The 57671-nt window shown below is 54.3% G+C and carries 39 protein-coding genes, 1 tRNA gene and 1 pseudogene; 16 read left to right on the top strand and 25 right to left on the bottom strand.

The window, feature by feature from the left end:
• Window positions 1-109: 109 nt before the first annotated feature.
• The 4 genes from AC2CGP_RS20165 to pepA all read right to left on the bottom strand — a co-directional run bounded on the left by AC2CGP_RS20165 (window position 110) and on the right by pepA (window position 5668).
• On the bottom strand, window positions 110-613 hold the full coding sequence (locus AC2CGP_RS20165) for a GNAT family N-acetyltransferase (RefSeq protein ID WP_047053226.1): 504 nt from the start codon (window positions 611-613) through the stop codon (window positions 110-112).
• A gap of 123 nt (window positions 614-736) precedes the next feature.
• The gene (locus AC2CGP_RS20160; protein ID WP_015368547.1) at window positions 737-3592 is read right to left on the bottom strand and encodes a valine--tRNA ligase; all 2856 of its coding nucleotides are present in this window, start codon (window positions 3590-3592) and stop codon (window positions 737-739) included.
• The gene (holC, locus tag AC2CGP_RS20155; RefSeq protein WP_015368546.1) at window positions 3592-4035 is read right to left on the bottom strand and encodes a DNA polymerase III subunit chi; all 444 of its coding nucleotides are present in this window, start codon (window positions 4033-4035) and stop codon (window positions 3592-3594) included. The genes AC2CGP_RS20160 and holC overlap by 1 nt, the downstream gene beginning before the upstream one ends.
• 121 nt (window positions 4036-4156) lie before the next feature.
• The gene (pepA, locus tag AC2CGP_RS20150; protein ID WP_008807121.1) at window positions 4157-5668 is read right to left on the bottom strand and encodes a leucyl aminopeptidase; all 1512 of its coding nucleotides are present in this window, start codon (window positions 5666-5668) and stop codon (window positions 4157-4159) included.
• Window positions 5669-6058: 390 nt separating this feature from the next.
• Here pepA and lptF point away from each other — a divergent pair, with 390 nt between their 5' ends.
• Genes lptF through AC2CGP_RS20135 form a run of 3 tightly spaced genes read left to right on the top strand, consistent with a single transcriptional unit; the run spans window position 6059 to window position 8773 of the window.
• Entirely contained in the window at window positions 6059-7156 is a 1098-nt protein-coding gene (lptF, locus tag AC2CGP_RS20145; RefSeq protein ID WP_020079782.1) for an LPS export ABC transporter permease LptF, read from the top strand.
• Window positions 7156-8238 (top strand): LPS export ABC transporter permease LptG, encoded by a 1083-nt coding sequence (lptG, locus tag AC2CGP_RS20140; RefSeq protein ID WP_015368543.1) that lies wholly within the window; start codon window positions 7156-7158, stop codon window positions 8236-8238. Before lptF ends, lptG begins: the two co-directional genes overlap by 1 nt.
• Window positions 8239-8293: 55 nt before the next feature.
• On the top strand, window positions 8294-8773 hold the full coding sequence (locus tag AC2CGP_RS20135; RefSeq protein ID WP_045360294.1) for a hypothetical protein: 480 nt from the start codon (window positions 8294-8296) through the stop codon (window positions 8771-8773).
• Window positions 8774-8867: 94 nt separating this feature from the next.
• Here the strand turns inward: AC2CGP_RS20135 and AC2CGP_RS20130 are convergent, their stop codons facing one another.
• Window positions 8868-10370, bottom strand: coding sequence for a helicase HerA-like C-terminal domain-containing protein (locus AC2CGP_RS20130; RefSeq protein WP_126027731.1), 1503 nt, complete (start codon window positions 10368-10370; stop codon window positions 8868-8870).
• 87 nt (window positions 10371-10457) lie between these two features.
• On the bottom strand, window positions 10458-11279 hold the full coding sequence (locus AC2CGP_RS20125) for a TIM barrel protein (RefSeq protein WP_213759878.1): 822 nt from the start codon (window positions 11277-11279) through the stop codon (window positions 10458-10460).
• A gap of 355 nt (window positions 11280-11634) precedes the next feature.
• On the opposite strand from AC2CGP_RS20125, the gene AC2CGP_RS20120 reads away from it, so the two are divergent.
• Entirely contained in the window at window positions 11635-13140 is a 1506-nt protein-coding gene (locus AC2CGP_RS20120; protein ID WP_015368538.1) for a CoA-acylating methylmalonate-semialdehyde dehydrogenase, read from the top strand.
• An 18-nt stretch (window positions 13141-13158) separates the two neighbouring features.
• The gene (iolB, locus tag AC2CGP_RS20115; RefSeq protein ID WP_020079778.1) at window positions 13159-13959 is read left to right on the top strand and encodes a 5-deoxy-glucuronate isomerase; all 801 of its coding nucleotides are present in this window, start codon (window positions 13159-13161) and stop codon (window positions 13957-13959) included.
• A gap of 84 nt (window positions 13960-14043) precedes the next feature.
• Here iolB and AC2CGP_RS20110 read toward each other — a convergent pair whose 3' ends face one another.
• Both AC2CGP_RS20110 and AC2CGP_RS20105 read right to left on the bottom strand, forming a co-directional pair.
• Entirely contained in the window at window positions 14044-14898 is an 855-nt protein-coding gene (locus tag AC2CGP_RS20110) for a MurR/RpiR family transcriptional regulator (RefSeq protein WP_015368536.1), read from the bottom strand.
• A gap of 148 nt (window positions 14899-15046) precedes the next feature.
• Window positions 15047-16960: a bifunctional 5-dehydro-2-deoxygluconokinase/5-dehydro-2-deoxyphosphogluconate aldolase gene (locus AC2CGP_RS20105; RefSeq protein ID WP_015704220.1), complete on the bottom strand. Its 1914-nt coding sequence runs from the start codon at window positions 16958-16960 to the stop codon at window positions 15047-15049.
• Between the two features lie 527 nt (window positions 16961-17487).
• Between AC2CGP_RS20105 and iolD the strand changes: the two genes are divergently transcribed.
• The 5 genes from iolD (at window position 17488) to AC2CGP_RS20080 (ending at window position 23988) form a co-directional block, all read left to right on the top strand.
• Window positions 17488-19428, top strand: coding sequence for a 3D-(3,5/4)-trihydroxycyclohexane-1,2-dione acylhydrolase (decyclizing) (gene iolD / locus AC2CGP_RS20100; RefSeq protein ID WP_047080050.1), 1941 nt, complete (start codon window positions 17488-17490; stop codon window positions 19426-19428).
• 47 nt (window positions 19429-19475) lie between these two features.
• Window positions 19476-20489: a bifunctional inositol 2-dehydrogenase/D-chiro-inositol 1-dehydrogenase gene (gene iolG, locus AC2CGP_RS20095; RefSeq protein WP_015704222.1), complete on the top strand. Its 1014-nt coding sequence runs from the start codon at window positions 19476-19478 to the stop codon at window positions 20487-20489.
• 41 nt (window positions 20490-20530) lie between these two features.
• Window positions 20531-21415 carry a sugar phosphate isomerase/epimerase family protein gene (locus AC2CGP_RS20090; protein ID WP_015368532.1) on the top strand — a complete coding sequence of 295 codons (885 nt, stop codon included), beginning with the start codon at window positions 20531-20533 and terminating at the stop codon, window positions 21413-21415.
• A gap of 23 nt (window positions 21416-21438) precedes the next feature.
• Window positions 21439-22338: a myo-inosose-2 dehydratase gene (gene iolE, locus AC2CGP_RS20085; protein WP_020079776.1), complete on the top strand. Its 900-nt coding sequence runs from the start codon at window positions 21439-21441 to the stop codon at window positions 22336-22338.
• 153 nt (window positions 22339-22491) lie between these two features.
• Window positions 22492-23988 carry a sugar porter family MFS transporter gene (locus AC2CGP_RS20080; protein WP_015368530.1) on the top strand — a complete coding sequence of 499 codons (1497 nt, stop codon included), beginning with the start codon at window positions 22492-22494 and terminating at the stop codon, window positions 23986-23988.
• 101 nt (window positions 23989-24089) lie between these two features.
• Here the strand turns inward: AC2CGP_RS20080 and AC2CGP_RS20075 are convergent, their stop codons facing one another.
• The 8 genes from AC2CGP_RS20075 to AC2CGP_RS20040 all read right to left on the bottom strand — a co-directional run bounded on the left by AC2CGP_RS20075 (window position 24090) and on the right by AC2CGP_RS20040 (window position 32430).
• Window positions 24090-25400, bottom strand: a complete 1311-nt coding sequence (locus AC2CGP_RS20075; RefSeq protein ID WP_334642755.1) for an ABC transporter substrate-binding protein — start codon at window positions 25398-25400, stop codon at window positions 24090-24092.
• Complete coding sequence (locus tag AC2CGP_RS20070; protein WP_334642754.1) at window positions 25393-26466, bottom strand: ABC transporter ATP-binding protein; 1074 nt, start codon at window positions 26464-26466, stop codon at window positions 25393-25395. The genes AC2CGP_RS20075 and AC2CGP_RS20070 overlap by 8 nt, the downstream gene beginning before the upstream one ends.
• 5 nt (window positions 26467-26471) lie before the next feature.
• Window positions 26472-27296: a phosphodiesterase gene (locus AC2CGP_RS20065; protein WP_046883295.1), complete on the bottom strand. Its 825-nt coding sequence runs from the start codon at window positions 27294-27296 to the stop codon at window positions 26472-26474.
• Window positions 27297-27306: 10 nt separating this feature from the next.
• On the bottom strand, window positions 27307-28194 hold the full coding sequence (locus tag AC2CGP_RS20060; RefSeq protein WP_015704228.1) for a carbohydrate ABC transporter permease: 888 nt from the start codon (window positions 28192-28194) through the stop codon (window positions 27307-27309).
• Window positions 28184-29056: a carbohydrate ABC transporter permease gene (locus AC2CGP_RS20055; RefSeq protein WP_015368525.1), complete on the bottom strand. Its 873-nt coding sequence runs from the start codon at window positions 29054-29056 to the stop codon at window positions 28184-28186. The genes AC2CGP_RS20060 and AC2CGP_RS20055 overlap by 11 nt, the downstream gene beginning before the upstream one ends.
• A gap of 142 nt (window positions 29057-29198) precedes the next feature.
• On the bottom strand, window positions 29199-30218 hold the full coding sequence (gene ahr / locus AC2CGP_RS20050) for an NADPH-dependent aldehyde reductase Ahr (protein WP_032709732.1): 1020 nt from the start codon (window positions 30216-30218) through the stop codon (window positions 29199-29201).
• Window positions 30219-30331: 113 nt separating this feature from the next.
• Window positions 30332-31801 carry a SulP family inorganic anion transporter gene (locus tag AC2CGP_RS20045; RefSeq protein ID WP_045411049.1) on the bottom strand — a complete coding sequence of 490 codons (1470 nt, stop codon included), beginning with the start codon at window positions 31799-31801 and terminating at the stop codon, window positions 30332-30334.
• Window positions 31798-32430 (bottom strand): carbonic anhydrase, encoded by a 633-nt coding sequence (locus AC2CGP_RS20040; protein ID WP_063445728.1) that lies wholly within the window; start codon window positions 32428-32430, stop codon window positions 31798-31800. The genes AC2CGP_RS20045 and AC2CGP_RS20040 overlap by 4 nt, the downstream gene beginning before the upstream one ends.
• Window positions 32431-33003: 573 nt before the next feature.
• On the opposite strand from AC2CGP_RS20040, the gene AC2CGP_RS20035 reads away from it, so the two are divergent.
• From AC2CGP_RS20035 to dbpB, 5 genes are all read left to right on the top strand, one after another.
• Window positions 33004-33088, top strand: a tRNA-Leu gene (locus tag AC2CGP_RS20035).
• Window positions 33089-33331: 243 nt separating this feature from the next.
• The gene (locus AC2CGP_RS20030) at window positions 33332-34519 is read left to right on the top strand and encodes a tyrosine-type recombinase/integrase (protein WP_227504708.1); all 1188 of its coding nucleotides are present in this window, start codon (window positions 33332-33334) and stop codon (window positions 34517-34519) included.
• A 539-nt stretch (window positions 34520-35058) separates the two neighbouring features.
• Complete coding sequence (locus AC2CGP_RS20025) at window positions 35059-35910, top strand: hypothetical protein (protein WP_176555971.1); 852 nt, start codon at window positions 35059-35061, stop codon at window positions 35908-35910.
• A gap of 73 nt (window positions 35911-35983) precedes the next feature.
• Window positions 35984-37234 carry a tRNA-guanine transglycosylase DpdA gene (dpdA, locus tag AC2CGP_RS20020; protein WP_047053959.1) on the top strand — a complete coding sequence of 417 codons (1251 nt, stop codon included), beginning with the start codon at window positions 35984-35986 and terminating at the stop codon, window positions 37232-37234.
• Window positions 37231-38358: a DGQHR domain-containing protein DpdB gene (gene dbpB, locus AC2CGP_RS20015; RefSeq protein WP_047063873.1), complete on the top strand. Its 1128-nt coding sequence runs from the start codon at window positions 37231-37233 to the stop codon at window positions 38356-38358. Before dpdA ends, dbpB begins: the two co-directional genes overlap by 4 nt.
• A 23-nt stretch (window positions 38359-38381) precedes the next feature.
• Here dbpB and dpdD read toward each other — a convergent pair whose 3' ends face one another.
• The 9 genes from dpdD to queD all read right to left on the bottom strand — a co-directional run bounded on the left by dpdD (window position 38382) and on the right by queD (window position 56784).
• Window positions 38382-40565 carry a protein DpdD gene (dpdD, locus tag AC2CGP_RS20010; RefSeq protein WP_047053961.1) on the bottom strand — a complete coding sequence of 728 codons (2184 nt, stop codon included), beginning with the start codon at window positions 40563-40565 and terminating at the stop codon, window positions 38382-38384.
• Complete coding sequence (gene dpdK / locus AC2CGP_RS20005; protein WP_047053963.1) at window positions 40558-41088, bottom strand: phospholipase D-like domain-containing protein DpdK; 531 nt, start codon at window positions 41086-41088, stop codon at window positions 40558-40560. Before dpdK ends, dpdD begins: the two co-directional genes overlap by 8 nt.
• A gap of 11 nt (window positions 41089-41099) precedes the next feature.
• A complete protein-coding gene (gene dpdJ / locus AC2CGP_RS20000) occupies window positions 41100-45536 on the bottom strand; it encodes a protein DpdJ (protein ID WP_047053964.1) in 4437 nt (1478 codons plus the stop codon).
• A gap of 3 nt (window positions 45537-45539) precedes the next feature.
• Window positions 45540-46388 carry a hypothetical protein gene (locus AC2CGP_RS19995; protein WP_047053965.1) on the bottom strand — a complete coding sequence of 283 codons (849 nt, stop codon included), beginning with the start codon at window positions 46386-46388 and terminating at the stop codon, window positions 45540-45542.
• Complete coding sequence (gene dpdH / locus AC2CGP_RS19990; RefSeq protein WP_484502448.1) at window positions 46385-49591, bottom strand: protein DpdH; 3207 nt, start codon at window positions 49589-49591, stop codon at window positions 46385-46387. The genes AC2CGP_RS19995 and dpdH overlap by 4 nt, the downstream gene beginning before the upstream one ends.
• A complete protein-coding gene (gene dpdG, locus AC2CGP_RS19985; RefSeq protein ID WP_047053969.1) occupies window positions 49588-50463 on the bottom strand; it encodes a protein DpdG in 876 nt (291 codons plus the stop codon). Before dpdG ends, dpdH begins: the two co-directional genes overlap by 4 nt.
• A complete protein-coding gene (gene dpdF, locus AC2CGP_RS19980) occupies window positions 50450-52930 on the bottom strand; it encodes a protein DpdF (protein ID WP_047053971.1) in 2481 nt (826 codons plus the stop codon). The genes dpdG and dpdF overlap by 14 nt, the downstream gene beginning before the upstream one ends.
• Window positions 52930-56037: a protein DpdE gene (gene dpdE / locus AC2CGP_RS19975; protein WP_047063876.1), complete on the bottom strand. Its 3108-nt coding sequence runs from the start codon at window positions 56035-56037 to the stop codon at window positions 52930-52932. The genes dpdF and dpdE overlap by 1 nt, the downstream gene beginning before the upstream one ends.
• A 384-nt stretch (window positions 56038-56421) precedes the next feature.
• Window positions 56422-56784, bottom strand: coding sequence for a 6-carboxytetrahydropterin synthase QueD (queD, locus tag AC2CGP_RS19970; RefSeq protein WP_047053975.1), 363 nt, complete (start codon window positions 56782-56784; stop codon window positions 56422-56424).
• A gap of 235 nt (window positions 56785-57019) precedes the next feature.
• Between queD and AC2CGP_RS19965 the strand changes: the two are divergent.
• A pseudogene (locus tag AC2CGP_RS19965) lies at window positions 57020-57671 on the top strand (IS3 family transposase); the annotation flags it as partial.

Raw genomic sequence — 57671 nt, 5'->3', positions numbered from 1 at the left:
GCACGGGCCGTAGGTCGGGTAAGGCGTTAGCCGCCACCCGACAAAAAACGACACCGCGGGTAGCCCCGATAAGCGCAGCGCTACCGGGGAGGCCCACGGTAGCGAGGCGTTACAGCGTTTTCAACATCCGCACTTCACAATCGACGTGGCCGGTGCAGCCCAGCGGCTCGTCAATATGCTCAAACCCGAGATGCTCATACAAGCCAATCGCTTCTTTCAAAAAAGCGGTGGTTTCCAGATAGCAGCGTTTAAAACCCTGCTCGCGGGCGTAATCCATCGCCATCAGCGCCAGCTTTTTCGCCAGACCTTTGCCGCGCGCCGAGGTCATAAAGTACATTTTCTGCAGCTCACAGATATCGGACTCGCTACACGAAAGCGGCGCCACGCCGCCGCCGCCGACCACTTCGCCATTCTGCTCAACGACCCAATAAGCGGAGCCAGGTTGGCTATAGAGCTCATAGAGTTCATCCAGATTTGGGTCAGCGACCGTATAGCCTTTGTCGGCGGTCAGACCGTATTCCGCGGAGACCTGGCGGATAACATTGGCAATCGCCGGATTATCAGTGGCCGTGATGCGGCGCAGGGATAGCGTTAGGGTTGCGCTCGTATTCATTTGAAGACTCATTACATAATAATGACGGATGATGTTGTTAATAACACTGCGGGCGGGGAGAGTGCAAGCGAGGATCTTTCATAAAATAACGCCCCTTACCGGATGGGATAAGGGGCGGGAGGATTACAGCGCGGCGATCACTGCCTGCTGTTCAATCAGTTTCGCTTTCGCTTCCGCGTAGCCTTCCAGCTTCTCACGCTCTTTGGCGATAACCGCTTCCGGCGCGCGGGCCACAAAGCCTTCGTTGGACAGCTTGCTTTCGATACGGCCGATTTCCGCTTCGACTTTCGCCACTTCTTTTGCCAGACGCGCCAGCTCGGCTTCTTTGTCGATAAGACCCGCCATCGGGATCAGCAGCTCGGCGCCGTCGATAATCTTGGTCACGGAAACTGGACCTTTATCATCGGCAGGCAGCACGGTGATGCTTTCCAGACGCGCCAGGTTCAGCAGGAAGCTGCGGTTGTCGTTAACACGACGCTCGGCATCTTTGCTGCAGCCGCGCAGCAGCAGTTCCAGCGGTTTACCCGGAGCGATGTTCATCTCCGCACGGATGTTACGTACGGCGACGATCGCCTGCTTCAGCCATTCGGTGTCGGCCAGCGCCGCTTCATCAACCTGAGAAGCCTCGTACTGCGGGAACGGTTGCAGCATGATGGTATCGGCGGTGATACCGCAGATTACTTTCACGCGCTGCCAGATGGTCTCGGTGATGAAAGGAATAATCGGGTGCGCCAGGCGCAGCAGACCTTCCAGCACGGTCACCAGAGTATGACGAGTCCCGCGCAGCTCCGCTTCGCTGCCACCGTTCATGACCGGCTTGGTCAGTTCGAGGTACCAGTCGCAGAACTGGTTCCAGGTAAATTCATACAGGATGCCCGCGGCGATATCGAAGCGGAAGTTATCCAGCGCTTCGCGGTACGCTTTCACGGTCTGGTTGAATTCAGCCAGGATCCAGCGGTCGGCCAGGGACAGCACCATCTCGCCGCCGTTGAAACCGCAATCTTGATCTTCGGTATTCATCAGTACGAAGCGGCTGGCGTTCCACAGCTTGTTGCAGAAGTTACGGTAACCTTCCAGACGCTTCATATCCCAGTTGATGTCGCGGCCGGTAGAGGCCAGCGCCGCCAGGGTGAAACGCAGGGCGTCGGTGCCGTGCGGCTCGATGCCGTTCGGGAACTGTTTCTCGGTGCGCTTACGGATTTTTTCCGCCAGCTGCGGCTGCATCATGTTGCCGGTACGTTTCTCCAGCAGCTCCGGCAGGGTGATGCCGTCAACCATATCCAGCGGGTCAATGACGTTACCCTTGGATTTGGACATCTTCTGGCCTTCGTCGTCGCGGATAAGGCCGGTCATGTAGACGGTCTTAAACGGAACCTGCGGCTTGCCGTTTTCATCTTTGATGAAGTGCATGGTCATCATGATCATGCGGGCAATCCAGAAGAAGATAATGTCGAAGCCGGACACCATCACGCTGGTCGGGTGGAACTGACGCAGCGCATCGGTGTTTTCCGGCCAGCCGAGGGTGGAGAAGGTCCACAGCGCGGAAGAGAACCAGGTATCCAGAACGTCTTCGTCCTGACGCAGCGCGACGTCGGCGCCGAGATTATTTTCCTGGCGTACTTCGTCTTCGGTGCGGCCAACGTAGACGTTGCCCTGATCGTCGTACCATGCCGGGATGCGGTGACCCCACCACAGCTGACGGGAAATACACCAATCCTGAATATCGCGCATCCAGGAGAAGTACATGTTTTCGTACTGCTTCGGCACGAACTGAATGTCGCCATTCTCAACGGCTTCAACTGCCGGCTTGGCCAGCACGTCGGCACGCACGTACCACTGGTCGGTCAGCATCGGTTCGATAACCACGCCGCCGCGGTCGCCGTAAGGCACGGTCAGGTCGTGCGGTTTGATCTCTTCCAGCAGGCCCAACGCGTCGACGGCGGCAACCATCGCTTTACGCGCGGCAAAACGTTCCATCTTCTGGAATTCAGCCGGGATCTCGTTGGAATAGACGTCGGATTCGTTGCCTTTGGTATCGTAGACTTCCGCGCTTTCACGGATGTCGCCATCAAAGGTCAAAATATTAATCATCGGCAGCTGATGACGGCGGCCAACTTCGTAGTCGTTAAAGTCGTGCGCCGGGGTGATTTTCACGCAGCCGGTGCCTTTTTCCATGTCGGCGTGCTCGTCGCCAACAATTGGAATGCGGCGGTTAACCAGCGGCAGCACCACGAATTTACCGATCAGATCTTTGTAACGCGGATCCTCCGGGTTAACGGCCACGCCGGTATCGCCCAGCAGGGTTTCCGGACGCGTGGTGGCGACCACCAGGTAATCTTTACCGTCAGCGGTTTTCGCGCCATCGGCCAGCGGATAGCGGATGTGCCACATGGAACCTTTCGATTCGCGGTTCTCTACTTCCAGGTCAGAGATGGCGGTGCGCAGTTTCGGGTCCCAGTTGACCAGGCGCTTGCCGCGATAAATCAGGTCTTCTTTGTACAGGCGAACGAAGACTTCTTTTACCGCGTTGGACAGGCCTTCATCCATCGTGAAGCGCTCGCGCTCCCAGTCGACGGAGTTGCCGAGGCGGCGCATCTGGCGGGTAATGGTGCCGCCGGATTCCGCTTTCCACTGCCAGATTTTATCGATGAAGGCATCGCGGCCGTAGTCGTGGCGGGTTTTACCTTCTTCAGCGGCAATCTTACGCTCAACCACCATTTGGGTAGCGATACCCGCGTGGTCGGTACCGGCCTGCCACAGGGTGTTTTTACCCTGCATGCGCTGGTAGCGAATCATGGTATCCATGATGGTTTGCTGGAAGGCATGACCCATATGCAAACTGCCGGTGACGTTCGGCGGCGGGATCATGATGCAGAAGCTCTCCTGGCTTTCATCACCATTCGGTTTGAAATAGCCCTGCTTTTCCCAGTGCTCGTAAAGCGGCTGTTCGATATCTTGTGGGTTGTATGTCTTTTCCATTATTTCCAGGTTGCCGTGTTCAGGTTGAAACCAGCCATGCGGTACGCTTTATAGCGTTCGCGCGCCAGTTGTTTCAGAGAATCTTCGTAAGGGACAAAGTCTATCACTTCTGTGAAAGCGGTGGCAAAATCTGCAAAGTTTAGCCGCAGGCTGATAAGAATATCCCGCGGGCTGCTGTTGCGCTTTTGCGGCCAGGCAATTTCTACCGGCGCGCCGCCTCTCGGGCCTTCGCCCGCCAGGTTATGCGGCACAAAGCTCTCCGGCGGCCGCGTCCACAGCGCTTCGTCGAGGCGAATAGCCTGCTGTTCATCTTCACAGGCGATCAGGACGCGCTTGCCGTTGCGCCAACGTTCTGCGGCAATTTCACACACCAGCTGCTCGACGGCGCTGAGCTCGTCGACGATGGTGTCATTGTCCAGAAGATAGAACGTTGCGTTTTTCATATATGGGGCTTCTTGTTGTGGATTTAAATGCAAAGCCGGGTGGCGCTACGCTTACCCGGCCTACAAACGGCATTTTTCCGTAGGCCCGGTAAGCGTAGCGCCACCGGGCATCAGACGGCAATCACTCTTCGCCGTTAAAACCCGCACGATTGAGCAGGAACTGCGACAGCAGCGCCACCGGGCGGCCGGTCGCGCCTTTGGCCTTACCGGAACGCCAGGCGGTACCGGCGATGTCGAGGTGTGCCCAGTTGTACTTGCGGGTGAAGCGTGACAGGAAGCAGCCAGCGGTAATCGCGCCGCCAGGACGGCCGCCGATGTTCGCCATATCCGCAAAGTTGGACTCCAACTGATCCTGGAACTCGTCGGCCAGCGGCAGACGCCATGCGCGGTCGCCGGCCAGTTCGGAGGCGCCGATCAGCTCATGAGCCAGCGGATTATGGTTCGACATCAGGCCGGTGATGTGATGGCCGAGGGCAATCACGCAGGCGCCGGTCAGCGTCGCCACATCGATAACCGCTTCCGGCTCGAAGCGCTCAACGTAGGTCAGAACGTCGCACAATACCAGACGGCCTTCGGCGTCGGTATTCAGCACTTCAACGGTCTGCCCGGACATGGTGGTCAGAACATCGCCCGGGCGATAAGCGCGACCGCCAGGCATGTTTTCACAGCCCGCCAGCACGCCGATGACGTTCAGCGGCAGCTGCAGCTCGGCAACCATTCGCATTACGCCGTAGACCGCCGCCGCGCCGCACATGTCGTACTTCATCTCGTCCATGCCTTCGGCAGGCTTGATGGAGATGCCGCCGGAGTCGAAGGTCAGGCCTTTACCGACCAGCACGATAGGGCGCGCGTCTTCAGACGGGTTGCCTTTATACTCGATGACCGACATCAGCGACTCGTTCTGCGAGCCGTTGCCGACGGCGAGATAGGAGTTCATCCCCAGCTCGCGCATCTGCTGCTCGCCGATCACGCGGGTGATGACGTTCTTACTGTAAGTGTCGGCCAATTGGCGCGCCTGGGAAGCAAGGTAAGCCGCGTTACAGATATTCGGCGGCATATTGCCGAGATCTTTCGCCGCTTTGATACCGGCGGCGATTGCCAGGCCATGTTGAATGGCGCGTTCGCCGCTGGTGAGCTCGCGGCGAGTCGGCACGTTAAAGACCATTTTACGCAGCGGGCGACGTGGCTCGCTTTTGTTGGTCTTCAACTGATCGAAGCTGTACAGCGTCTCTTTGGCGGTTTCAACGGCCTGGCGAACTTTCCAGTAGTTGTTGCGGCCCTTGACGTGCAGTTCGGTCAGGAAGCAGACGGCTTCCATCGAACCAGTATCATTCAGAGTATTAATGGTTTTCTGAATAACTTGTTTATACTGACGTTCATCCAGTTCGCGCTCTTTACCACAGCCGATGAGCAGAATGCGCTCAGACAGGATGTTCGGCACATGGTGCAGTAACAACGTCTGGCCTGGCTTGCCTTCGAGCTCGCCGCGACGCAGCAGGGCGCTGATGTAACCGTCGCTGATTTTATCGAGTTGTTCGGCGATGGGGGAGAGGCGGCGTGGTTCGAAGACGCCGACCACGATACAGGCACTCCGCTGCTTCTCCGGGCTACCGCTTTTTACACTGAACTCCATGCACTATGCTCCTGAATCTTAAAGACAACAGTGGTGGCTACGGCTATACTCGTCGCCTTTCCAGTTGCAGATGCGTTGGCTACGCCTGCTTACCCCTGACGCTGGCTGATGCCGCTTTGGGGCTTCACAGTCCTGCCGCCTTTCTACAACTCGAAATCCATTGAGTATATAATTGCAAGCTTTCGTAACTCATGTCCGCTGTTGCGGTGACTTCGTGTTAATCTTAACGTTATTACGGCCTTGGTTCGTCAGAAAAGATCCTGATACGCAGAACCGATGAGTCATTTAATCTTAGCGATGTTTTCGACGACAAAAGAGAATAAATGACGTTTAAGCCATGAAACAAGCAATTTTCCTGCAATAAGACGGGTTTTTACGGGCGTATTTATAGTGATAATCATAAGATATCTGGTTCGTGAGACGCTGAAAAGCCAGTTGGCGATCCTATTCATCCTGTTACTGATTTTCTTCTGTCAGAAACTCGTCAGGATCCTTGGCGCCGCGGTAGATGGCGATATCCCGACCAACCTGGTGCTCTCGCTGTTAGGGCTGGGCGTACCGGAAATGGCGCAGCTCATTCTGCCCCTGAGTCTTTTCCTCGGGTTGTTGATGACGCTGGGCAAACTGTATACCGAAAGCGAAATTACGGTGATGCACGCCTGCGGCTTAAGTAAAGCCGTATTGATTAAGGCGGCAATGATCCTCGCCCTGTTTACCGGCGCCGTCGCGGCAGTCAACGTGATGTGGGCGGGGCCGTGGTCGTCGCGCCATCAAGATGAAGTGCTGGCGGAAGCCAAAGCCAACCCTGGAATGGCGGCGCTGGCTCAGGGCCAGTTCCAGCAGGCCAGCGACGGCAGCGCGGTGTTGTTTATCGAAAACGTGAACGGCAACCGCTTTAGCGACGTATTCCTTGCGCAATTGCGGCCAAAAGGCAACGCGCGTCCTTCCGTTGTAGTGGCGGATTCCGGCGAACTGTCGCAGAAAAAAGACGGATCCCAGGTGGTCACTATGACTCAGGGGACGCGTTTTGAAGGCACGGCGATGCTGCGCGATTTCCGTATTACCGACTTCAAAAACTACCAGGCGGTAATTGGCCATCAAGCGGTAGCGGCCGATCCCAGCGACACCGAACAGATGAATATGCGCACCCTCTGGAAGACCGATACCGCGCGCGCGCGCGCCGAACTGCACTGGCGATTTACGCTGGTGGCGGCGGTGTTCATGATGGCGCTGATGGTTGTCCCGCTTAGCGTGGTGAACCCGCGTCAGGGCCGCGTGCTGTCTATGCTGCCGGCGATGCTGCTGTATCTGGTGTTCTTCCTGCTGCAAACGTCGATCAAATCGAACGCGGGTAAAGGCAAAATGGACCCCGCTATCTGGATGTGGGGCGTGAACCTGCTCTACTTCGCGCTGGCGGTGCTGCTTAACCTGTGGGATACGGTGCCGATGCGTCGTTTCCGTGCCCGGTTTAATAAAGGAGCGGTGTGATGCAGGCGTTTGGCGTACTTGACCGCTATATCGGTAAAACCATTTTCAACACCATCATGATGACGCTGTTCATGCTGGTGTCGCTCTCCGGCATTATTAAGTTTGTCGACCAGCTGAAAAAAGCCGGACAGGGCAGCTATGATGCAATGGGCGCCGGGCTTTATACCATTCTCAGCGTACCAAAAGATGTGCAAATCTTCTTCCCCATGGCGGCGCTGCTTGGCGCATTGCTGGGGCTGGGGATGCTGGCGCAGCGCAGCGAACTGGTGGTGATGCAAGCTTCCGGTTTTACCCGTATGCAGGTGGCTCTGGCGGTGATGAAAACGGCGATCCCGCTGGTGTTGTTAACCATGGCGATGGGTGAGTGGGTGGCGCCGCAGGGCGAACAGATGGCGCGTAACTACCGTGCGCAGCAGATGTACGGCGGTTCACTGTTGTCGACCCAGCAGGGGCTGTGGGCGAAAGACGGGCATAATTTTGTCTACATTGAGCGGGTGAAGGGCAATGATGAGCTGGGCGGCGTGAGCATCTACCAGTTTAACGATAACCGTCGTCTGCAATCAGTTCGCTACGCCGCTTCCGCTAAGTTTGATAATGAAGCTAAGATCTGGCGCCTGTCGCAGGTGGATGAGTCTAATCTCACCGATCCAAAACAGGTCACCGGTACGCAAATGGTGAGCGGCACCTGGAAGACCAAGCTAACGCCGGACAAACTCGGCGTGGTTGCGCTGGATCCGGATGCGCTGTCAATCAGCGGCCTGCATAACTACGTGACCTATCTGAAGTCCAGCGGCCAGGATCCGGGCCGTTACCAGCTCAATATGTGGAGCAAAATTTTCCAGCCGCTGTCGGTGGCCGTGATGATGCTGATGGCGCTGTCGTTCATTTTTGGCCCACTGCGGAGCGTGGCGATGGGCGTGAGAGTGGTTACCGGGATTAGCTTCGGCTTCATCTTCTACGTACTCGACCAGATATTTGGCCCACTAACGTTGGTTTACGGCATACCGCCGATAATCGGCGCGCTGCTGCCAAGCGCAAGTTTCTTCCTGATTAGCCTTTGGCTGATGATGAGAAAAGCGTAGTACAATAGAAGGGTGCGAAAGCACCCTTTTTTTTCGTCTTTGCATGGAGGCATTGATGTTTGGTAAATCCCTGATATTCATTCTGCAGGTCGCTGCCGGAATCTTGTGGATCCCGGATATTTTTATCATCGCCACCATCTTCTTCGGCGCGTTGCATCCAGAGTGGGCCAGCGGCTGGTTCCTGTTTGAAGGCACAGTTTTTCTGCTTATGTTGGTGTTTTTTATCTGGTCGCTGAAACGAGCGGATGTGCTGAGCCTGACGACGGGGCTGGTGCGTGCGGGCACAGCAGAAGAGCAAAAAGCCGATCGGGTGCTGTTTTGGTTCGATCTCAATGGCACGTTAGCGGGGGTTATACTGTCGCTATCGATATTCGCTTTTCTGTTTGCTTTCGTGGTGTTAGACAAAGGCCTGCCGCTATATCTTCATCAGGTTGCGGTGGTCGCCGTGCTGGCGCTGTGCTGGCACGGCAATCACCGCCTCGAAGCGCGCAAAAGCGCGCGGGGATATGGGGATTATGTTAAGACAACCCCCTGAGGCGACTAAGGCCTAACGCTTACGCTCACCGAGCCAACAAAGAACCCGGATGAGGCGCAGCGCGCCGCAATCCGGGGTCGGCATCCTTCTTACGCTAACGGCGCCTTCCGCCGAGCAGGCTTCCCAGCATGCCGCGGACGATCTGGTTGGTTACCTGACGTACGGCGCTTTTGGCCGCGGTCTGCACGATACCATCTCGTTTACCGCCGCGCGGGCCGGTAGTGCCGAACAGAATATCTTTCAGCCCACCGAGTAGCCCGTCGTCATCACCGTTTTGTTGACCTTTTGCCGGCGGTGCCGACTGCTGCTCTGTGGCGACCTGCACCCCTTTTTGCAGCATTTCGAAGGCCGACTCGCGGTCAATCTCTTCTTCATACTTGCCGTACAGCGCCGAGTGGTTAATCAGGCCATTTCGCTCATCATCGGTGACCGGCCCCATCCGTGAACATGGGGCGATGACCATTGCGCGCTCGACGACCGACGGGCTGCCTTTCTCGTCGAGGAAGGAGATCAGCGCTTCGCCGGTACCGAGCTCCTGAATGGCCTGCTCGGTACTGAATGCCGGGTTGTCGCGCATGGTCTGGGCGGCGGTTTTCACCGCTTTTTGATCCTTCGGAGTAAAGGCACGCAAGGCATGCTGTACGCGGTTGCCCAACTGGCCGAGCACGGCATCCGGGATATCCGACGGATTCTGCGAGACAAAATAGACGCCGACCCCTTTAGAACGGATAAGGCGAATCACCTGCTCGATTTTATCCAGCAGTACCTGCGGCGCATCGTTAAACAGCAGGTGGGCTTCGTCGAAGAAGAACACCAGCTTTGGTTTTTCGAGGTCGCCGGCTTCCGGCAGGCGTTCGTAGAGTTCGGAGAGCATCCACAGCAGGCTGGCGGCGTAAAGCTTCGGCATCTGATAGAGCTTTTCGGCACTGAGGATATTAATCACCCCTTTACCGCTGGCATCGACACGCATCCAGTCCTGAATATCCAGCATCGGTTCGCCGAAGAAGTGCTCTGCGCCCTGCTGCTCAAGGGTTAACAGTCCGCGCTGGATAGCGCCGACCGACGCGCTGCTGATGTTGCCATACTGGTTCTGGAAGGCTTTGGCGTTATCACCGATAAACTGGGTGATGGCGCGGAGATCTTTAAAGTCCAGCAGCAGCAAGCCGCGATCGTCAGCAATACGGAAAATAATGTTTAGCACGCCGCTTTGTACTTCATTCAGGTTGAGCAAGCGGGCGAGCAGCAGGGGGCCGAGATCCGACACCGTGGCGCGCACCGGGTGGCCCTTTTCACCAAAGATATCCCAAACAACCACCGGGTTGGCATGCGGCTCCCAGTCGGTAACGCCGATTTTTTCCAGACGCGCCTGAAGTTTCTCAGAGCTCTGGCCTGCTTCCGCGATACCGGTCAGGTCGCCTTTCACATCGGCCATAAAGACCGGTACGCCGATCTCGGAAAAAGACTCCGCCAGTTTCTGCAAAGTTACGGTTTTACCGGTGCCGGTGGCGCCGGTAATTAGGCCGTGACGGTTAGCCATTGCAGGCAGCAGATGCAGTTGTTTATCCAACGTGCGCGCAATCAGCAGGGGTGAGCTCATGATCGATTCCTCCATTTATCCTGCGTCGATTATAGGCAACCTGACAGCAAAAAGATGGAGGAAATCGATAACTCTCAACGTTTAATCTCAGGCGCAGTGGCGCTGAATCAGCGCGATGCTCTGTTCAATCTCGCGGCGAATCTCCTCTTCGCGCCATGACGCCAGCTGCGGAGCGAAAGGCTCGAAGGCGTAATCTCCCTGGTATCCGCGGGCTTCGAGATGTTTTACCTGCTGGCAGGTCAGCAGCCTATCTTGTGGTGTCAGCATGATGCGCTCGTCGTCGGTCAACTGTTCGCGTGGGCGGGGATCGTCAACGCCGGAGAGGTGAACCAGACCTATCTCAGCAATGTCCAGCTGGCTGAATTCCTCTTCAGCTTGTGGATACAGGTGGTGGTGGAAAGTATCAATTAACAGCTTAAACGGCACCTGGGCGTCGCGAATGAGCGCCTGCGCCTGCGCCGCCGAGCGCAGCGAACTTTGTGGGAAGCCCAGCGGCTCGACCAGGCCCTGAACGCCATATTGTTCGAACAACGGCGCCAGCTCGCGCATAGCGGCAAGCGTTTCTTGCGGCGCTACAACGGTGCCATCATTTAACGGGCACATCACCAGCGATTTGGCGCCAATAGCCTGCGCCTCTTTTAGCAGCGACTCCGTCTGCTGACGTACTTCAGCGCTGTGGCGGTTGAAGGGATAGACGGCATTGATCGTCAGAATTTCAAGCTGGTATCGGTCGGCCAGCTTGCGCACCTGCTGGTGGGTAAGCTCATCGGTGACTTTACCGCTGGGTAAATCATTACGCAGCTCGACCTTATGCAGCCCGAGTTCGCTTACCAGACGGAAAAACGCTTCAATGCTAAGCGATGGCGCAATTTTACGATTGATACAGAAACGCTGCAGGGCAATGGCCATTTGACACTCCTGACAAGATGTTGACTGGTTTAGTTCGCTTGCCTGATAATTAAAATGTTTATTTCATCATTGGCAATGGATGAAATGATGGTTGTTTGAGCACGATCGCAAAATAGTTGCTGCGCCATTTCATAGTTTACATCAACGTCAACCCCAGAAAATCTCACCTTCACTACCGCTGCGATATGAAATCATGTAGAGAGAGGCTTGCTGAAAAATGCGACAGCTATCACCAAAGTGGAATTTCATTTTATCTGTTTATTGAAATATAAATTTCATTTTACTACGGTTATAGCACAGCACAATCAGCGACGGGCCGTAACTTGAACGGCCTTCTACACTATGAGGCGAGAAGATGACTATCACAGGTAACTTTATTGGTGGGAAAACGGTAACCAGCAGCAGCCGGGAAACGATGCCGGTGTACGACCCGGCCACTGGCGATGTGGTTCGCGAAGTCACGCTTTCCACCGCGCAGGAGGTTTCCGACGCAATCCAGGTCGCTCGCGACGCTTTTGACAGCTGGTCCCGTACCACGCCGCTGCGCCGCGCCCGCGTGCTGTTCAATTTTAAAATGCTGCTTGAACAGCACGTCGATGAACTGGCGGGAATTATCGTTAGCGAGCACGGCAAAGTGTGGTCCGATGCGTTGGGCGAGCTGACCCGCGGCATGGAAGTGGTTGAGTTTGCCTGCGGCATTCCGCATCTTATTAAAGGTGAGTTTTCTTCCGACGTAGGTACCGGCGTCGACAGCTATTCGCTCATGCAGCCGCTGGGCGTGGTGGCGGGGATAACGCCGTTTAATTTCCCGGCTATGGTGCCGATGTGGATGTTCCCCATCGCGTTGGCCTGCGGCAACAGCTTCGTGCTGAAACCACCGGCGCTGGCGCCGACCGCGGCGGTACGCATGGCTGAATTACTGAAAGAAGCCGGTCTGCCGGACGGCGTTTTTAACGTCATTCATTGCAGCAATGAAGATGCCGAGCAGCTTTATACCGACCCGCGTATTGCCGCCGTCAGCTTTGTCGGCTCCTCCGGCGTGGCGGAATATATCTATAAAACCGCCAGCGCTCACGGAAAACGCGTCCAGGCGTTTGGCGCGGCGAAAAACCATGCCATCGTGATGCCGGACGCCGATCTTGATGCGACAGTGAATGCCATCATGGGCGGTGCGTATGGTTCCGCAGGCGAGCGCTGTATGGCTCTGCCGGTAGTAGTGGCCGTCGGTGACGAGACCGCAGATAAATTAATCGCCCGCCTGAAACCATTAGTCGAGTCGCTGAAAGTGGGGCCCGGCTGCCTGCGCGGCAAAGACGAAAACGAGATGGGGCCGGTAGTATCTGAAGCGCATCAGAAAAAAGTACTCGGCTATATTGATAAGGGCGTCAGCGAAGGGGCGTCGTTGGTGGTGGATGGCCGCAGGCTGCGCGTGGCCGGGCATGAGGACGGATATTACGTTGGCGGTACGCTGTTTGACCATGTCACTCCGGAAATGACCATCTGGCGTGAAGAGATTTTTGGCCCGGTGCTGGGGATCGTCCGCGTTGCTGATTACCAAAGCGCGCTGGCGCTGGTAAACAGCCACGAATTTGGTAACGGCAGCGCCGTCTTTACCAGCAATGGCCATACCGCCCGCGAGTTCGTTCATGATGTACAGGCCGGCATGGTTGGCGTCAACGTACCGGTGCCGGTGCCGATGGCCTTCCATAGCTTTGGCGGCTGGAAGCGCTCGGTATTTGGCGCGCTGAACGTCCACGGGCCTGACGGCGTTCGCTTCTATACCCGTATGAAAACTGCCACCGTGCGCTGGCCGCAGGGGCAGCAAACCGTATCTGAATTCAGTATGCCGACGTTAGGTTAATCGGCGAAGGAGAACGCTATGTCGTTATTGGCTAAAGCGCAAAAAGAGGGACATATCCAGCACATCACCCCGCAGAGCGCGGGGTGGCATTATATTGGCTTTGATGTCTGGATGTTAAAACAGGGGCAAACCGTGACCCTGGAGAGCGGTGATCGTGAGCTATGTCTGGTTCTGGTCTCCGGGCTGGCCTCGATCAAAACTCAGCACGCCGATTTTCCCGACCTCGGTAAACGCATGTCGCCATTCGAGCGTACGCCGCCGTGGTCGGTCTATGTGCCGCCGCAGGATAAGGTCGAGGTTACTGCAGATTCCGATCTTGAGCTGGCGGTTTGCAGCGCGCCGGGCAAAGGCAGCTTCCCGGCGCGAGTGATACGGCCTGAGGATGTTGGCGTAGAGCATCGCGGTAAAGGGCGTAACCAGCGTCTGGTACATAATATTCTGCCGGATAACGCCCAGGCGGATTGCCTGCTGGTAGTGGAAGTCTACACCGAAGAAGGGGCGACCAGCTCCTGGCCATCGCACAAGCACGATACCGCGCTGCCGGGGCAGGAAACCCAGCTGGAAGAAACCTACTACCACCGTTTCGATCCGCCGCAAGGTTTTGCCTTTCAGCGAGTGTACACCGATGACCGCAGCCTGGATGCCTGTATGGCGCCCTATAACCATGATGTGGTGATGGTGCCGCGCGGCTACCATCCGGTAGCGGCGATCGCCGGTTACAACAGCTACTATCTGAACGTGATGGCGGGGCCGGATCGTAAGTGGCTATTTACCTGGGAAGACGATCACGCCTGGATCAACAGCGATCGCTATTCATAGTGCGCGATATACGAGAAAAGCCGGGGATGTCCCCGGCTTTTTTGTCTATTGATTGCCCCTGTTTACCGCTAGCGCAACGGGTAATCAGGCGCGGTGCTGCTGCGGCTCTTTGCTGCTATTCAATGCCAGCGATACCGCCAGCGTTTGCGCCAGGCACAGCGAGGCCACCTGTGAACGGAAACCATCGACCTGCGCTTCACGCACCACAAAGCACACATCACTGAAGGCGGCAAGCGGGCTTACCTGGCTATCGGTAATGGCGATTTGTCGCGCCTTGCGCTGGGCGCCAAGCTCAACCAGCTCCACCACTTCACGGGCATAAGGCGAGAAGCTCACTGCCACGACCACATCCTTCGGCCCCACCAGACTGAGCTGCTCGGTGAACATCCCGCCGAGGCCGTCGATCAGGAAGGCTTTGCGATCCAGATGGCGCAGTGCGTAGGTCAGGTAAGAGGCGACGCTGAACGAGCGACGCAGACCGATAACATAGATATTTTCCGCATCCGCCAGTAAATCTACCGCCCGGTTGAGGTCTTCGCCGGAGGTCTGCATTGCCAGTTGCTGCAGCGCCTGGGTATTGACCATGCTGAACATGTTGAGGATTTCCGTCGGCGTTTCCGGCGGCGTTGTTTCGTCGTTAGTAGTCTGGCGGAACAGACGTGCGCGCTCGGTGTAGTTGGCGGTCTCTTCCATCAGATGCTGCCTGAACATCTGCTTCATTTCGTTAAAGCCGCTGAAGCCAAAGGCGTTAGCGAAGCGAATCAGCGTTGAGGGCGGAACGTCAGCCTGTTGCGCAATGGAGGCTACAGTATCGAAAGCAACGCTATTACTGTTATCCAGTATATAGCGCGCCACCTGCTTCAGACGTTTGCTGAGCGTGTCGTAGCGCCGTCTGATTTCATCCTGCAGGATGGTCAGTTGGGTCGGATTATTAGCCATAAGTTGCGCTCTGAGAAAATGGAAGGAATATGGCTTCCAGTGTACCAAATGAAGCGAATTTTTCATTTTTTGCGATGAAATACGCGATTCATTTCACGAAGAAACCGCAGGCCCGCCGCTTTTAAGGAAGTGGCGGGCCTGAAGGAGGTTAGCCGCGCGCTTCGCGCCAGTAGCCGATGAGCCGTAGATAGTTCCGTTTCACTTCATCGATTAGCGCTGCGTCATCCAGTTCGCCCTGCATCCAGCGGCGCGAAGGTTGACCAAAGATGGTTCGGCCGACGGCAAAACCCTTGATCATCGGGTGCCCGGCCGCTTCGGCGAAACCTGAACGCAATCGATCCGATGGCGCATCCAGCCCCAGGAGCAGGATGCCCCGGCACCACGGATCTTCGCGCTCGATAAGCGCTGAGATCCGCTCCCACTGGGCGCTGGCCAGCGGCGGCAGCTTCCACCAGTCCGGCTGGATGCCCAACTGATAGAAGTGCTCCAGCATAGTGTGGTAGTGGCGTTCATCTTTGTCCGGTCCGTTCTCCGGCAGGATCACTTCCAATAGCAGCTCGTGCCCGGACTTATTGCAGGCCTGCCAGACTTCCAGCAGCAGCGCATCCTGCTCGGCGCGCAGCGCCGCCGGGTCATCCGGGTGGTAAAAGACCAGGCATTTGACGACGTGCTCAAGCGGCCAGTCGATCAGCTGTGAGCCAATATTACCATGTTCAAGACGTAGCGGACGCGAGCTGGGGAGCTCAATCGGCCGACCGATCCACCAGCCTTTACCGGTAATGGCGTTAAGTGAACGTTGACCATAGGTACCATCGGCGAGGATGCCGCTGCGCCGATCCAGCCCGGCCTCTGTGGCGGCCGCCTCGGCGGCGGCCAACAGCAGCAGTTTGAGTTCGGGAATACAGGCCGGGTCGCGCCCGGTTTCTAATGCCAGATCCGCCAGCTGTTTACGATGGTCAAAGGCGAAGATACACAGTTCCGGCCACGGCTGGCGCCGGCTGGTCACCCGGTGCAAATGATTTAACCGCGCGTCGATATCCGGGCGCGGAACGGCATCGGCCCGCGATAAATAATCATCAAGCTCTACTTTTGTCGGCATCGCCGGCGCGCAGCCGTGGCGCGAAACCACTAAGGCGCCGCAGGCGTTGGCGTAGCGGCAGGCCTGCTCCCAGCCCTCATCGTTAAGCCAGCCGCGCAGTAGCCCGGACATAAAAGCATCGCCGGCACCGAGCACGTTGAGTACTTCGACGCGAACGCCTTGCTGCAACGGCACTTCGTCCCAGCTATCCGGGATGGCGCCCTCCAGCACCACGCAGCCCATCGGCCCGCGCTTGCAGACCAGCGTCGCTTTGGTGGCATGGCGAACGTTTTTCAGCGCGGTGAGGGTATCGGTGCTGCCGCCGGCGATATGAAACTCCTCTTCAGTGCCGACGACTAAATCGAACAGGTGCAGAACTTCCTGCAACTGACGGGTCACCGGACCCGACTCAATGAAACGCGTTTCACCGTCGCCCAGCGAAGTAAGCCCCCACAGCACCGGACGGTAATCGATATCCAGCGCGGTACGCAGGCCGTGGCGGCGGGCGTATTCCAGCGCCTTCAGTACCGCGTCTCGGGTATTGGCGTGTGAAAGGTGGGTGCCGGTCACCGCCAGAGCGCGTGAAGAGGCGATGTACTCTTCATTGATATCGTCAGGCGTCAGCGCCATATCGGCGCAGTTGTCGCGGTAGAAAATCAGCGGGAAGGTATCCTGATCCTTAATGCCCAGCATCACCAACGCGGTCAGCCGTTCTTTATCCGTGATCAGATATTCGGTATCGACACCTGCACGGCGGAGGGTTTCACGCAGAAACCGGCCGTTGTGCTCATCGCCCACCCGCGCCAGCATCGCCGATTTTAATCCCTGAATCGCGGTACCAAAGGCGACGTTGCCCGAGGAGCCGCCGAGATACTTGGCGAAACTGGCCACATCTTCCAACCGTGCCCCTATCTGCTGGGCGTAGAGATCGACGGCCACCCGGCCAATACAGATGACGTCGAGCCGCTTAACTGCTGCATTCATCGCTTGGGTTTCCTTTTGCAAATCTGCTGCCAGGAGAAGGTCGCATGAGTGACGGTCTGCCGTGAACAGCCTGATGGTTATTAGTTATCTCTAGTTTGAGAAATAAATATTTCATTTTCAAATCTAATCGAAATTAAAAAACCAAAAGTGTGAAGGATCTACCACTCTGCGCGGGTACGCAGCTGCTCACCCATACATGCTGTCTGCGTCCCGCTTACCCATGTTCTCCTTTTTTTAATATCAATATTATCCATAATTTTCATGTAGATAATCTTGTTTTTCTTCTTTTTTTTGGAAACCTGCTCGCGAAGGAGATGTAAGTGAAACGTGTGAAATGGGTAGAGAGTTTGATCCTTCTCGCAAAATGAAACATTTCTTCTGTATTTGTATTTAATGAAAAAAATGTTTGCCTATAATCCAAAAATATTCCAGTGGACGTTAACGGCTTTCCCTCACCTACGCCATCTTCTTTGGCGAGCAAAGCGCTAACTCACACGACAAATACTGAACGATAAGGATTAGGCAACATGGGCAAACTGAGACTGACAATGGCGCAGGCGCTGGTGAAGTTCCTTGATAACCAGTATCTGGAGGTGGACGGCGAAGCGCAGAAATTCGTGAAAGGGATTTTCGCTATTTTTGGTCACGGCAACGTGTTGGGCTTAGGCCAGGCGCTGGAAGAGAACAGCGGCGAACTGCGGGTTTACCAGGGACGTAATGAACAAGGCATGGCCCATGCGGCCACCGGCTTTGCCCGTCAATCACTGCGCCGGCAGATCATTGCCTGCACTTCTTCCATCGGTCCCGGGGCGGCCAACATGATCACCGCCGCGGCGACGGCTACGGCCAACCGCATCCCGCTGTTATTACTGCCGGGCGATGTATTCGCTACCCGCCAGCCGGACCCGGTACTGCAGCAAATCGAACAGAGCCACGATCTGAGTATCACGACTAACGACGCATTTCGCGCGGTGAGTAAGTACTGGGATCGTATTACCCGCCCGGAACAGCTCATGAGCGCCTGCATTAATGCCATGCGCGTGCTGACGGATCCGGCGGAAACCGGCGCCGTCACCTTGTGTCTGCCACAGGACGTGCAGGGGGAAGCCTGGGATTATCCCGAGTCCTTTTTTGCCCGCCGTGTCCACCGTCTGGATCGCCGTCCGCCAAGCGCGGCGCAGTTGGCGGATGCGGTAGCGGCAATTAAAGCCAGCCGTAAACCGCTCATCGTCTGCGGCGGCGGCGTGAAATATTCCGCGGCAGGCGAAGCGCTGGTGAGCTTCGCCGAACGTTACGACATCCCGTTTGCGGAAACGCAGGCCGGAAAGGGCACGGTGGTTTCATCGCATCCGCTGAACGTCGGCGGCGTTGGCGAAACGGGCTGTCTGGCTGCCAACCTGTTGGCGAAAGAAGCCGATCTGGTCATCGGTATCGGCACGCGCTTTAGCGATTTTACCACCTCCTCGAAATGGATATTCCAATCCCCGGGCGTGCGCTTTCTTAACGTTAACGTCAGTAATTTTGATGCCTGGAAGCTGGACGGCATCCCAATGCTGGCGGACGCCCGCGAGGCGCTAAGCGCGCTCAGCGCCGCGCTGGCGAACGAGTCCTGGCAGGCAGGATGGGGCGCGCAGATTGCAAGCGTGCAGAGCCGGCAGATGAAAGAGACCCAGCGCGTCTACCAGGCGGTCTGGCAGGAAACGGATTTCGTACCAGAAATTGACGACCATATTGACCGTGAATCGGTTTATCGCGAATTCCGTCAAATCACGGATTCCACCCTGACGCAAAGCAGCGTTCTTGGCCTGCTGAACGAGTCGCTGGCGGCGGATGCGGTCATTGTGGCGGCGGCGGGCAGCCTGCCGGGGGATTTACAACGCGTCTGGCGCAACCGCGCGCCGAATACCTATCACGTCGAGTACGGCTACTCGTGCATGGGCTATGAGGTCAACGCCGCCCTCGGCGTTAAGCTGGCGCAGCCGCAGAGCGAAGTCTATTCGCTGGTCGGCGATGGCTCCTTCATGATGCTGCACTCTGAGCTGGTCACCTCCCTGCAGGAGCGGGCGAAGATCAACGTCATTCTGCTCGACAACATGGCGAACGGCTGCATCAACAACCTACAACTGGAACACGGTATGGATAGCTTCGGCACCGAGTTTCGCTACCGCTCGGCGGAAAACGGCCAGCTGCAGGGCGGGCTGGTACCGGTAGATTTCGCCACGATTGCTTCCGGCTACGGCTGCAAGACCTGGCGGGTCACCACCCTCGATGAGCTTCGCCACGCGCTGGATGCCGCTCGCCGTGAAACCGTCAGCACGCTTATCGACATTAAAGTACTGCCGAAAACCATGGTCCACAAATACGGTAGCTGGTGGAACGTTGGCGTGGCGCAGACGGCGCTGTCGGAACGTATCCGTAAAGTCGCTGAAATGATTAATGAAAAACGCGCCCAGGCGCGGGATTACTAACAAAGAACACGAACCCTGAACCCTACAGAACTACGGAGAGAACCATCATGTCACTCAAATTAGGTGTCATCGGCGCAGGCGCCATCGGTAAAGAACATATCCGTCGCTGCACCCAGGTCCTACAGGGGGCGACCGTGGTCGCCGTTTCCGATATCAACGCCGATAACGCCCGTGCGGCAGTAGCGCTGCCGGGCGTGCAGGCGGAAGTCTACGCCGACGGTCATGATGTGATTAAAGCCAGCGACGTTGACGCCGTGCTGGTGACCTCCTGGGATCCAACCCATGAAGAGTACACCCTGGCGGCTATTGAGGCCGGTAAGCCCGTATTTTGCGAAAAGCCGTTGGCGATGAGCGCGGAAGGCTGCCGCCGCATCGTTGATGCTGAAATGAAAGCCGGGCGTCGCCTCGTTCAGGTCGGCTTTATGCGCCCGTACGATGAAGGCTATCTGGCGTTGAAGAAGGTCATCGACGACGGTGATATCGGCGCGCCGCTGATGCTGCGCTGCGCCCACCGCAACCAGTCGGTCGGCGAGAACTACACCACCGATATGGCGATCACCAACACCCTGATCCACGAGCTGGACGTGCTGCGCTGGCTGCTAAATGACGACTACCGCTCCGTACAGGTACGCTTCCCGCGCTCGACCTCCCATACCCATGCGCGGCTGAAAGACCCACAGATCGTCTCGTTTGAAACGAAAAAGGGCACCCTGATCGACGTCGAAGTCTTCGTAAATTGCCAGTACGGCTACGACATCCAGTGTGAGGTGGTTGGCGAAACGGGCATTGCGCGCCTGCCGGAACCGTCGGCGGTGGAGATGCGTAAAGCCGCCAGCCTGTCGACAGCTATCCTCACCGACTGGAAAGACCGTTTCATCAAAGCCTACGACGTCGAACTGCAGGCATTTATCAATGATGTGAAAGCCGGCAAGCTGCAGGGCCCCTCCGCCTGGGACGGCTATGCGGCATCGGTTGCCGCCGACGCCTGTCTGAAGGCGCAGGAGTGCAACGAACCGGTAGCTGTGTCGCTGCCTGAGTGCCCGGCATTCTACCAACGCTAAATCCTCCTTCACCGACGTAACGTTTCAAACAGGTAACGACGATGAAAATTGCTTTTGATGTCGATGTGATTCGCGATCTCGGGATCACCAGAATGGTTCAGCAGGTGGCGGAGTGGGGCTACAAATACATTGAACAGTCGCCGCACCCGCAGATTAACCCATTCTACAAACATCCGCGCGCCAGCCGGGAGATCATGGCCGAGTATAAGCAGGCGCTGCGTGACAACGGCGTTGAACTCTCCTCGTTCATCTGCGTTTATCGCTGGTCCGGCCCGGATGAGCTGCGCCGTCAGGCGGCGGTGAAGAACTGGAAGCGGCTCATCGAAGTAGCGGTAGAGATGGGCGTGCAGGTTATCAACACCGAATTTTCTGGCGATCCTAACCAGCCGGAAATTTGCGAAGAAATGTTCTACCGCTCGATGGAAGAATTACTGCCGATATTCGAACGTGAAGGTATCCGCGTCGAAATCCAGGCCCACCCGTGGGACTTCTGCGAAGAAAACAACGAGACGGTGGATATCGTGAAGTCCTTCCGTAGCGACAACGTGAAGTACGTCTACAGCGTGCCGCACACCTTCTTCTACGACAAAGGTAAAGGTGAAGTCGAGAAGATGCTGCGCTATGCCGGTCAGGACCTGTCGCACGTGCTGATTGCCGATACCCGCAATCACACCAAACACTGCCGCTATATCGTTAATCCGCCGGGCGTTGACGCCGCCGTACACCAGCACGTCGGCGTCGGCGAGGGGGATGTCGATTTCGATGCTCTGTTCCGCACCCTGCGCGATATGCGCTTCGCTGAACAGACCTTCAAAGTTGGCGGTGAACCGATCGTCTGCACCTCGCTGTTTGGTTACCCGGAAAAGATGAAATACCAGGCCGTGGAAACGCGTGAACTTATCGAACGTGAACTGCTGCGCCGGTAAGGCGCGGCGGCAGGAGCATCAAAATGAACAAAGACAACGTCAAACTGGCTATCGCCCCTATCGGTTGGACTAACGACGATATGCCTGAGCTGGGGAGCGAAAACACCTTCCAGCAAACGGTCAGCGAAATGGCGCTGGCCGGGTTTACCGGCAGCGAAGTCGGCAGCAAATATCCGCGCGATCCGGCGGTGCTGAAGCCGATGCTGGATATTCGCGGCATGCAGATTTGCAACGCCTGGTTCAGCACCTTCTTCGCGAATGGCCAAAGAGAAAAAACCATCGATGAATTCGTTAACCACATGAATTTCCTCCATGCGATGGGCGCGAAGGTGATTGGCTGCTCTGAACAAAGCGGCAGTATCCAGGGGCTCGATAAACCGATTCTCGGTGATGTAAAGCCGTGCTTTAGCGATGAAGAGTGGCAGCGGGTAGCTGAAGGTTATAACGCGCTTGGCAAGCTGGCGGCAGAGAAGGGGATGCAGGTTTGCCTACACCACCATATGGGCACCGGCATTCAGACTACCGCGGAGATCGACAAGTTTATGTCGCTGGTGGACGAACGCGTCTTCTTGCTCTACGACACCGGTCACGCCTGGTATTCAGAGGGCGGCGAGGCGCCGATGCTGGCGATCCTGAAAAAATATCTGCCGCGCATCAACCACGTGCATCTGAAAGACGTCCGCCCCGCGGTAATTGAGCAGGTGCGCCGCGAAGGGCTCTCATTCCTCGACGGCGTCAAGAAAGGCACCTTTACCGTACCGGGAGACGGCGAAATAGATTTCCGTCCGGTCTTCCAGTTGCTGGATGACTACGGCTACAAGGGGTGGATGGTAGTGGAAGCCGAACAAGACCCTGCGCTGGCGAACCCCTTCGAATACGCCGTAAAGGCGCGTAAGTACATCCGCGAAACGGCAGGAATCTGATCGTTGATGCATTTCGGGCCACACAGCTGCGTGGCCTGCTTTTTCTAAACCTCAAAAGAACCACACGAGAACGACACGTCCGTGAGGCAGGAGGCCTCTGTATTCAGACAAGAGCATATCTTCCCCCTACAAGGTAGGTTACTGGAGTCTTCTATGTCACAGGAACAATATCTCACACTCAATAAAGCGTCGGGGCCGAATAGCGACGCTCCGGCAACGCCGTTTGTTAAGATCGTTGCGTTGATTGCGACCTTAGGCGGTTTACTCTTTGGCTACGACACCGGGGTGATTTCCGGCGCCCTGCTGTTTATGGGTAAGGAACTGCATCTCACGCCCTTTACCACCGGGCTGGTGACCAGTTCACTGCTGTTCGGCGCCGCATTCGGCGCACTGCTTTCTGGCCATCTGGCCAGCGCCGCAGGCAGAAAGAAAATCATCCTCTGGCTGGCGGTGATCTTCGCTATCGGCGCGGTGGGTACTGCCCTCGCGCCGGACGTCAACTGGATGATTTTCTTCCGCCTGGTTCTCGGCGTAGCGGTTGGCGGCGCGGCGGCAACGGTGCCGGTATATATCGCTGAGATGGCGCCCGCCAACAAACGCGGGCAACTGGTCACGCTGCAGGAACTGATGATCGTCTCTGGCCAACTGCTGGCCTATATCTCTAACGCCACCTTCCATGAGCTGTGGGGCGGTGAAAGTACCTGGCGCTGGATGCTGGCGGTGGCGACGCTACCAGCCGTGCTGCTATGGTTTGGCATGATGTTTATGCCGGATACCCCGCGCTGGTATGCGATGAAAGGCCGACTGGCGGAAGCGCGCCGGGTGCTGGAGCGTACGCGGCGTAAAGATGATGTCGAATGGGAGCTAATGGAGATTACGGAAACTCTCGACGAGCAGCGTAATCTTGGTAAGCCAAAAATTCGTGAAATCATGACCCCGTGGCTGTTTAAGCTGTTCATGATCGGTATCGGCGTGGCGGTTATTCAGCAGCTTACCGGCGTCAATACCATTATGTACTATGCGCCGACGGTGCTGACCTCGGTCGGTATGACCGATAACGCCGCGCTGTTCGCCACCATTGCCAACGGCGTGGTTTCGGTGCTGATGACCTTTGTCGGTATCTGGATGCTGGGGAAGATAGGTCGTCGCCCGATGACCATGATCGGCCAGTTCGGCTGTACTGCCTGCCTGGTGTTTATCGGCGCGGTGAGCTACCTGCTGCCGGAAACGGTCAATGGTCAGCCGGATGCGCTGCGCGCCTATATGGTGCTGGCGGGAATGCTGCTGTTCCTGAGCTTCCAGCAGGGGGCGCTGTCGCCGGTGACCTGGCTGCTGTTGTCGGAAATTTTCCCAACCCGGATGCGCGGGATGTTTATGGGCGGGGCGGTGTTCTCAATGTGGATTGCCAACTTCCTGATCTCGCTGTTCTTCCCGATGCTACTGTCGTGGGTCGGCCTCTCCGGAACCTTCTTTATCTTTGCGGCAATCGGTATCTTCGGCGCGATCTTCGTGATCAAATGCGTGCCGGAAACGCGCAATCGCAGCCTTGAGCAGATCGAGCACTATCTGCGTGAGAAGCTGGATACCAGCCCGGCGGGAAAAGCCTACGCGCGTAAATCCTGGGCTTCGTCGCAGGCGGATAAAATCTAAGGCTTCGCAAAAACTCTCCGGCGCATTCTGCGCTGGGGGGCGGTTGGTCACCCGGCTTGGGCGTTTATGCCGCAAGCCGGGCGCCCCGCAACAGACCTGTGCTACTTCACTTCTCCCAGCGCGGTCTTATCAACATAAGGTTTCATTAGCGCGTCAGCTTCCTTCTGTGCCGCCTGTACCGCTGCTTCCGGCGTTACTTTGGCATCGTTGACCACTGCCGCCAGTTGGTTCTCCATCGCCTTACGCACGGCGACGGTCTCCCAGGTGGAATACCACGGATGCGCGTACTTCAGCTGTTCAAGTGCGATCGCCGCCCGCGGATCCTGCTGCAGATAAGCTTTCATCTCCGGCGTATCGTAAGAAGCCTTACGCGGCGAGAAGTAGCCGGTAAAGCGGCTCCACGCGCCGTTTACCTGCGGGCTCACCAGATAAGTCAGGAACAGGTAGGCCGCTTTCTTCTGCGCGTCGTTGATGCCTTTAAAGCTCACCAGGCTGGCGCCGCCAATTGGCACCGCGCGCTGCTCTTTGGCTGGTAGCATGGCGACACCGAGTTCAAAATCTTTACTGTTCTCGCGCATAAAGCCCAGTGCGCCGGTGCTGAGCATCGCCATGCCAAGTTTGCCGGAGAAGAATGAAGCGCTGATCTGCTTCGAATTCAGTACCCCGGAAGGCATCACTTTGTCTTTGTAGATCAGATCCTGCCAGAAGCGCAGAGCGCCGATAGCGGTCGGCGAGTTGTAATAAACCTCACCCGGATAGTCTTCATTGAAATATTTACCGCCGTTGGCGCGCACCAGCGCCGAGAAGATCCAGCCGCCGTAGTCGTCGTTGGTCGACGGCAGCATGATCCCCCACTGGCCTTTGCTCTCATCGGTCAGCTTTTTGGCATCAGACAGCAGCTCGGCCCAGGTCTGCGGTGGTTGCGCGATTCCCGCCCGATCGAACAGCGTCTTGTTGTAGTAGAGGATCGGCGTCGAGTTATGGAACGGGATCGCGTAGGTGGTGCCCATCACCTGGGCGTTCTTATGCATCGCGGGCCAGAATTCTTTTTGCAGAAAATCGCCAGCCTTTTGATCGCCGTATTTAAACAGCTCATCCATCGGTAGGATCTCATCCTTCAGCGCCAGATCGGTGGTGAAGTTGGCGGACATGATCACCAGCGCCGGCGGTTGTCCGGCCTTCTGTGCGGATTCGGCTTTGATCTTGGTGGTGTCATAGTTGCCGGTGAAGATGCCGCGTACTTCGACATCCTGCTGCGACTCGTTAAAGGCTTTAATGACGCGTGTCATCTCCATCGTCAGCTTGCCGTCTACCGGGGCCGGGAACATGAAGTCTATCTTCTCTTTCGCCAGCGCCGCGCCGCTCAGGGCGAGGCTGAGCCCAACCGTCAGGGCGGTGAGGGGGTTAAACATGATTACACTCCATCAGTAAATTATGCTGGGTCTCAGCATGAAAAAGATGCACATCGGCAGGCGAGAAGCCGAGGATCAGCGATTCGCCTTTTTCAGGCACCGTGCCGCGGTGGCGGCGGCTAAAGCGCAGGGTGCCGATCGGGGTGCTGACGTGGAGCAGATAATCGGCTCCCATCAGTTCTCGTTGCAGGACGGTGCCCGGCAGGCGCAGATGGCCGTGCTCGACGCGGTCGGTAATATGTTCCGGGCGAATGCCCAGCCAGATGCGGGTCTGGCTGCGGTTGCGCGGCGGTAGCGGATGGCGTAGTTCGCCAAGCTGAACGTTGCCGTCAACGCAGGGAAGTGATAGCAGGTTCATCGCTGGCGAACCGATAAATCCGGCCACGAACAGATTGGCCGGGTTGGCATACAGATATTCTGGCCGTCCTACCTGTTGCACGTGGCCGCCGTTCATCACCACGATGCGGTCGGCCATCGACATGGCCTCGGTCTGATCGTGGGTGACGTAGACGGTACTGGTTTTCAACTGCTGGTGGAGGTCCATAATGCTGTCACGGACTTCGCTGCGCAGGCGGGCGTCGAGGTTGGACAGCGGTTCATCCATTAAGAACAGCCGCGGATTACGCACGATCGCCCGCGCCATCGCTACCCGCTGCCGTTGGCCGCCGGAGAGCTTAGCCGGTTTGCGATCGAGCAGCGCCTCCAGCTGCAGCATCTGCGCGACTTTATCTACCCGCGGCTGCCAGCCGCTTTTCTCTTCCTTGCGTACCTTCATGCCGAAGGTGATGTTGTCGCGCACAGAGAGATGTGGAAACAGCGCATAGTTCTGGAAGATCATCGCAAAATTGCGTTCGCGCGGCGTGGTGTCGGTGATGTTCTCATCATGCAGCCAGATTTCGCCTTCGCTGACCTGATCCAACCCGGCAAGCAGGCGCAGTAGGGTGCTTTTACCACAGCCCGACGGGCCGACCAGCACCACAAATTCGCCTTCGTGGATATCAAGCGACAGCGCGCTGAGCGCTGGTTTACCGTCGAAATGTTTACTGATGTTTTGCAGACTGAGCATGGCGGTTAGCGCTCTTCCGTTGGACAACTGATGTTTTCGTCGTACAGCCACGGCCCGGCGTAGTGGGCCAGCGAGTGCTGGTAGCTTACCCACTGCTCGCCGACCTGGCGGTGCATCAGGCACGAAGCCGGCGAGAGATCGTAATACGGGCGAGTGTCTTCGTGGCAGTACGGTACCTGATGGACGGTGCCGGGGAGGGTGGAGATCAGCGCCTGGCGATACTGGGTCATGGTCAGGCTATGGTTATGACCGCAAAAGATGCGCGTCAGCGACGGGAAACGCTCTACCAACGCCAGCAGACGGTGGCCGTTTTCGCAGGCAATCGGGTCCATCTGCGCGTTGCCCAGCGGCAGCGGCGGGTGGTGCATAAACACTGTGGCCGGTTTGTCGCCGCCGTCAAACAGCTGCGCTTCCAGCCAGCTAATGGTCTCGTCGGTCAGCCAGCCTTTTGAAGTGCCGGCGCGGCTGGAGTCGATAAACAGCAGGCGGGTAGCGAAGTCGTCAACCGCATAGCGCATATTATTGGCATCGCTACCGAGCTGTGGGCACAGCGGCTGCAGGTACTCCAGAAACAGCGCTTTATCATCGTGGTTGCCGGGGATGAGATACAGCGGATAGTTCAGGCTGCCGAGGATCTGGCGGGCGACCTGATACTCCTCCGGACGGCCGCAGTTGACGATATCGCCGCTCACCACCACCGCATCCGGGCGTTCGCGCAGCGCGTTAAGTTGAGAAACCACATCAGCATTGGCGGCGTTGACGTCGATAAAGCCGTACAGCTTCTCGCCGCGGCTGCGGAAATGGGTATCGGAAATGTGCGCTAACAGCATGAATAACTCCTTATTTGATCCCGGAGAAGCCGAAGCTTCGCAGGAACTGTTTCTGGAAAAGGATGAACGCCAGCATCAGCGGCAGGCAGACCATCAGCGTCCCGGCGCCGATGGTGCCCCACTGGCCGCCGGATTCAGCGCCCATGGCGAAAGAGACCAGCCCGACCGTCAGCACCTGCTTATCGGGATCGTTGAGCATCATCAGCGGCCACAGGTACTCGTTCCAGTGGTAGGTAATGCTGACGGTGGCGAAGGCCAGCACCGATGGCCAGGACATCGGCAGCAGTACGCGGAATAGCACCTGCCACCAGCGGCATCCCTCCATCAGCGCTGCCTCTTCCAGCTCTTTCGGGATGGCGAGGAACGCCTGGCGCATCAGAAACACGCCGAACGCCGAGGTAAAGTAAGGCATCATCACGCCGGTCAGAGTGTTGAGCAGGCCGAAGGTTTTCAGGGTCAGCATGTTCGGCACCATCATCACCACCGGCATGATCATCAGCTGGACGAGAAACAGCAGAAATAGCGTTTTCTTGCCGCGAAATTCGTGGCAGGCAAAGACGTAGCCGGCGGTGGTGATGGTGAGTAGCTGCACGAAGAAAGTGCCGAAGGTAAAGATAAGGGTGTTGGCGTACAGGCTCAGCCAGTCGGCGCTGTCCCAGGCGTCGCGGAAGTTATCGAGGGTCAGCGGCAGGCGCGGCAGCAATGAGGCCATATCTTCGCCGAAGGTGGTGGCGCTGAACGAGGTCGCCAGCATCCAGATAAACGGGCTCACCCATAGCAGCGCCAGGCAGCACATGATTACCGTCAGGGTAAAGGGCTGTGAGCGACGCAGGCGCAACCACAGCGGACGCGAAGCGGCGGGCGAGCGGACCATCAGCGGCGAGATTTCAGCGCTCATAGTGGGCTCCTTTTTCCAGCAATTTCAGGTTAATCAGCGAGAAGGCAAACAGCCCGGCCAGCGTCAGGAAGGTGGCGGCGGAGGCTTTGCCGAGGTCGTGGGTATCCCAGGCGAGATTCTGGATGTAATAGAGCAGCACGGTCGTGGCGTTATCCGGCCCGCCGCGCGTCATCACCGCGACGTGATCAATCTGGGTAATGGAGTAAATCAGCGCGGTGGTGATAACAAAGCTCAGCGTCGGGCGCAGCAGCGGCAGCGTGACCTTAAAAAACACCTGGGTGCGGCTGGCCCCTTCCATCAGCGCCGCTTCCCGCGTCGAGGCCGGAATGCTCTGCAACCCGGCGAGGAAAAACAGCATGTAGTAGCCAGCGAATTTCCACACGCCAATCAGCGCCAGCGCCAGCAGCGCGCTGTTGCTGCGCCCCAGCCAGTTGTTGTTCTGAGGGCCAAATAGCTTCGCCAGATAGTGATCGAGCAGGCCGAGACCGGGCATAAAAATAAACAGCCACAGCGCGGCGGCGCTGACCATTGGGATAATCATCGGGAAGAAAAAGGCGGTGCGCAACCAGCGGTTGACGCGGTGATTCTCGCTCAGCGCCACCGCCAGCAGCAGGGCGAGCGTCACGCCGGGTACCACCGTCAGCAGGATATAGAGCAGATTATTGACCAGCGATTGCCAGAAAACGCCGTCGGCAAACAGGCGGGCGAAGTTATCCAGCCCGACGTACTGTGCGCCGTCGCTGGCCATGCGGGTATCAAACAGGCTGTCATAGACCGAACGGCCAAGCGGAAACCAGGTAAACAGCAGTAAAAACAACAGGGAAGGCGACAGTATCAGCCAGGGGAGCCAGCGCTTATTCATGGTGACGGGCGTCTCGTTCAGGCGTTTATGGAAGCCCGGATTGTGGGAAGCGATGACTACAGGGGAATGGCGGGGAGATGACGGTTTGATGAAGCAAGGAGAAAAGCGCCGGGCGCACGGGACGCCCGGCGATAAATACCAATCAGAAGTCGGCTTTTAATACCGCGCGATAGCGGGCTTTGCCTTCGCGCACGTGCTTCAGGGCTTCGTTAATTTGCGACATCGGGAACAGTTCGGTGGTTGGCGCCACTTTGCTACGCCCGGCGAATTTCATCAGCTTACGCAGTTCGGACGGATTACCGGTCGCCGAGCCGGAGATGCTGCGGTCGCCGCCGATAAGGGTAAAGGCCGGAACCGGGAACGGCTTCATCACCGCGCCGACGGTGTGGAAGTTGCCGCCGTAAGCCAGCGCCTGGAAGTACGGCTGCCAGTCGAGATCCACCGCTACGGTGTTGATGATCAGATCGAACTGACCGGCCAGCGCGGTTAACGCCTGCGGATCGCGGCTGTTCACCACACGATCGGCCCCCATTGCCAGCACTTCCTGCTCTTTCGCCGGGTTGGAACTGAAAGCGGTTACTTCCGCCCCCATCGCCCGCAGCAGTTTAATGGCGATATGGCCGAGGCCGCCGATACCAATCACGCCGACGCGGCTGGTGGCGGTCACGTGATGGGTCAGCAGCGGTTTGAAGACGGTGATGCCGCCGCACAGCATCGGGCCGGCGGAAGCCAGATCGATGCTCTCCGGCAGCGGGATCACCCATTGCCAGTCGGCGCGCAGCTTATCGGCGAAGCCGCCGCGGTTCATGATGGTCGGTACCGAGCCTTCCAGGCAGTTGATCTGGTTGCCGCTGATACAGGCGTCACAGTGGCCGCAGCTGCGCGCCGTCCAGCCGATCCCGACCTTCTGACCAATCTTCAGCCCTTTATCCTGCGCCGCGCTGCCCAGCGCCGCCACCCGGCCAATCACCTCGTGACCGGCGACCAGCGGGTAGCTCGACATGCCCCATTCGTTGTCGATCATCGACAGGTCCGAATGACAAATCCCGCAGTACTCCACTTCGACTTCAACATCTTCCGGCAACAGTTCGCCGGCATCGTACTCCCACAGCGACAGATCGGCGCCCGCTTCTTTGGCGGCGTAACTTTTAATGATGCTCATGTTTGTTTCCTTGGGGTTGGCGTAGTAACGAAGAAAGTGTAGAGCATGGCAACAGGCGTCGCTTGGCATTAGGAGGGGTGGATAAGCGGGCGGACCAGCCGCCCGGGAGACGGTCAGCGGCTGGCAAGCGGCCACTGATTGAGGCGGATACCGCGCTGCGGCGCGCTCTCGGCAAAATCATCCAGCACCGCCTGCACATCTGGATCAAGATAGCCGACGTTATCGTGCTCGACGATCACCACGCTCTTTTCCGGAATTTTCGCCAGCAGCGCCAGCAGATGTGGATTGTGTAAAAAGGTCAGGTTTTGCTGGATGCGCAGCACGTAGTGGTCGTCGTAGCGCGCCAGCTGCAGCGAATGGCGATGGCTACGCCAGATGCTGAACGCCACCTGGGTGGCGAGACCAATCCCGATCCCCGCCAGCATGCCGAAGCCGATAATCCCACCAATGGTGGCAAGGAAGGGGACGTACTGTGCTGCGCCCTGGCGGAACTGTTCAATGAACAGCCGTGGCGTCGCCAGCTTATAGCCGGTGTACAGCAGCACGGCAGCGAGGCTGGCGAGCGGGATTAACGTCAGCAGGCCGCTAAACCACAGTCCGCAGATCAGTAGTAGTACGCCGTGGATAAAGATCGACAGTTTGCTCTGCGCGCCGTTGCTGACGTTGACCGAGCTGCGAACGATGACCGCGGTGATCGGCATCGCCCCGAGTACGCCGGAGAGCAGGTTGCCGACGCCCTGGGCGACCATTTCGCGGTTCGGCGAAGGCGGCGGATTTTGCGGACGCAGTTTTTTCAGCGCTTCCTGGCTGAGCAGGGTTTCGAGGCTGGCGACCAGCGCGAGGGTCAGCGCCACCATCCACACCGAAGGATTACGCCACGCGCTCCACGCAGGAGACTCCAGCTCGCCCAGCAGATCGCCGAGGCTACCGAACTCCGGCAGGGTAATGCGCGGCAGGGCGGCAAGCTGCTGCGGCGCGGCCTGGGTCATTAATACGGTGGTGGCACAACCGAGCAGGACAGCGATCAGCGGGCCGGGGATCCAGCGCAGGCTCTTCACCTGGCGGATAAGCGGCGAACCCCACAGCCATAGCACCAGCAGGCCGCCCAGGGCGACGGCGATAGCACTGAGGGAGAAGGTGGCGTTACCCTGTACGATATCAACGAGCCCGGTCTCTTCTGCGCTGCCAAGCGCGACAGGGATCTGCTGCATAATCAGCAGGATGCCGATCGCCGCCAGCATACCTTTGATGACGCTGGCGGGAACCAGCGAGATAAAGCGCCCGGCCCGCAGGATGCCGAACAGCAGTTGCAGTACGCCGGCCAGCACCAGCGCCATCAGGAAGACGGAGAAGGAACCCAGGGATTCAATGGCGGCGACGACGATGGTGACCAGTCCGGCGGCGGGGCCGCTGACGGCGAAGCGGGAAGGGCTGAGGGCGGTGACGACCAGGCCGCCGATGATACCGGTCAGCAGACCGACAAAGGGCGGTAAGCCGCTGGCCTGGGCGATGCCGAGGCACAGCGGCAGGGCGACAAGGAAGACGACAATGCCTGCGAGGGAGTCCTGACGAAGAGTATTCATGGGGCATGCTCCTGAGGTGAGAGGTGTTCGACGAGAGTGGTCAGATGGCCGGATGCCAGATCGTAGACGCAGCCGTGCAGGCTGAGCGGCCGTCCGCTGGCGAGCAGCGTCTGTACGGGATCACAGTCAAGCAGGCGGCTGAACTGGGCGCGAACGTTGGCCTCCACCAGGGCGTTGAGCGCTTCGGCCGCGTCGGTGTCAGTGGGTGTAAGATTAGCGATATCACCTTGCAGGGTATCGCGCAGCGAGCCGATGCGGCGGGCCAGCGCCGAGGACTCATGGGCCAGCGGCATCTCCGGCAACGAGAACGCCGCCTGCACGCCGCCGCAGCCGTAGTGGCCGCAGAGCACCACCCGTTCGACCTCGAGATAGTGGAGGGCATATTGCAGTACGCTCATAAAGTTGTCGTCGGCGGGGTCAATCATGTTAGCGATATTACGGTGGACGAAGAGTTCGCCGGGATGGCTGCCGGTGAGCACTTCGGCGGGAACGCGGCTATCGGAGCAGCCAATCCACAGCGAATGCGGCCGCTGGCCGGCTACCAGTTTTTCAAAATATTCCGGGTCATGCTGGCACTTCTGCAGCGCCCAGCTGCGGTTACGCGCCAGTAAAGGTTTTAAGGTAGTCACAGTCTTTCTCCTGAGTAAATTCACCGAGTGAAGATGTCCATCGAGACTCGTACAGCGACTAGTAAAAATAGTATTTACCGGAACTTTCACGCCTGAGGAAAATCCTGGAATAAAGAGCGAAAACAAAACTTTTCATTAATGTAAAGTTATAAAAATATTGACGTAATTAATAAATCCTTAAGGATTGCGGTAATAAGAAAAAGCGATGGAGTAGTTTTTTATGGAATATATAAATCAATTACATTAATTATTCTGGAATCTTATATTGAGTGTTTGAGGAAGCGTAAATGCTTATGGTTGGCGGCGATAAAACGTTGGCGCGATGAGGGGGTAATGTGAGATGGATTTGAGAAAAATTGGCGCGGAATTGGTGATGTGTCGGTCGTAGGGGCAGGGACGTGAAGGCCACGGAGCCGGTTTGTTCCGCATTGATGGCTGAAAAATGTGACGCCGCACCGCTCGTTTGTAGGATTACGCTGTTTTTTTCAACACTTAGCACTACTGATGCACGCTGTCGCTTGCATGGCGGCTATCGACAGGTATAATCCAAAACGTTTTCCGTATCCCTTCAGTGCCGAAGTGGCGAAATCGGTAGACGCAGTTGATTCAAAATCAACCGTAGAAATACGTGCCGGTTCGAGTCCGGCCTTCGGCACCATCGGAACATCAATAGACGTCAACGGACGTCTTTTTTTGTGCCTGAAATCCAGTATTTACCCATTATTCCCGCTATATTAACTCTCTCAAGGTCAACCTACTTCAACGTACATCTACCAACAGATGTTGGTACAGATGATGGTATTTCCGGTTCGATAATGCTTGTACCAACAGGGAGGGGATAAGCATGGCTCTAACAGATATCAAAGTCAGAACAGCCAAGCCAACGGATAAGCAATAAAAGCTGACTGATGGCAACGGTATGCATCTTCTCGTCCATCCCAATGGTTCTAAATACTGGCGTTTGCAATACCGATTTGGCGGAAAGCAAAAGATGCTGGCTCTGGGTGTTTATCCTGATGTGTCACTCGCTGATGCAAGGGCTCGTCGTGATGAGGCTCGTAAGCTTTTGGCAAACAGCATCGATCCGGGAGATAAAAAGAAAAATGATAAGGTTGAGCAGGAAGAAGCACGTACTTTCGAACAACTTGCTATTGAGTGGCATGCCACAAATAAAAAGTGGTCGGAAGAACATAGCCGACGAGTACTGAAAAGTCTGGAGGATAATCTCTTCCCTGCCATAGGTAAGCGAAATATTGCTGATCTTAAAACTAGAGACCTGCTAGTCCCAATCAAAGCGGTAGAGTTGTCGGGGCGACTTGAGGTGGCATCCTGTCTACAGCAGCGCACTACTGCAATTATGAGATATGCCGTTCTGAGTGGTTTACTTGATTACAATCCCGCACAGGAAATGGTTGGTGCTGTTGCTTCAAGTAACAGGCAGCATAGACCTGCATTGGAGTTGAAACGTACCCCCGAACTGCTTCAGCGCATTGACAGCTATACGGGTAGACCTTTGACCCGCCTTGCCGTTGAGCTAACCCTCCTTGTATTTATTCGTTCAAGTGAACTGCGTTTTGCTCGTTGGTCTGAGATCGATTTTGAAACATCGATGTGGACGATCCCAGCAGAGCGAGAAGCTATTGAAGGGGTGAAGCACTCCCAGCGTGGTTCAAAAATGCGTACGCCTCATTTGGTGCCGTTATCTCGTCAGGCGTTAGCAATCCTTAAACAGGTACACAAACTTAGTGGCGAGCGCGATTTTGTTTTCATTGGCGATCACGACCATCGTAAACCGATGAGTGAGAACACGGTGAACAAGGCGCTGCGCGTTATGGGTTATGACACGAAGGTAGAGGTTTGTGGACATGGTTTCAGAACAATGGCCTGTAGTTCATTGATAGAATCGGGATTGTGGTCGAGGGATGCGGTTGAACGGCAGATGAGCCATATGGAGCGTAACTCTGTACGTGCGGCTTATATTCATAAGGCCGAGCATCTGGATGAGCGCAGACTGATGCTGCAGTGGTGGGCTGATTTTTTGGATGCGAATCGGGAAAAGGAAGTTAGTCCTTATGACTTTGGTAAATAATCTAATTCCTGACGCTTGCTATGCGTGAATTTGAAAAGCCAGCTTGAACTATAACCCATACTTTTTTATAACTGTATTGTTCTGGCGATTCAGAGGTGCACTATGAAAACTTTCGATACTCAACTTGCGATGAGTATTGTATCGCACTCAACGGGAGGTTTTAGTTACGACACTCTAGCTAGAGCTTTGATTTCTAAGAATAAAAATGAAAGCCCCGACATTCTTCTTGAGTCATGTCGAAATTTTTGTCTCTCTCTTGAGGAAAAAGGCATTCTGAGGCGATGCCAAAAATGTTCTCATTCTCAAGATGAGTATTTCGAGTATATTCCTCACTAACATCAGTCCCTGAAAATTTTTTCAGGGACTGATAACTCCGTTCTTGTCATCCCCTTTTTTCTCCTGTAGCTTGTGTAACACGATTCTGGGGGGCGATTGTGAGCAACATTAACTTAATAACAACATGTACAAACGGCAAACACTACGGTAGTAGGGATATATTGAGTCTGAGTCAATTTTCATCAGGCCGAACACCTTCAAATGTGCTCGTGAATTCTTGGTGCAATGCTCTGAATGAAGCTATTTCTACCTCTGCAACTGTATGTGCAAAGGATCTTTATAAAGGTGGACATTGGGCGACAGCTAAAGCCATCTTAGATGATTATCCTATTGATTTATGGGTTCTTTCTGCTGGCTTAGGCCTCCTTCACTACAAAGACAATGTTGTACCTTATAAAGCGACCTTTGCTGTTGGATATGACGAATCAATACCATTGTATTCTCAAGAATATGCAGGAAAAAGTTTTCATAGAACATGGTGGAAAGAAATAACCAATAGATCTATTTTTAAATCTAAGCATCCTACATCTATTGTAGAGTTAATGAAAAAAAGAAAAAAAGAATATTATATAATCTGTGGTTCCCCAGATTATATTAATGCAATTGAACTGGATATCATTAATGGTCTTGAATATTTGGTTGATGCAAAAAAACAACTGCTTATTATAACTTCCAAAAAAATCAATAGTAGGCTGAATGCATACCTTTTCAAAACCAACCAAAATATAGCTCAGTGGTTGAGATGCAATATGCTTATGCTTAATATCAGTGTGGCAAAATACATTGTGAACGAATTTACGTCAAAACAACTCAATGATTTAAATGAGCTATCTCAAAAGTTAATAGAAGAACTCAAGGAGTTACCTGAGCGTGAAGTGAAAAAAGGAATTCGTCGTAGCCCGGAGGAAGTTAAGTCATTCATTTTAAAGCTTATGGAACAAAATCCTGGTATCAGTGCAACACATGCGTTGCGTGAATTTCGTGACTCGGGAAATTCATTTGAGGAAAAACGTTTTCGGGCTGAGTTTAAGGCCCTTAGAGAGGCTAAACCTTAATGCTACTTGCCTGGGTTTCATGGTAGAATCCCCCGTTTTTTGAGGCTTAGCAGTGGCGTCACAGGAGAGTAAGTTGTCGAAGCTAAAGTATTTTTTCCCTGATAGTCAGGATTTTATCGATCCCAGTTTTGACTTCTTCCGCGAAACGCGTAACGAACATCGCGTGCGTCAACGTGACGATCATTATCCGCATGAGGTTTTTCCTCATCCTTATGATGGTATGCTGGTTTCTAAAGCTGTAGTAGATGGTCTTGGTGGCGGTGAGAGCAAATATACCCGTGCCCAGCGTTTGCGTTATTTCCGTAATGGAATGAAGCACTTTTTCCGTCTTCCGGAAAATATGGAAACCATGGGTGATTGCGGAGCCTTCACCTATGTTAACCAGGACGTCCCCCCATACCGTGTGGAAGAGGTGATTGAGTTCTACGAAACTTCCCGCTTTAACCATGGCGTTTCTCTCGATCACATTGTCTTTGGCTATGAGAAGCCAGGTGAAGTATTCAGTGGCGAAGTATTGGCTGAATGTCGCCGACGCCAAGATATCACTCTGACCTTGGCTCAAGAGTTTTTAAACAAGTCTCAAAAGTCCTGTTTTACTCCCTTTGGCGTTGCACATGGATGGAGCAAAACTTCCTATCGTCAGTCTGTAGAGGCCCTGCTGGCCATGGGATACAGAAATATCACCATGGGGGGGATGGTGCCGTTGAAAACGGCGCAGATCCTTGAGACTCTCGAAGAGATTAAACCGCTGCTGAAAAGTGATACACGTGTTCACTTGCTTGGCATTGCCCGTCCAGAGAGTTTCGCCGACTTTATCAAGTTTGGTGTGACCAGTATTGACTCAACAACACCGCTGCAGCAAGCCTTCAAAGATCGGAAAAACAACTATCATACGCCTGATGGCCCGGCCTATACCGCTGTGCGTGTCCCTCAGTTTGATGCGAATCCAAGCTTGAGTCGCAAAATAAAATCTGGCGTGATTGATCAGGATATTGCACGACATCTGGAAAAGGATGCCATGACTGCCCTGTTTGAATATGATAAAGGGGCTTTGTCCCTTGAGAAAACTCTTGATGCAGTCCTGGCATATGAACGCCTCCATTCGGGTGAAAAAGAGGCCGATAAAATCCGTGCGGATTATGAGCGTACGCTGGGAGAACGTCCTTGGAAACAATGCCAGTGCAATATTTGCCAGGCCATCGGTATCAACGTCATCATTTTCCGCGGAGCAGAACGTAACCGTCGCCGCGGTTTCCATAATATTCAGGTGTTGTACAACCGTTTACAGCACACATTGTCATTACGCTCAGAGGAACTGCCATGAGTGAATATCGTGTTCCCGCCCTGCGAATCCGACAGGGTGAGGAGAGGCAACTCTATAGCCTTGCGATAGAAGGTAAACAGATCAGCAAAATTGCAGCGATTTCGCGAATTCGTCGCGGTGAAGAGAATTTGGTTGGTTATCAGCGTCCAGAAGTACGTAACCATATTCGCGAAATTCAGCGCTATATTGAGAGTAAAAACCCGATGATACCAAACCCGGTGATTATCGCTTTTGATAAGCGTGTGCGTTTTGAACCGCTTACAGATAATGGCGACATGGGGCATCTGGTGATACCTTTCTCCGAAGATAAGGATTTTGAGAAGCCAGGGTTTATTGTGGATGGTCAACAACGTACTGCTGCTTTGCGGGATGCGGAAATCGACTCGTTTATGATGCCGGTCTCTGCATTTATCGCTAATGATGCAGAAGAACAACGCGAGCAGTTTATGCTGGTTAACTCCACAAAACCGCTGCCCAAAACGTTGTTATACGAACTGGCACCGCATACCCACGGTCGTTTGCCATCCGATCTGCAAATGCGTAAGTTTCCTTCGCTGCTGACTCAACGACTGAACTTCGGGGAAGGTCCACTTGCGGGGCGCATCAAAACGGCAACCAATCCTGATGGGGTTATTGCTGACAACTCGATGATCAAAATGATCGATGCTAGTCTTCGTGAGGGAGCATTGTATCGCTTCCGTGACCCTGCGACAGGGTTGGGGGATGAAGGGAAGATGGTGAAACTGCTGAATAACTTCTGGTCGGCGGTGGAAACCGTGTTTACCGATGACTGGGACAAAAAGCCGCGCTATTCCCGTCTATTACACGGCGTCGGTATTCTTGCACTGGGTAGCCTGATGGATGAAATTGATCAGGTGCATCAGGACTATAAAGGTGAACCTGGCTGGACTGAGATCCCTTCCTATACTCGTTTTGTCGAAGAGTTAAATCGCATCAAGTCGCTTTGTGCATGGAGTAGTGGCGCGTGGAACTTCGGTACGGATATTGATGGTCAGCCTATCGTCCGTAAATGGAATGAACTGCAGAACCTGTCGAAAGATATCTCATTAGTGACGGATTATCTGGTCACAAGTTATATCAAAGCAGCGAACGCCAATATATAAAAAAGGGGCATTTGCCCCTTTTTTTATGCCACTACTGCAGAGACCTGCTGAACGTGCGCAATAAACGCGTTCAGCATTGACCCGGCACCTTTACCTGTAGGGTAGATTAAATCTCTGCGCTGTGCTGAGACCGCGTAAAAGGCCTGATGAGTGGCGCTGCCTGCAGAAAAGATGAAGTAATCAGCCTGTTTTGCTTGATTAATCAACTTGTCGGTTGCAGTGTGCGCATGGCTGATCTCCACTCTGATCCCGGGGAACAGCGTTTCCAGCATCCGTTTCGCGCGTCTTACCGCGCCTTCTGTCAGGCTATAAATCGCCACTCTGGCTCCGGATAAGTCCGGCAATTCATCTTCTGCATCTGCCGTACAGCTATCCTGCTCAGCCGGAAATACGCGCTCTGCACCTTCCCCTAGCACGTCAGTCGCCAAGTTGCGCATCACTGTACGAGTAGTCGGATCTAATCGCGCCCATATTCCGCTCACAAAAGACTGAACGCTGAGCCACAGCGAGGTGAGCGTCGCCCGATCCTGCACCGGAGCATCAAGGAAGAGTTCGATCAACTCGCCCAGCGCTGGCAGGTTGCGGAATGAACTGGCGCGTTCGACGATCAGTTCCAGCATGGCACCGGACTGTTGATACGCTTCCTGGCTAACAGAGCCTTGTAGGAAGCGGTCCGTCACCATTGTGGCCAGCTTGATATCCGCCTGACTGACGCTTTGTTCCATCGCAAGAACATCCAGCCACTTTAGCCACGTCGTACTACTCAGACTGAACTGATGACGTTCAAGCCATTCAATAAAGGCAGGCATCACGTTACGCAGGATCGGGAACGCGTCTGGTGGAACCTGACTTGATAGTAACTGGAGCATCGTCGCTTCATGGAACGAGTCGGCGGGCCAGTTTTCACTTTCCAGCGCGACCAGTTGCACCAGGCTGTTGCTGTCGACTTCTGACTGACATAGTCGGGAGAAACAGATATCCCAGCCCACGATTTGCGGATTGGTCAGATGGCGGATCTCCTCGATGAGTGTTTTCAGCAGTGGTACCGCCATCGCCTGCTCTATCAACTGCTGATCAAGCGTGTGGAGCGTTTGTGCGTAGCCGGTAATCTCCTCTTGCGTTGCGGTCAGGGAGGTTTGCAGATATGCGGCAAGCTGTTGCAGCGTATCCGGGAGCGACGCCGTCGCTGTCGCTGCTGACGGACTCACAACGTAGAACGGCCGACTGGCCCAGGTGTGCAATCCACTCAACCAGTCGGTTTTTAGGCGTTCTGGTAACGCGTTGAGCAGGTCGACTTCGCCAATAAGCATCACGCCGGTGGCCCAGGTTTTCCACGCCGCAAAGTCAGCCTCATCCTGGGATAAAAAAGGCATCTGCGTAAACAGAGGGTGTAGCGCCAGACATTGCGGGCGAAGATCCGCCGGGGAGGCCTGCGGATACCCGTGGATGTCGGGTGTAAAAAAGCGCTGCTGGTATGCTTTCAGCAGCATCCGCATCAGAGTTGTGGGAATGCGTCCCCGAACCAAATCAGCAAGCGAATCGTGATTCAGCAGCGTGTCCCACTTCTCTAACTTACCCGCCTGCTGGAGTTCAAGCAGCATAAGGTTGCGTCGCGAAAGCGCGCCGTTGTTCTTCAGTTCCTGTAGTAAAGCGTCGCTTGTGGCTTCGTCTTTTTGGCTATTCGCCAGAATGAAATCACTCAAGATCCGCCCAAAGGGACGTTTGACCGTGCGTACGATTGATGGCCTATCACGAAACAGGGCGATAACGTCTTTGAGCGCGGCGAAGACCCGCTCTTTTGCTGGTTTATCTTTCTGCTTTGTGGGCAGTAATTCGATCCGGATAAATCCGGCCGGACAGTGCGTCAGCAGAGCCGTTTCAGACAGCGATGTCGCTCCCTGTGCGGGGACGAAAGTCACCCTTCTATCGGCAATAACATCGGCAGACCCCAGCCTGGCATTCAACACATTGCTGAGCTCCAGCGTGGTGCGATCCGTTTCTGCCGCGGCAAAAAATACCCAGCGATGAGCATCGCACCAGGGCAGAATGATCGGCCACTGAGCGTCAGTCGCGCTCTCGTAGAGCGGCAGTAAGACGGTTTTTAAGTCCGCAGGGTAGGCGTTTTCAACGTTTTCTAGCAACCTGTCCAGCTTCAGTAAATTTCCGTTGCCAAAGAAGTCACGCACCCATTGAGGAGTATCAGTCATGGGTGTCTCCAAAGGTGTACTGGCCGCTAAATTCAATCAACGCATCTGAAATCACCGTATTATTAGTTGAAAACAGCAGATGCTCATCGTTCAGGTTTGCGCCGCTCCAGGTGTAATTCATGGATCCTTTCAGAAAGAAATGTTTGGTCAGCAACCCCTTGGCGTGCAGGTTCTCGTGATATAGGTATTGCATGTCGTGATCGGGCGATAAGCGCGTCAACAGTCGCTCGATAAAGACCACGCTGCGCGTGTCTTCACGTGTCACGATGCGTAGCGGACAGCCATTGTTGACGGCGGTGGCGAGCAATTCCTGGAAGCTGACCATCCGGGCCCCCCATGAAGGATCAAGAAAACTCCACTGACCGCCCCGGTTATCAATCACGTCAAAGTCGCTCATCCACGGTGAGATCAGCCAGATCGGTTCTGGGTAGAGGATCAAGCCACTAAACTGCGCGCTTAGAATTTCTCGCAAATGTCGCTGGCCCAGTGGGCCATGTAGGAAAATTTGTCGTTGTTCTTCCATTTCTGCGTTCCTTACAGCAGCGCTTCGGCCAGTTCAATACGTAACACTAGATTGCCACCCTGATAATCCACGGCGGATTCGCGGGGATAAAGATGCAAACCAAAGTACTCAATCGGGGTCACCTGCACCAGAGAGATCACTTCCACAATACGATGGCGGGCCTCGCGCGGGATATGCAGTTCTGCAAAGCCGTGTTGGGTAATGGCGTGATGTAACTGCGCTAACCAGTCGTTCTCGCTGATGCTGATGCTGCACGCCGTCTGTTGAAACAGTGAGCTTAGCAGCAGTCGTTCAGTCAGGTTGTTACCGGACTTAAACGGATTGTAATAGCTGAGAACCGACTGACGGATGGCATTGCCGCGCTGCCAGAGCATTCCCTGAATTTTGCAAAAGCGCTCAAAAACTTTAATCACACTGGCGTCAGGCAGTTCTTGCGTCGCTTGGGTATGGGCAAAAATATTCAGAGCGATTTCGTATCCGGCTTTGTCTTCCAGTTCCCGCCATGCGTTGAGATATGCAAGCATCTGCGCATCATGTGATGCCTGGCTGCCCGGACGTAGTACCCGTGTGTGCAGCACCGACATAAAACTGTGACTGAGTGCAAATCCCTGCGCCTTTAACAGCGCTCTGAGGTGGGCGTTAGCCTCACGGCGCTGCGGATGGCTGCTGGCCTTACGTATCGCATTTAAGGCCTCCTGGAGCTCGCTGGAAGAGGGGAGCCGCGAAAGCATTTCGAACAGGTCGTAGTCGATCTGCTCGTAATCGCTGGCGGCAAAACTACGCATAAACAGATTCAGTACGGAGACCGGATCCTGATGAAAAACGTCTTCCAGACGGGTAATGATGCCACAGCCGCCGGGTTCTGATTCGGTCAGCCAGATGTCCAGTACTTCGTCGTTGAGTTCGGTATCCACCACCAGACCGCGTTCATCGACATCCGGCAGCAACAGGTGGCTGGTTTGTTTGACCGCTCCGGCAAGGGTCGTTGTCAGCAGATGCTGTAGCCAGTCCTGAAAATCGACATCATCACTGAGATCCTGAGTCAGGATCGCGCTGTGCCTGTCCACCATTTCCAGAATGTCGGTCTCTTTAAACAGGTTGCGCAAATGTTGCTGCAGTTCCTGGCTTTCGGCGTCGTCTTCACCATCCTCGCTATTTTCAAAGATATTCTCTGCCTGGAAGAGTGTGTCCGCGATATCAGTCAGTCGACGTAGGCCGTCCGGGGTTTTTAATTCCGCGATAGAGTCTGCCAGAGACGACTGTGTGGCCAATTCCCGCGTAACCGCCGCTAGGTAGCACTCGTAGATCCAGTCAGCGGTGAACGTGTCATATTCGAAGCGTGGTTCATGTTTGATCCGATGCTGGAAATAGAGCGTTCGCAGTGCGCGCTGAATGGCCGGGTCATGCCGGAGGCGTTGCAGCAGAGTGGGCGGCAGCGTAAATCTGAGCCGGGCGCCATCCACCCACTGCCGCACGCCAACCCCGACAGGCTCGCCATTGTCGACCCACCTGAAGTTCACATGCGCCTGTTGCTTGGTTTTATTGCGTAATGAGGCTGTTGCGTGGGTGGCGTAACGCGTGACGTCGAGAGGTGTCATGTTCTGGTGGGTAAAGAACGTAATGGAGCGGAGGGTGTCCGTCCACGGGCCGGCAGGAATGGGGAGCGGATCGGCCTGATCGTCTGGGTTAAACCGGGTATGCCAGTACAGTTGCGAGTTGCTTTTCTCGGTGAGATTTTGCTCGAATCGCAGCGCGCGCGTAAGCACCTGCATCGGGCGAATGACCCTAATAGGGGGCTGACCTTCATACTCAATGATACACTCGGGCTGCCAGGTATCGCCGAAAGCCTGCTCAATTTCAAAATCAACATCCGAAACGCAATTCATCGCCGGAACAAAGTTGTTCGGGATAAGCCAGTCTGCTTCATTGTCGGAGTAAACGGCATAGCGCTTGGAAATGCGCCCCGGCGCAAACTCTTTCAGACCCTGAATAAAGGGCAAATGTTCACGTTTCTTGAACTTCCGCTCGAGATGGATCTCCATTTCCGGCAGATTGAGTTCACTGAATAGCGCTGAAGGAATAAAGGCCGGCAGCGGGGAACGTCCCGTCGATCGGTCTGCCTCCGGTTGGCCCATCCGCGACCATTGGGTGGTGAGTTGTCGTTTTAATGTCGGCAGCAACTCCATCATGATCGAACGGGGCGGCGACCACAGTACACGCTGAAGTTGCTCGTCAGTGATGCGCAGCGCGTAGAACAGATACTTTTCCAACTCCTGCTGCCACGCATGTTGTTCGATCACGGCGGTAATCAGGTGGAACATACGATCAAGATGGTCAAGAGACTCTCGCTTTGTCTGCGGTTTATTCAGCAATGACCAGATATTACTTCCGGGGATCTTCATGCTCAGCCAGTCAAGTGTCGCCATTGCCGCCTGCATTTTCTGGATATGAATGTTGCCCATCGGCAACGACTGTCCTTTTATCTCTGGATTAATGAGCTCTTCATAGCGTTGATAAACGACGCGGTCGCGGCCAAATTCGGACAGGACTGCGACCATCCACGGACGCATAGTTCTTGAACGACCGGCACGCCCTTTACGCTGCAAATAGGAGGCAACGTTACGTGGCGCTTTATGCTGAATAACCATGCCAACTGAGGGGTCGTTAAAGCCCACCTCCAGCGACGCGGTTGCAATAACCACTTCCGCTCTAGGATCGACCCCGACGTCCTGACTGGACGTTCGGGCAACGATGGCCCGGTCATTTTCGTCAAGTGGGTGACCAATATCCTGCGCGATACGCCAGTTCTGTCCTGCCAGAGTCAGCGTATGGCTGTTTTGCGGTGTTTCCAGACGCTGAGCGGCCAGCGGCGGTTTCGCAACGTATAAGTTTTGACCACGTGACCGCCAGCCTTCGGCGTCACACAGTTGATGATAAAGTCGGTTATTGATATCCAGATCGTCGGTGAAGACGAAGGTTTTTTGCCCCCATGTCCCGCGTGATTTTTTCCTTTTCGTATCCAGAATACGCCGGGCGAGCATGCTGGTCTGGATAGTAGTAGACAGCAGGGCGGTTTGCGAGACCGGATCACCGCGTAATGCCAGCAGATATTCAGCCCCTTCATCTTCCATTTCGTGGAGCTTCGGTTCGATAAGAGCCACATGTTTTTTATGCGCGCCTACCAGATCGGCGAAGAAACGTTCGGCGTCACTTAGCGTTGCCGACAGCCCGACAAAATGGGGGCGACTGCGTGCAAGTTGCATCCAGCGTCGCAGCAGATAGGCTGTCTGCGCACCGGTATTCCCCACATAGGTGTGTACTTCATCCAGCAGGACTACCGGCGGCGGTGTTACGCCGATGCCAACGCCAAATAGGTGATTCGTTTGGTTATTCCCGAGGTGCTGATTGAGCATTTCGGTGGTAGTAAACAGGATGTCAGGCGGGTTTTTCATCAGCGAGACGCGGGTTAGGATCACTTCGTCACTGTCTACGCTGTGATCGCAGTGGCTACAACGAAGAATCTCTCTTTTCGCTTTGATATCTTCTGCTTTCCAGTGCATTTGCCCCGGACATTTCGGCGTGGTGCAACGGAGTAAATCAAAGGGCATATCCTTGTCTTTATCTTTCGTTGCGTATTGATGGTTGAACGGGGTGTCACCGAAAAAAGAACCAATACGGATCTTGCGTCCTGCCAGTGCTAGGGCCTGACTGTCGAGTTTACGACATTTGCCCCAGGTTTCCATGAACTGATCTTTAAGCAGTTCTTTACGCGGATACAGTGCCAGCGTCCTGACCCGCTGTGCGTTGTCGCGCTGAATATCATTGAGGAGCGAGGTGAGTGCCGGGAGATAGAACGCCAGCGTTTTACCACTCCCCGTACCGGCACAGACAATGGTCCCGGTGGCTTCTTTCGCGTGAGCATGATGACTATGAAAGTGCCAGGCGCGCAAAATACGTTCGGTTGAGCGTTCCTGAAAGCCGGCAATGGAAAAGTCGCCGATCAGTCGGGAAAGCGCCTTGCGTTTAATCTCGTTCATCCACGGGACGTCGACCCATTTGCTCAGCACCGTTTGCGCCGGAAGTTCCCGCTTCGGATAGTTGCGCGGGCGACGGACGAAACGGTAGTCGGCGACAAGCGTCCGGGCTCGCTGAAGCGGTTGATCGCGGAACCATTGACGCTGGTGGCGGAACAGGTAGACCGATTCCGCCATACGCGTGCGGTAGCGCGTCCCCCCTTTGCTGGTCGGGACGCTGAAGAGCATGGCAGCATTCTGCAGTTCTGCCAGTAACGACTCTGCATCTTCGTAGGGCAGGTGCCGGGTAAAGAGTGAGATGATATCGGCATGGGTAAATGCGCCATCCGTATCCCCCCAGACCAGCAGTTCCGCTTCCCGCTCTTCGAGCAGGTCCAGCGCCTGGTGCAAGTGGGACAAATCAGCCGTAGACATAAACTATTTCCTTGTGATCACGAACTCATCCAGCATCTCTTCATCCCTTAACCACTCAAGCACCTCGGGCGTCAGGGCACTTAACGTCGGGCGGAGACTCTGCGGGCCATTAATGCTATTGAAAAATGCTTGCACCACGTCAGGCCAGTCTGTTTTCATCATGCCGCGCAGGGAATACAGTTTTTCGGCGAGCGCTTTGATTTGGTGAATCTTTTCACCGCTAACTGGTTGGCACTGCGTTAAGTTTTCGAAATCCTGACGTCGACGCTCATAGTCGGAGGCGATATCGTCAAATTTGTTCGCATTTTTTTGGAAATTCAGTGTCTTGTCATCGACATGAACCTGCTGATGTAACTCTTCCAACCATGCATCCCAGGCATCTTTTAGTTCTTTGCTCAGGTCCTTGTGTAGGGTGCCGAGTTGGCTGACGCAATGGGTCAAGGAATCATTCTGGATGATGTCGTAAGCGGTAGGTTCCTCTGAAGCGGCCAGCGTCTCATCTAGAGAGTTCTGTGGCGACTCTTCCTGATCTACAAGGTTTTCTTCCTCGCCGGGATTGTTTACCGACTGGTTTTTCAGCCAGCGTCCCCACTGTAACTTGAGACTTTTGACGCTGTTCGCGGCAGCGATCAGTTCGCTACGCTGCTCGTCATTCCAGGTAACCGCAATGCCCCGCGGGAGTTGTTGCTGGGCTGGATATTGCTGTTTAAGCAATGCAAACTTATCGGCAATGGTGTTAGTTTTGCTGCACACCAGATTACATTTATCGATGATTTGTGAGGCCTTACCAGCCTGAACGCTAAGATCGAGTTCTTTTTGCATTTCAGCCAGTTGTTGGCGCAAGGTGGTCATTGATCGGCTCCAGAGGCGATGATATCGCTCACAAGTGTTTTCAGACGGTCATTCACTTTATTCAGAGCAAGAGTCAGTTGCTGGATATCCCCTTTGGCGTTCATCTGCTGGAGTGTGAACGCGATCTTGGGTTGTACCAGTTGCCATTGCGCAAGTACGCTGCTGATTCTTGAAACGTAGTCACCGTCAAGTCGACAGATCTCCAGCCACAATTTCGCACTATCTTTCTGTTTTTCAATGGAAAGTAACGCAATTAAAGTCGCCAGACTCTCCTCGGCGTCGGTTCTGAGGGCTTCAATTTCACCCAGCAGCCACGAAGATGGTTTGTACTGAGCGCTGCCTGTGGGATAGTGCTCGGTCCGCACAGTCTCAATAAACGTCTGCCAGTCGTTCAGTTGGCTGAGGAAATCGTCGCTATCTTTAATGTTGGCAAAGAGATGAACATTTTTTAGCGTGCTGGCAAGTTCCTGTTTGACGGAGAGCGCCGCACGTTCAATTTCCGCACCAAGCGGCTGTTTTAACACTGTTTTCAGCGAGGAATATATTACATCGGCATCCAGCGCACGACTGCTGCCCAAGCCTGAGCCTTGCTCAGTGATGGCAACCTGTTCAAGCCACGCTTTTCTGGCATCATCCCATCCTACGAGCGCCTGCGCCCTGGCTTCGGCGACTCTGGCGCTGGCGTGCGGATGCAGGGTCGCCTCAATCCCTCTGAAACAGATCTCGGAAGGAGAGGTCGTCAGCGTTCGACCGGTACTTTTCCCTTCGGTTCTCCCGACACCTTTCTGGGTGAGGCATAGGGTATTGACGATCTCCGCCGGTTCTTCTTTACCCGTCACCAGGCCAAGCAGCAGAGCTTTTTGCAGATGCTTTTTAAGCGCATCCTGTAAGTTACGCGCCCGGAAGTGATTAATGGCGCTTTCCGTAGCCTGCGGCACCCACCACTGGATGAAGTTTTGATAGCGAGTGTAGTCTTCCTGCGCCTCTGGATAATTAAAGCCTTGCTTTAAACCGGCGTAATACTGGATACGTAACAGGGCTACCGCAGCGTTATACACATCTACCCGTCGGGAAGGATCGGTCAGGTCCTGCTCAGAGTAAAAGTTCGTAATAATGCTTGAGGGGTCAGACGCCGCTTTTGGCAGTGAAATCAACGTAAAACGACCTTCTTTCAGCGGTGGCCGAGAAGACATACCGAACAACTCTGGCTGTGCATGAATTTCATAACAGGCGTTCAGTGCCGCACGCAAATCACGGGCAACATCCTGCGGCAGAATGACATTGTCATTCACCCATGCACGGACCGCCCTGATAAAGGGTAGTTCGGATTTGGCAGTGTATTTTGCCTCTTCTTTCGGTTTGAATTCCGGATTGTCAATCTTTTTACCCGCCGGCGTACTGCCTATTTTGCCCGCCGTTTCGTGTGCGTTCTTTGTTGCTGGTTCCGCCGACTCCATGGTGGGACCTTTGCCATTCAGTTGCGCTGCTAGTTCATCGAGGCCAAAGGCACTCGCAACGCTGCCCGGCATTTTTTCGCGTAGTTCATCAAATGAATCAATGCCATATCCCCAGATGGCGGCAAGCGTCACCGAACTGCCAACCCGGTTGACAACTATCTGTGAAATCTTGTCTTCGATCTCGGGAACGGCATGAATTCCAGCGAAATTTGCTGGCGGGAACTGTGTTTTTTCCGCTTCTATTCTGCAATCGCGCAGAATATCTAACAGGATGCGGTTAATGATTGTACGCGGGTTAAAAATCAACTCGCCGCTGCTGTCGCGGCAATGCTTATCCGCCAATGCCAAAATGGCATTGCGGTTATACGGGAAGAGCGGGAATTTCTTATTGGCAGAATAACCAAAATCTTCTAGTGCATTGGGGATCTCATCACTGTGCCAGACAGGTGGCCACTGGGGCTTACCTTGCTCAGGACTGTTTTTTAACTCCTCTGATCCAAAGCGTGCGGCGTTCAGATAGCGACCACAGAGCGAGACAATACGATCTTCGTTATTGTCTTTATCGACGTTCTCGATGACCCACTCGTAGCCAGCACGCGTGATTAACGTTTCCTGGCGGCGTTTATAGCCGGGATAATTGTCGGTGACTGCAATCACTGAGTGGACAGGGCAGAGAATTTGCACGCCGCCAGGTGCCGCTTCTTCGATCAGGCTGTCGATCAGGACATCTTCAATGGCGGAGATCGCCGCCATATCTTCTACCAGAATCACCAGACGGCGATTAAGTCGCAGAAACTCCTTGCGGATTTCCTGAAAAAGCTCCTGAAAAGATCCTCCATTGAAGGTGAACAGGCGCTTGAAGAGTGATTTCAGCGAGGTATGCATGGCTTCATTGAGCACGCGCGCTGCACGGGTACGCGCCTCCACTTGGTCTGACTCATGCAGTTGAGAATGGTTAAGATAGCGGCGTGCACGCGCGGACAGATCGTCAGGCTCAAAGACAAAATAGAGATCTTCCGGAAGAAGTTCATATTTATCATGATCTTCTTCTCCTTCTTCCAGACCACTACTCATCCGACTGGCAAGTTTGAAAATACAGTGGCCCGGCTTCAGAAGATTCTGTTTGAAGTTGGGGTCGGTGATCAGATCACAGATACCGTTTTCCACCTCTTCAATGATGGCTTCCATATAGGCGAGTCGGTCTGCTGGAATGTCTTTACCTTGTGCCAGCAGCGTTTGACCTTCTTCCATGACCGCTTTTTGCATGTCCTGCAACTGATGGGCCATCATGGTCAACAGTAGATCTGCCAGATCTTTCGCCGGATACTGTTCTGTTACTTCATTAACGCGCATGCGTGCGTTGTCGAAAAATTCCCCCGTCAAGTTTTTCAGGATGCGTAAAAGCACCTGTCGTAGACTGGAGTTTTTGGGTATCCGGACAATTTCCCATTGCTCGCTCTGGTCGTTTTCCGCCAGGTACATGTTGAACCGGCAGTCTAACCAGCGCACCAGATGTGATTTCCCCATCCCCGAGCGGCCAATCAGTGGGATGGCGCGCTCCGTATGAAGTAACTGCTGGAACAGGTCTTCGTCACGTAATATTTTATGATTTTCATTGACGTCGCGTCGGGTCAGTAGCATCGGTTCATGCACGGCCAGAAGCACATGATCCTCTAATTCTTCTGCTTCATTGCGAATGCATTGGACGATATTTTTCCTGGATGGCCAGTACTCCATCATGCTCATTCTGCATCCTCCCTTAGCGTGATTTGGCTAACCCGGCGAATTTTACCGCCAGGTAAGTGGAGTGATAAGGCGTCTTTATCATCACTGCCGATGGCGAGGATAATGCGCTTACTGATTTCAAGTCGTTGCAGCGCAACGGATGTGCTGGTGCAGATATTGTCACCTTCCGGCGCGACCCAGTCTTTTTCCTGCTGCATCACGTCATGAACGGAGTTTCTGAACTGGCCCCCGTCCATCATTGGCATGACCTCCGCCATGTTTGCCATAAAGATTTTGGCGGGAAGGGTACGCGTATCGTCAAAGATCTCCGGCAGAAAATATTGAATGGCCCGGGTAGGGTCGGTGACATAATTTCCGTCCGGCATTAACTCGAGAAAACCGAGAAAACGACCAAATTCTCTCACTAGTTTTTCGGTGTTGGTATTGATGGTTTCGCCGGGTAACCATTTATGCACTTTGTTGGTGATGATCGTAGGGGAGAGAGGTTCCAGGCCCCCGAGCGAGTGTTGCTGAAGGCTCAACAGGCAACTCAGTACCCGCCACAGCGGTTCGCATTCATTCCCACTGGCAACGCCGTTTTCACGACAAGCATCAATCGTACAGGCAAGCAACCGATGCGCCAACGGACGCACACCTGCTTCAAGCGGTAACATCTTTCCGTCGAGCATCGGCCAGAGTCCCAGATTGCACCAGAAGCTCAGGTTCTCTTTTAATTTTCCCCATGCGTTATCGTTAGTGGGCAGGTTATCAGGACGATAGCGGGCGAGCAGCGTGTCCTGAGACAACGGTTCCTGTGCGCTTTGCAGAACGCGTTCAATCAAAGGAAGCAGTATCAGGCCGCTTCCTGGGTTTGCGTTGTTAATTATTGACATGTTGTAGTTGCCTGATAAAAGTGTCCAGCGACAGCGCATTAGCGGCGCTTGCACACCATGTTCGATGTGGGAACTGAGGATCGGCGAGATGCTCAGGTGCAATAATAATTCGCTCAAAGCGCGTCATGGGTAGGTCTGGGAACGCATTGGCCGTGTTAGGGATGATCACAATCTCTGGTCCATCCGATGCAGGTGCTGTCATTTTCTGTGCGCTCCAGAAATGCGAAAGCGAATCCAGGTTGTTCTCTAGTTGCAGGAACACTGGCCTGTCTGCACGAATAAACACGTATTCGCCAGAGGTGATCAGCGACCGCAACGTCACACGAAGTTCCATCAACAACGAATGTAACTTCATATTTTCGTTGTAATAAACTTTCTTTTCCGCACCTACGAAGAGTGCTTTTTTCTTCGGCTCGGAGCGTAAAATTTGTACATCTGTGCCCACGGTGGGCGAAAACGCTCCTTTCCCTTTCTGACGACATCCCGGACAACCTCCACAGGTTAACTCGGGAGGATGGCTCTGATATTCATAGAATTTCTGCAGAATTTTACACAGTGGTTTGCCAGGATCCTCCAACCACATTTCCATTACCGTAAAGGCTGCCCGGCGGTTATTCAACTCGGACTGGCGGATCTTCTCCACATGGGTGTTCCAGTGCGCTTCTGAATAATGCGCATCGTCACAGTGACGGATATGAACGTGGTTATAGTAGCTTTCGAACCATTCAATCAGTTGCGTGTTGTTGTCATCCAGATTATCTCGCAGGTCGTCAGGAATTTTCGGATCAGCAAAGACCAGTTTGATGAGTCCGGCTCTTTGCATTAACAGCAATGTCCGACGGTTCCAGGCTTCGTTTTTATCGCCTTGGTGATCAATATGAACGGGCTTGGTGTTCAGTGAAATCATGTAGTCAGCGATCGGGCTTTTCTTACGATCGTCAAACATTGCTTTCCAGCGGGCAAAACCTTTTTCTACGCCAATCAGCGTCTCAACGGCCAGCGATTTTGCCGTTTTCATTTGCGCCTTATGCCATACCAGATGCACCTGGCAGGATCTGCCGTCACGCCCAGCACGCCCGCAGTCCTGGTAATAGCGGTCGATATTTTCCGGAATGGCAGCATGAATGATGCTGCGGATTTCCTTTTTATTCATCCCTACCCCAAAGGCAGAGGTAGCGACCATGATATCGAGCTGGTCATTTTTCCATTTTGAAATCAATTTCTTGCGATTGTTTGTGTCAATTTGACCGTGGAACATGCCGGTTCGCCAGTAGCCCAGTTCGTTCAGACGGGCAGACCACATTTCCGCATCTGTACGGGTAGTGCAATACAAAATCAGCGGGCGGGGTAAGGTCATCAGAAGCTGTTCGACCCGCTGACGATGCGCGTTTTCATTTGCCTCATGATGCACAAAATATTCCGGCTCCGGGCGTAGGAAATTAGCTGACACTTCAATCAGTTCGCTGTTTTCATCATGGAACTGCTCGACCAGAATGTCCCGGGTGCTTTTGCTGTAAGTCGCCGAAAGTAGCAGCGTACGAAAACGGCATTTTCCTAGGGCTTTCAGTGAGCGAATCATAGGGGCAATCAGCTGAAAGTCAGGGCGGAACTCTGCGCCCCATTGATCGATCAAATGCGCTTCGTCGATGACGATCGCGCCAATCATATTCAGTCTGGAAAGCTCAAACAGCACCGGAACCAAAGAAGAGCGAACGGATTCCGGGGAACAGAAGAGCACACGCTGTGTCCCCGCTTTGATTCTTTCCTTAATTGCCTGACGCGAGGGCTGATCTTGTCCTCCGATCCAAGCATAACTTCCACCATGATCTTGGTCGGTGCCGCGAAGCAGTTTTTGCATGTCGTCAGCCTGCTCAATTGCGAGGGCGACGGTGGGGACGATCACCAGCGTGAGGGTGTTTGTCGGTGCGCTGAGCGCCTGGAGTTGGGTGAGCAGACTTTTACCGCAACTGGTGGGCAGATTCACCAGCAATGTACAGTTATTATCAGACGTTAGCAGCGTCCGGATGGCGGCCTGTTGACCGAATCCCTGATAGTGAGTCAGCCAGGGCTCCTCGGGTAACAGGCGCTTCAGTGCCGGATCGGTCTCGGGGCGCAGCAAGTTCCTGCGGATCTTACGCTGATAGGTGGCTCTGGTCAGCGCCAGGTCCGCATCTTCAGCCAGTTGAATTTGTTGCGCGGCAGGCGACTTTGTCATGCCCCACTCAGGCGCCGGAGCGTCGGTCAGTTCCGGCGGCAGGGGTAGCCACGGCGCGCTAATACCACTTGCGTGAGCGGCACGTAACGCATCGGCGTAGCCGGCAAAAATGTCACCATGACCTGCCGAGGCATCGGTGATGATCTGAATCAGTCTGTTCAGAAACTGATTTTCGATACCGTCCTTAAAGGTGACCCCTTGACTAAAACAGGTGGTTAGCGCCTGCTGCAGGCGTGACCATTCCTCTTCCATCAGACGATTTCCTCCAGTAGATTTCTGCTGCACACCACCACGGCTTTGACGGCCATTAACTGGAGTCTGGCTTGTTCGCCGAAGGTTGCCTGTTGTTGTTCCCGGTCACTGGCATAGACTCGTTCCACCATCTCTTTCCAGGTGTCCGGTGAGACAAGCTCTTCAATTTCTTGCCAGAGATTAGGGCGCAGATTCATATCTGCATAGAATTTCTGCGATGTTTCATGTTTGGCGTACTCGCTATTGAGCAGTTCCAGCAACTGCGGATTCGTCACCGGTGTACCCTTAGAGGACAGCCAGTGTTGCACAATACGCGGCGGGTACAACTCGTCTGCGATACGGCGTTGGGCGTAGGTGTCCTGCGTCTGGCGATGGGTGACAAGCCAGGTAGACTGGAAGAAGTAATTGGGCTCATTCAATGGCTTTGGGAGCACCCGCAGTACCGCCATGGAACTGCCCCGGGCATCTTGGTTTAACAGTTGCCAGATCGTATCGACAAATGGCTGCCCATAACGCAGCGGATAAACGGTTGTTCCGTCGATCGCCGGAATGCGTTCAGCGCTCATCAGATGCGTTGACGGTGGGTTACCCCCTTCTTTATCGAAGCTGAGCATGCAGGTGGTGAGAAAGGTTTTAAAATCGACCAACGTCCCTGTGCTGCGGTCAGAGAGTTCGAACTGAAACTTGATACCTTTTTCTGCGGTGCCGGTGGCGCGAAAACGCAGTGCACGCGTGATCCAACTTGTCAGCGCATTACACTGCGCTACTGCAAGATGATCGTCAGCGCTTATCTGTTGCGCAAAAATCGCCGCCTCTGCAATCTCGTCATCCATCGCCAGCAGCTTTTCCTGCATGTTAATTTTATGCGTTTCGTTGGCCAGAATGCCCTGTTCGCCAGGGAATTCGCTGGCAATACGTTCAAGGGCCACCGGACCTTCTTGGTAGACATTTTGCCACGCATTTTCCAGATAATCGTCGAGGACGAACTGGAGGCTGGCAATGGTGTTATTAAATACGCCAATGCTGTCTTTCAGAATACTGGCCCACACGTTGCGTAATCCGCGGTCGGCGTGATTTTTCAGGATCAGACTCTGGACGGGTTTTACGCCTTTCAGGTTTGCACTGTACCTGTTCAGACGACCAAGGCGCTGTTCAATACGGCTACAAGAGCGCGGTAAACCGTAGTGAACGGCCAGTCGCAGACCCCCATGGAGATTCAGACCATCTTCGCCGCTTTTATCGCAGATCAGGATCCGAATGGGGCTGCCGGGTTTCAGGTACATCAGGGGTTGATCCGGCTGATAGCGCTCCAGGGGGTACTCCAGCAGCAGTTCGAGCTTTATTGCCAAGTGCTGGGCAAGATCCGGACGATCGCAAAAGACGATGGCTTTTCCTGTTGAATTCTTTTGCAGCCACTCATTCAGGGTGATGGCAAGCTTGTTATCAATGGCCTGAAGTTCATTTTTTGCAGTTGAAACAATGTGTTCTAACAGATCTCGTTCTTCCTGAGTGCGTTCCGCTTCACCCAAATGTACTTTAGCGCGTTGCATGACACAGAGTGGGCTGGATAGGAGATCGTCAATCCAGAAGAGGTACGTGTCTTCACTCATTGCCCACTGCGTATTCTGCGGTAGTAAAGATAATGAACGATACTCATCAATCAGTTCGTCTAACGCTAACCCATCGCAATACCAGCGGCACTCCGCTGCTCCATTTAGCCCTGGAAACAGAAGGTTTAGGTTGAGGTTTTTCGTTTCATCGAAGCTGAGTGAAACCTGACGGCGGTTACGCAACAGTCGATGATGAATGCGATAGTTTTCCCCTAGGTGCCGACGAATATCCCGGATCCTTTCTTCACGCTCCTGGGTATTGGGGGAGAACGTCCCAATAAGCGGGATGAGTTGCTGGCAGAGTGTCATCAGAACAGTATCTTCTGGGAACTGCTGCTGCAGTGTTTCCAGATTACGGCGTAAGCTGACGTTTGAGACGGAAGGTACTAACCCCGAGAAGATCCCGCCGAGGTTTTCACGATTTTTGACCAGTTCGGTAAAGTCTTGCAGATGGGTCTCATCCACTTGGTAGGCTTCGGGATTAATACAGTGCAGCATCGACAAGAAGTTCCTTTCATGCCCATGCAGAGGGGTCCCCGTGAGTAACAGAACGTAGTGGGCTTTCCGGCAACCCTTAGCGATCAGGTTGAAGTCATAACGTTCATCTTTATCTCCTGACCACGGCCAGGAGGCAATCTGGTGGACCTCATCGACCGCGATAAGTGAAGGGGTGAATCCCCGTTCAATCAGGGTACAGGCATCGCAATGGGTGCAAATCACGATGCCTTCTGTGACCTCATTTTGTCGCAAACCTGCGAGGGCCGTAGAGGCATCAATAATAAGTTGTTTCAGTTGAAAGCGTTCACCCAGTTCTTCCCGCCACTGGTTAACGAGCGGTGCCGGAACCGCAATAAGCATGCTGACGTGGCCAGTTGCTTCTAACGCGTGTTCACGGACGACCATTCCGGCTTCGATGGTTTTCCCCAGACCAACCTCATCGGCCAGAATATACTTGGGGTTTTTATCCTGAAGCACACGGCGTACCACAGCCAATTGGTGGGGTTCGAGTTCAACGGCACTACTGGAAATGGACGCCATCGCGCGGCATGCAGCGCGTTGCTGGATGTAGGTTTCAATAAAGGACTGTCGAAGAGGAAAAAAAAACGGCGCGTCATTTGCTTGTAAGGCAAGAAAGTCAGCAGGGTTTACTGGAGTATCATAGGCTTTGTTGAGAACAAAGATTTTATCAATCGGGAGCGTTGCATATTCTTCTTCACGAAAAATGACCAGGAAATCACCATTAGGTCTAGATCCTCCAAAGCGTGCGCGTGCCCAGCGCTGACTTTGAGGTTCAAGGCAATAAATTACAGCCTCTTCGGGCGGTATTGTTAGTGATAATTTATCCCGGTTTACTTCAATTTGACGTGCATAAGGTTGCGCAGGAGACTCAAAAAAAGCAACTGTTGCGAAATTTGAATCGATATTGACGCTGACGATTTTGCCAGTACCCTCAAAATGCTCAGAGACCACCAGTGACCCGATTGGTAGTATGTTCATCCTCTTAGTCCTTAATAGAAGATTGCATTCTTTATCTAGAAAAAACAGTATGTTATTTTTTTTGGGTTGAAATTCACCCAAATCTGAATGATGTTATGTGCGGTTGCTATAAATACATGAATATGAATAGGATACTAAGATAAAATTCATACTCAAGTGAAAAAAGGTAAAAATGAGATAGCACCACATTCAAGTGAAAAATGTATGTGAGTCAAATGATTATGGATCTTCAGGGGGGATTAAATTCGTATTTTCAACTACCAAAGTTGGTGTGAATATATTGTTGATTTTGTTAAAGATTAAACTTTTTTCATTTTCAGCTTTTATACATCAATACGAGATAGCAGGGCTGGCGGAGTTGCAACCAGCCATCTAAACGTGTGCTTATTCGCCGCGATAAATACAACCAGCTGTACAAGTTTCTTTCACTACCACTGCGCTAAGGATAGGCAGTTGTGGCTTAACCTGATTCCAAATCCATTCTGCTAGTACTTCACTGGTTGGGTTTTCTAAGCCGGAGATGTCGTTGAGATAATAGTGGTCCAACTTATCTAGCGTGGGTTTAAAAATTGCTTTCAGTTCGGCGAAATCGATAATCCACCCGGTGTGATTATCTACTTCGCCTGTGATTTCAAGGCGAACCACAAAAGAGTGTCCGTGTAAGCGTCCGCACTTATGGCCATCAGGCACGTTGGGCAGTCGATGTGCGGCTTCAAAGGTGAAATCTTTGTATAGCGTAGTTTTCATGGTGACCTCATTTTTTTGTTATACAGTAACAATAAGAAGCACGATTTCCTAGCTTTTCTGAGTTAGCTATTAACACTCTATTGGATAGGCAAAATTATTTCGGTCGTATCCAAATCAGGTTGTTTTTGGCATTGGCCCCATGATACTCCTCCTGTTGGCTGATTTAAGTCTCTGAATCGCCACGGGTTTAACAGACACCTCAGAGTCATTTAAGATGACTTAAAGAGAGGTGCCCATGAGCGGTAAACGTTATCCCGAAGAGTTTAAAATTGAAGCAGTCAAACAGGTTATTGATCGCGGTCATTCTGTTTCCAGCGTTGCAACACGTCTCGATATCACCACCCACAGCCTTTACGCCTGGATAAAGAAGTTCGGTCCGGACTCATCCACTAATAAAGAACAGTCAGATACTCAGGCCGAGATCCGCCGACTCCAGAAGGAGTTGAAGCGGGTTACTGACGAACGGGACATATTAAAAAAGCCGCGGCGTACTTCGCAAAGCTGTCCGACTGAGGTACGCCTTTATTCGTGACAACTCCCGTTGCTGGCCTGTTCGTCTGCTCTGCAGGGTGCTGGATGTTCATCCCAGTGGCTTTTACGCCTGGTTTAAGCAACCGTATTCTCAGCGCCACCAGGTAGATCTGAGACTGACGGGACAGATCAAACAGTTCTGGCTGGAGTCCGGTTGCGTTTATGGTTATCGCAAGATCCATCTGGACTTGCGGGATAGCGGGCAACAGTGCGGAGTGAACAGAGTCTGGCGACTGATGAATCGTGCCGGGATAAAGGCTCAGGTCGGGTACCGGAGCCCGCAAAGGCGAGGCCAGTATCGTATCGCCCAACAGGCTCCAGCGACAGTTCAATCCGGATGCTCCGGATAAGCGTTG

This window comes from Klebsiella sp. SYXHC3 (assembly GCF_057196925.1).
Note: the sequence above shows the minus strand (reverse complement) of the source record. Positions and strands in the feature narration are given on the sequence as shown.

Excerpts from the sequence above, each read along its gene's own strand:
- AC2CGP_RS20165 (WP_047053226.1), bottom strand. The coding sequence starts at position 613 with ATGAATACGAGCGCAACCCTAACGCTATCCCTGCGCCGCATCACGGCC.
- AC2CGP_RS20160 (WP_015368547.1), bottom strand. The coding sequence starts at position 3,592 with ATGGAAAAGACATACAACCCACAAGATATCGAACAGCCGCTTTACGAG.
- holC (WP_015368546.1), bottom strand. The coding sequence starts at position 4,035 with ATGAAAAACGCAACGTTCTATCTTCTGGACAATGACACCATCGTCGAC.
- pepA (WP_008807121.1), bottom strand. The coding sequence starts at position 5,668 with ATGGAGTTCAGTGTAAAAAGCGGTAGCCCGGAGAAGCAGCGGAGTGCC.
- lptG (WP_015368543.1), top strand. The coding sequence starts at position 7,156 with ATGCAGGCGTTTGGCGTACTTGACCGCTATATCGGTAAAACCATTTTC.
- AC2CGP_RS20135 (WP_045360294.1), top strand. The coding sequence starts at position 8,294 with ATGTTTGGTAAATCCCTGATATTCATTCTGCAGGTCGCTGCCGGAATC.
- AC2CGP_RS20130 (WP_126027731.1), bottom strand. The coding sequence starts at position 10,370 with ATGAGCTCACCCCTGCTGATTGCGCGCACGTTGGATAAACAACTGCAT.
- AC2CGP_RS20125 (WP_213759878.1), bottom strand. The coding sequence starts at position 11,279 with ATGGCCATTGCCCTGCAGCGTTTCTGTATCAATCGTAAAATTGCGCCA.
- AC2CGP_RS20120 (WP_015368538.1), top strand. The coding sequence starts at position 11,635 with ATGACTATCACAGGTAACTTTATTGGTGGGAAAACGGTAACCAGCAGC.
- iolB (WP_020079778.1), top strand. The coding sequence starts at position 13,159 with ATGTCGTTATTGGCTAAAGCGCAAAAAGAGGGACATATCCAGCACATC.
- AC2CGP_RS20110 (WP_015368536.1), bottom strand. The coding sequence starts at position 14,898 with ATGGCTAATAATCCGACCCAACTGACCATCCTGCAGGATGAAATCAGA.
- AC2CGP_RS20105 (WP_015704220.1), bottom strand. The coding sequence starts at position 16,960 with ATGAATGCAGCAGTTAAGCGGCTCGACGTCATCTGTATTGGCCGGGTG.
- iolD (WP_047080050.1), top strand. The coding sequence starts at position 17,488 with ATGGGCAAACTGAGACTGACAATGGCGCAGGCGCTGGTGAAGTTCCTT.
- iolG (WP_015704222.1), top strand. The coding sequence starts at position 19,476 with ATGTCACTCAAATTAGGTGTCATCGGCGCAGGCGCCATCGGTAAAGAA.
- AC2CGP_RS20090 (WP_015368532.1), top strand. The coding sequence starts at position 20,531 with ATGAAAATTGCTTTTGATGTCGATGTGATTCGCGATCTCGGGATCACC.
- iolE (WP_020079776.1), top strand. The coding sequence starts at position 21,439 with ATGAACAAAGACAACGTCAAACTGGCTATCGCCCCTATCGGTTGGACT.
- AC2CGP_RS20080 (WP_015368530.1), top strand. The coding sequence starts at position 22,492 with ATGTCACAGGAACAATATCTCACACTCAATAAAGCGTCGGGGCCGAAT.
- AC2CGP_RS20075 (WP_334642755.1), bottom strand. The coding sequence starts at position 25,400 with ATGTTTAACCCCCTCACCGCCCTGACGGTTGGGCTCAGCCTCGCCCTG.
- AC2CGP_RS20070 (WP_334642754.1), bottom strand. The coding sequence starts at position 26,466 with ATGCTCAGTCTGCAAAACATCAGTAAACATTTCGACGGTAAACCAGCG.
- AC2CGP_RS20065 (WP_046883295.1), bottom strand. The coding sequence starts at position 27,296 with ATGCTGTTAGCGCACATTTCCGATACCCATTTCCGCAGCCGCGGCGAG.
- AC2CGP_RS20060 (WP_015704228.1), bottom strand. The coding sequence starts at position 28,194 with ATGAGCGCTGAAATCTCGCCGCTGATGGTCCGCTCGCCCGCCGCTTCG.
- AC2CGP_RS20055 (WP_015368525.1), bottom strand. The coding sequence starts at position 29,056 with ATGAATAAGCGCTGGCTCCCCTGGCTGATACTGTCGCCTTCCCTGTTG.
- ahr (WP_032709732.1), bottom strand. The coding sequence starts at position 30,218 with ATGAGCATCATTAAAAGTTACGCCGCCAAAGAAGCGGGCGCCGATCTG.
- AC2CGP_RS20045 (WP_045411049.1), bottom strand. The coding sequence starts at position 31,801 with ATGAATACTCTTCGTCAGGACTCCCTCGCAGGCATTGTCGTCTTCCTT.
- dbpB (WP_047063873.1), top strand. The coding sequence starts at position 37,231 with ATGAGTGAATATCGTGTTCCCGCCCTGCGAATCCGACAGGGTGAGGAG.
- dpdD (WP_047053961.1), bottom strand. The coding sequence starts at position 40,565 with ATGACTGATACTCCTCAATGGGTGCGTGACTTCTTTGGCAACGGAAAT.
- dpdK (WP_047053963.1), bottom strand. The coding sequence starts at position 41,088 with ATGGAAGAACAACGACAAATTTTCCTACATGGCCCACTGGGCCAGCGA.
- dpdJ (WP_047053964.1), bottom strand. The coding sequence starts at position 45,536 with ATGTCTACGGCTGATTTGTCCCACTTGCACCAGGCGCTGGACCTGCTC.
- AC2CGP_RS19995 (WP_047053965.1), bottom strand. The coding sequence starts at position 46,388 with ATGACCACCTTGCGCCAACAACTGGCTGAAATGCAAAAAGAACTCGAT.
- dpdH (WP_484502448.1), bottom strand. The coding sequence starts at position 49,591 with ATGAGCATGATGGAGTACTGGCCATCCAGGAAAAATATCGTCCAATGC.
- dpdG (WP_047053969.1), bottom strand. The coding sequence starts at position 50,463 with ATGTCAATAATTAACAACGCAAACCCAGGAAGCGGCCTGATACTGCTT.
- dpdF (WP_047053971.1), bottom strand. The coding sequence starts at position 52,930 with ATGGAAGAGGAATGGTCACGCCTGCAGCAGGCGCTAACCACCTGTTTT.
- dpdE (WP_047063876.1), bottom strand. The coding sequence starts at position 56,037 with ATGAACATACTACCAATCGGGTCACTGGTGGTCTCTGAGCATTTTGAG.
- queD (WP_047053975.1), bottom strand. The coding sequence starts at position 56,784 with ATGAAAACTACGCTATACAAAGATTTCACCTTTGAAGCCGCACATCGA.